This is a genomic window from Nocardia sp. NBC_00881 (assembly GCF_045207455.1).
Lineage (GTDB): Bacteria > Actinomycetota > Actinomycetes > Mycobacteriales > Mycobacteriaceae > Nocardia.
In genome coordinates this window covers 1,611,138-1,668,808 of sequence record NZ_CP108798.1, presented here as the reverse complement: position 1 = coordinate 1,668,808, position 57,671 = coordinate 1,611,138, and the positions used below count along the sequence as shown (strand labels likewise).

The following is a 57,671-nucleotide window of genomic DNA, read 5'->3' as shown; positions in this document are numbered from 1 at the left end:
CCATTTCGGCCGACTGGCGGTCACCAACAAGCGCAGTCGCAGATAACGCGCCAGCTGCACCGCGGCCACACCCACACCGCCGGTCGCGGCGTGCAGCAGCACTGTTTCGCCAGGTCTCGCGTCGGCCAAGTCGACCAGACCGTAGTACGCCGTGACAAACACCACCGGGACCGCGGCGGCCTGCGCGAACGACCAGCCTCGCGGCATCGGGGCCAACACCCTGCAGTCGGCAACCGCGACCGAGCCGATACCCGAGAGGAACCCGAAAACCCGGTCACCTGGAGCGAATTCGGTGACATCCGACGCCACGTCCAATACCACACCCGCACCATCGAGGCCGATGCCGGCATCCGCATCCGGATACATGCCCAGGCCGATCAACACGTCACGGAAGTTCATGCCCGCCGCGCGCACACCAACCCGAACCTGCCCGGGGCCGAGTGCCCCCAGCGCGCCGGGTGTCTCGACCAGAGCCAGGTTGTCACCGGTCAGAGTGCCCCTCCCGCGCTGAGTCAACGCCCACGCCGGAGCACCCAGCAAGTCGCTCGCACCCACGACATCGCCGGCGTCGCGGCTCAACCGCGGCGCATACGCCACGCCATGCCGCAGCGCCAGCTGAGGCTCGTCCACGATGGCCACCGCAGCGGCGACAGCAACGCGGTGGTCCACACCGCGGTCCACGTCGACGAGCTCGATCCGGCCGGGATTCTCCGACTGCGCACTGCGCACCAATCCCCATACCGCCGCACCGACGAAATTCACCGGTTCACCATTGTCCAACGCGACCGCACCCCTGGTCACAACCACGACCCGCTCGTGCAGCGCCAGAACCTCACCCACCCGCGCCGCTATCTCGACAAGCCGACCCTGGACCGCACTCGGCACGTCCTCATCTACGACCGCGTCCTCGACTCGCAACACGGCCACCGACTTGCCGTCGACAATGACCGCCTCGCCCTCGCCCATGCTCACCCAATGCTCGTCCGTGACAAGGTCACTCAACTTCGGCACGGGCAACGAAACCCAGCGCAGCTGGTGTAGGCGGTTATTCGGATACGAAGTCGCGCCCGGGGCGCCGAGGGCGACCGGACGCAGGGTCACGGCAGCAATCTCGATAACGGGTGTATCCCGAGAGTCGACAAGCGACAGCGTGATCCGCCGACCGCCCGCCTCGGATTCGGCCGCCCGCAGCCGGGCTCGCACCGACGTGATGCCGACGGCGTGCACATCGACGTTCTCCCACGAATAGGGCACCAGAACCTCGCCTGGCCCAGCGGGCTCGACCAACCCACCGAGAAGAATCGCGTGCAGGACCGCATCCAACAACGCCGGATTCACCCCGAACCGGCCCACCGACGCCTGCCCCTGCTCCGGCAGATTCAACTCGGCAAAGACCTCTATGCCAGTTTGGGGGGACGCCCCCCCAGCACCCCCCGCTATATCGCCACGCCGCCACAGCGCGGTCAACCCCTGGAAAACCGGTCCGTAGCTGTAACCACGCCGGGCCAACTCCGCGTAGACATCGCCGATCTCCACCGGCAACGCCCCGACCGGCGGCCAACTTGCCTCATCCGACAGGGCTGGAGGCGATGACGACTGCGCGACAACAGATCCCGTCGCATGACGGAGCCACTCTGTCCGATCCGGTTCGCCATCACGTTGCGGTCGCGAATACACCGACACCACTCGTGCACCTGCGTCATCGGGGCCGGTCACCAGCACCCGCAACTCGACGGCACCCACCGGGGGCATGATCAACGGCGTTGTCACAACCAGCTCGGCCAGTTTCGAACAGCCGACCATAGCCCCGGCATGCACGGCCAATTCCACAAACGCCGTACCCGGCAACAACACCGCCCCACCGACCACATGATCGGCCAACCACGGATGACTCGACAACGACAACCGACCCGTCAGCGCCACCCCGTCGGAATCCGGCAGCCACACCGCCGCGCCCAACAACGGATGCTCCACAGCCTCCTGACCCGACGTCCGGACATCACCCGCAGCCGAAGTCGCCGTCAACCAATACCGTTGATGCTGAAACGCGTACGTCGGCAATGGAACCCGCCGCACACCACGACCCGCGAACAATGGACGCCAGTCCACTCCCACACCCGCGACATGAACCTGCGTCAGAGCTGTGACGAACTGGGTCACCTCCTCCTCGGCGGATCGGCGGGCGACCGCCGCCACAGCCGCCTCGGACTCGATCGCGGGATTCTCGGCCAAGCACTGGCGGGTCATCGCCGCCAGCGCGGCGTCCGGGCCTACCTCCACGAACCGCCGTACGCCCACCGCGACCAGCACGTCCACCCCCGGCGCGAACCGGACACATCCGCGGATCTGCCGCGCCCAATACTCCGGATCACACACCGCATCCTCGGCAAGCTCACCGGACTCATTCGACACAATCGCCAATCTCGGCGACCGGTAGCAAACACTTTCGGCGACCGATCGGAACTCGGCCAGCATCGGATCTATCCGCACCGAATGAAACGCATGACTGACCCGCAACCGATTCGTCACGACCCCGTCGCCGGACAGCTGGCGTTCGATCTCCTCGATTGCGTCCACATCACCGGACAACACCACCGAGGACGGGCCGTTCACCGCAGCGACCGTCACCCGGTCCGCCACGGTGCCCGACGAAGCGAAAGCGGCAACGATATCCGTCGCCCGCTGTTCGGTGACAGCCACCGCCAGCATCGCGCCATCGTCGGGCAGCGCACCCATCAATCGCCCCCGCGCCGCCACGAGCACACACGCATCCTCGAGCGACCACACCCCCGCCACATACGCCGCCGCCAACTCCCCGACCGAATGCCCGATCACCACATCCGGTGTCACACCGAACGACTCCAACAACCGGAACAACGCCACCTCGAACGCGAACAACGCCGGCTGCGTGAACTCCGTCCGATCCAATGCTGGTACCGGCGTGTTGGAGCCTGCCCCAGTGTGCTTTTGGCCGGGGGCCTGGAACCCATCGGTGTCGTCGAACATCACCTCTTTCAAGGCACGCCCGAGCAAGGGGTCGAACTGGGCGCACACCTCGTCGAACGCCGCCGCGAACACGTCGAAGGCCGCGTACAACCCCGCACCCATACCGGCGCGCTGCGCCCCTTGGCCGGTGAACAGGAAAGCTGTCTTACCTGCTGTGATCTGCCCCGTGATGACGGCGGACGCCGCGTGGCCCGCGGCGATATCCGCGAGGCCCGCCAACAACTGTTCCCGATCGCCGCCGACTACCGCGCCACGGTGATCGAAATGCCCCCGCGCCTCGATCAACGAATGCGCGGTGCTCCAGATTTCGACCTCCGGTCGGTCGATCAGCCACCGCCGCAAGCGACCCGCCTGTGCACGCAACGCGTCGTCGGATTTGGCCGAGATCAGCAGCGGAACCACCTCGCCGACCACGGCCGGTTCAACGGTGGCACCGGAGCCTTCGTCGTGCGACGGTGCGGTCGGTGGTGCTTGTTCGAGAATCACATGCGCGTTGGTGCCGCTGATCCCGAATGACGACACCCCGGCCCGGCGCACCCGCCCATTCGCGAGCCAGGGCTCGGCCTCGGTCAACAGCCGCACCGATCCCGCGGACCAGTCCACATGTGGTGTCGGCGCGTCGACATGCAGTGTTTTCGGCAGTGTTTCGTGCCGCAAAGCCGCAACCATCTTGATCACACCACCGATGCCCGCGGCAGCGACGGCGTGCCCGATGTTCGACTTCACCGACCCGATCCGTAACGGCTGCTCGCGATCCCGCCCATAGCCGGCGATCAGTGCCTGCGCCTCGATCGGATCACCCAACCTCGTTCCGGTGCCGTGCGCCTCTACCGCATCCACATCCGATGGCTCCAGGCCGGCACTGGCCAACGCCGCCGCGATCACCCGCTCCTGCGATGGACCGTTCGGCGCGGTCAAACCATTACTCGCACCGTCCTGATTGATCGCACTGCCCCGCACTACCGCCAACACATTGTGGCCCGAACGCTGCGCGTCCGACAGGCGCTCGACCACCAGCACACCCACACCCTCCGACCACGTCACACCGTCGGCGGCGGCGGCGAACGCCTTGGACCGCCCATCAGCCGCCAACCCCCGCTGACGCGCGAAATCCACGTACAAACTCGGGCTCGCCGCGACACTCACACCACCCGCCAGCACCAACGACGCCTCCCCCTGACGCAGCGCCTGGCAAGCTAGATGCAGCGCGACCAGCGATGACGAGCACGCGGTATCCACCGTGACCGCAGGCCCCTCCAGGCCGAAAACGTAAGCGACACGCCCGGATATCACACTGTGCGACGTCCCGGTCAACCGGAAAGCCTCATACTCGCCGGTCACCCCGCGCGAGTACCCCGACGATGAGGCGCCGACGTACACGCCGGTGTCGGTGCCGCGCAGTGCGGCGGGGTCGATCCCCGCGTCTTCCAATGCTTCCCAGGAGACTTCCAGCATCAGCCGCTGCTGCGGATCCATCGCGGCCGCCTCACGCGGACCGATACCGAAGAATCCCGCGTCGAAAGCGCCCGCATCGGTCAGGAACCCGCCTTCGCGGGTGTACACGGTGCCCGGCTTGTCCGGATCAGGATCGAACAACCGCTCCAAATCCCATCCCCGATCCGACGGGAACGGCGCGATCACATCCCCACCCGCCGCGACGAGGTCCCACAGGTCCTCGACCGACCCGATACCACCCGGAAACCGGCAGCCGATCCCGACGATCGCGATCGGCTCATCGGAGCGAGTCCGGCGGGTCACCCGCGGCACATCCAGATCCACGCCTTCGAGCCGCGAACGCACCAACCGTGCCACCGCCGTAGGGGTCGGGTGGTCGAATATCAGCGTCGTCGGCAACCCCACCCCGGTGGCCGCTACTAGGCGATTCCGCAGCGTTTGTCCGCTCAACGAATCGAACCCGAACGCGGTGAACGGCAGATCGGGATGGATGGCCTCGGCCGAATCATGGCCGAGCACCGCCGCCGCCTGCTCGGCCACCACCGCCAACACCAGCGCGTCGCGTTCGTGCCCGGAAACGGCGAACAACCGCGACATGGTCGCTCGGCGAGCCTCGCTCCGCGGCGCCAACGGACCTGCCACCACAGCCTGCCGACTCCGGACCGAAGAATCGGTGTGCTGCGACGGCACACCGGAATCCGCAGTCACCGGCTCGACCGCCGGAAGCGTCCAGCACTGCCGCCGCTGGAACGCGTAAGTCGGCAGATCCACACGACTGGCCGGTGCGGCCAACACCTCCGGCGTCACCTCGACACCCACACAGTAGGCATGCGCCAACGCCGCAGCGAAGTGTTCCGGACCACCCTGACCACGTCGCAACGTACCCAGGACAGCCACCCGGCCAGCCTGGCCGACCGAATCCGCCGTCGATGCGACCGCCGCCGACACCACCGGATGTGGGCTGATCTCCACGAACGCGTTCATCTCGCAGCGGATCAACGCCTCGACCGCTTCGGCGAACCGCACCGGTTCCCGCAGCCCCCGATACCAATACCCGGCATCCAATCCCGCAGTGTCCACGAACTTCGCGGTCACCGTAGAGAAGAAGGGAACCGAACCCGTTCTCGGCCGAATCGACGCCAACTCCGCCAACACCCGATCCCGAATCGATTCCACCGCCGGCGAATGCGAGGCATAGTCCACCGGAATCCGTTTCACCCAGATACCGGCGGGCTCGCACGCTGCCGAGAACTCTTCCAAGGCGACAACTTCTCCCGACACCACAATCTGATCCGGACCATTCACCGCCGCCACCGACAACCGACCACCAAACCCCCCCAACCGATCCACCACCACATCCGCCGCCAAACCCACCGACACCATGCCACCCGAACCCGCCAACACCTCCGCCACCGCACGCGACCGCAACACCACCACCCGGGCACCATCCGACAAGGACAATCCACCCGCTACCACCGCCGCCGCGATCTCACCCTGCGAATGCCCGACCACCGCAGCAGGCTCCACCCCAGCAGCCCGCCACACCCGCGCCAACGACACCATCACCGCGAACAACACCGGCTGCACCACATCCACCCGATCCAGCGACGCCGCACCCTCCACCCCCCGCAACACATCCACCAAAGACCAATCCACAAACGGCACCAACGCCGCCTCACACTCCGCAATCGACTCCGCGAACACCCCACCCCCAGCCAACAACCCCGCACCCATCCCTACCCACTGACTGCCCTGCCCCGGAAACACAAACACCACCCGACTACCGTCGAGTTCACCTTGCGCTGCCGAGCCAATCACAGCGGGGGTTGGGGGGCGCGGAGCTTGCGGAGCGACCCATGAGACTTGGCTGGTCTGATTCCGTAGGCCGGAACGCGAAACAACCACGCTATCGATATCCTCCCCACCCGCCAACGCAACCAGCCCCGCTACCAACGCAGCCCGGTCCCGCCCCACCACAGCCCCACACCACTCCAACTGCGCGCGAGTATGCAACAACGAAAACGCCACATCGGCAATATCGACACCTGGGTGTTCGATTAGCCAGGCATTCAGTCGGGCCGCCTGGGCACGAAGAGCCAGTTCGGTTTTCGCGGTCAGAACCCAGATGGTCGTGTCACCTTCCAGGCCGACCGTGCGGGACAACGGGACGGTCGACGACAAGTCCGGAGTATGGTCACTTTGGGCTTCGTGTCGGGCCGGCCGAGTCTCATGGGTCGCTCCGCAAGCTCCGCTCCCCCCAACCCCCGCTGTGATCGAGTCGGCGGCGTACGGCGCCTGCTCCACAACCACGTGCGCATTGGTGCCGCCCATACCGAACGACGACACACCCGCACGGCGTACCGCTGCGGCAGGCCAGTGCTCCGTCTCGGTCTGCACCCGCAACCCCAGCACATCAAGCGGGATCCCCGGATTCGGAGTGCGAAAGTTCAGGCTGGGTACCAGTTCTCCATGCCGCAGCGACAACGCGGTCTTGATCAGCCCCGCGATCCCCGCAGCGCCCTCCAGGTGACCGATGTTGGTCTTGACCGAACCGACAGCCAACGGCCCGCCCGCTGGCCTCCCCACGCCGTAGGTCTCGCCGAGAGCTGCCGCCTCCACCGGATCGCCTACGGGCGTGCCGGTGCCATGCAACTCCACGTATTGCACCGACGCCGCCTCCACATCCGCAGCCGCCAACGCCGCCCGAATGACCGCCATCTGCGCCGCCACACTGGGCGCACTCAACACCTGGCGCTCATTGCCGTTGTTGACCGCACTACCACGGACCACCGCATAGACCCGGTCACCGTCGGCCACCGCCCGCGCCAACGGCTTGAGTACGACGATGCCGCCGCCCTCACCACGAACCGTGCCATCCGCGTCCACGTCGAAGGTGTGACACTTCCCCGACGGCGAGTACGCACCGAAATGCTCGTAACGCTCACCGCTCAACGGCGACAGAATCAGATTCAGCCCACCAGCCAATGCCACATCACATTCACCACCCCGCAACGACTCACACGCCACATGCACCGCAACCAACGACGACGACTGCCCACTGTCGACGACGAGGCTCGGGCCGGTAAACCCGTAAAAATTGGAGATCCGGTTCGCAGCCACACCCCTGCCGACTGCCCACAACGAATGCCGACCGACACTGGATAAGCCTTGTGACGCCACCACTTCGACGAAATCCGTTCCGGTACTGCCCAGAAACACCCCGGCACGCGCGCCGTGTCGGCCGCGGTACCCCGCGTCTTCCAACGCCTCCCAACTCAACTCGAGACCGAGCAACTGCTGCGGATCGATCGACCGCGCCTCATTCGGCGGCACACCGAAGAAGTCGGCATCGAATTCCGACGCCGAATCCAGAAATCCGGCCGTCTCCTCGATACCCGGACGGTCGGCGGGAGCGGAGCCGATGGCATCGCAACCATCACGCAGCAACCGCCGGAACTGCTCGAGATCGGACGCGCCCGGCATCCGGCACGACATCCCGACAATAGCGATCTCAGTCACCGGTTCAACCATGGAAAATCCCTGTCTCACCCCATCCGTTGCCTGCGGAGGAATCGCTGATGCTTGTGTCCACGTTTTTCACATCCAGATCCAGCGCATTTTCAAGAGTTGAAAAGGCCGATTACGCGATCGGGGCCATCGGGCTACCGATTACTGTTGGATCAGATGCCGGTTACGAGGCGACGACTCGACGAGCCGGCCATCGATTGCCATTCGACCGATAACACTCTTCGTCGAATACCTGCTCGACCGCGAAGTTCACCAGGAACAGGTGACTCGACAACTACCGATACACTCCGGCGAACGTTTCTTTCACTGCTGTGAAAGATGCGCCGGAAGCGTCATGGTCTCAACCGACTCGATCTTCGCGGCCGGTGTGCTTCTTCCCGGAAGACGAAATCAGCGCTCATTCAATATCTCTCTTCGCCGAGCAAGCAACAACAGGGAGCACCCAAGTTGTCTGCTGAGCGGTAGCTTGCCAGCGGCGCCGGGTTCTCGCAACTCGAGAAGGCCGAGCCTCGTCCTACTCGCCGTGTGGTCGCCCCCGCCCCGCCGCCGACCTCTTCGGCCCTCGACGTGCTGCAGCGGAACACCTCGGGTGAAAGTCGTTCGTGCAGTGGATGTTCCGGCACACGATCTACTGGGGCGGGGTCACTCGCAAACGACCTGCGTGACGTCGCGATTTTTCGCCTGGTTCTCGAGCGAGATCAGCGCGCGGTGTGCGGCTCACAAGACGTCTTCTGCGGTCAGCCTGAGGTGGGGGGCGATGTCCATGTCGCCTCTTGGAGAGCAGGTCATCGCCGATTTCGCGCAAGCTGGCCGGTTGTGACAGCGAACAGCCTTGCCGCCGGAGGCAAGTCCGGCTCACTCACCCGTCGACACTGATCGCCCATGCATCGAACCGCTCCAGAGCTGCCGCGAACAACGGTGTCGTGCCTTCCGGAAGCGAGTACCCGACGACCTTGGAGGCGCTATGGGGGTAGCGCTGGGCTTGGATCAGCCTTTTCTCAGGGAGCCGCGTCTCGCGCTGGCCCGCGACGTTCAGGGACTGGGTCATGTGGTGCAAAGTCTCTCGGCCGGTAAGCTTCCGCAGCCGGTCAACGGTTGCTGTGCCGCCCTCGGCGGCAAGTGCTCGCACCAGATCGAGCGACGCAGAGGTCGCCCCTTGAAGGATCCGGACGATCAGGTCGATGTCCCAGACAACCCATTCGACCTCACGCCCCCCACCCGACGTTGACCCGCGCCGTCAGCGGATCAGACTCAGGAGGTGGTGGCGCCTCGCTCTCGTCGTCGTCACCCTGGGCGCGAGTCGCTCGGCGAGCGCTACTTGGGCGGCAAGTAGTCCGAGCTGCACTCGCAGCTCGGGCGCGATGTCGCTACCTTCCAGGTCACGCGCAGCCGAATGCAGCTGAGCGCGTGCGAATTCGAGCGCATCGAAAGTCCCTGGAGCGGGCACGCCGATCAGACTATCGACATAACCGGGTGTCGCTGCCCGAAATTCCGCTCCATTCGCCGGCCGCATCATGCACACGCTTATCCGGCTCTCGCCCAGCCGAACCCGACGAACCGACCCCTTCCGAGGTTTGGAACCGTTTCGCAAGGCGACTGATGGGTCACGATGTCGGCCTTCATCAGTCCAGGAGCAGCAACTTCCGCTGGTGAAGGGCGTGTGCGTAGTGGTTGAGTCCCCCTCCGGACACATATTTGCCGCATCTGTGCTGTAGGAAAGGCGTTCGAGCAGTGTTCGGACACTCGCCTCGCCTCGATTCTCCTGACCTGCGGCTTCACCCTCTTTGGGGGGTGATCTGTGTGACTGATGACGTACTCGCTCCGGTCATTTCCTTCTTCTCGCCCTCCGCGGCTGCCGCGCGGATCCGGGGCGACCAGTCGCCGCGAACCCGCCCCGCGCTGCCGATGGCAAACCTGGAGCCACCACGCGACAGTACGGCTGTCTACGGCATCCGTGCTGTCGACACCAATGGGCGTGTGGCGGATAAATCGGTGCTGGGCGCTTTGGGGTGGCGTCCTGGCGACAACCTGATCTGGCGGGTCAACGGCGGGCTGATCGTGATCACCCGGCCCGGACGCGGTAAGCGCGGCGTCACCAAGTACGGCCATTTGTGGCTGCCCGCCGAGCAGCGCCGCGCTACTCGGATACGCCTCGGCGACCGGGTGTTGCTGGCCGCGGATCCCGACCAGGGCCTGCTGGTGGTCTTCCCGCCGCATGTCCTCGACGAGATGGCCGCGCGGCGCTTCGCCGACGGGAGCGGCACATGAGCGCCTCCCCCGCAGACGTCGCCGCGGTCGCGATGCTGGCCGAACGCTTCGGCGTCACCGCCGCCGGCTTGGCCGCGGCGACATCGCGCGCTCCGGTGCCGACCTTCGCCGAATACATCCCGCATGTTTTCGACTCGATGCCGCAGGGATGCACCCGCGACCATTACATGACCTACTGGAGAAAGATCCTGGCCCAACAGGGGTGGGCCGATCGACGCCTCGATGAGCCGAGAGCCAGCCGCGGTGAGCGTTGGCGCGCCGATTGCGATCCCCATTCGATGTCCGGCGTGGCAGGCTGGCCCCTCCACCCGCGGCCCGAGAACGAATCGTACCCTTAGCGCCGGGAACATCCAGTAGCGTAACGTCTTTCGTCGTCGACGCCCCGGCAACTTCCATCGTGCCGGAGCGCCAAGTCGTCCCCGGTGTGCCGGAGCGTGTGCAGAGTGGGCGCGGGAGGAGCGGGGATAGTATGAGCAAGGCTGCGGGCCTGCCTGTTGGCGCATTCACCGGGCACACAGCACAACGCATTGGGCGGGGCGCGCTCGGGGGCACACGTCCGCTGCTGCTGGTGGTCATTAGCGGGCGCGACGCGACCTACCGTGGCTGGATGTTGCAGAGCATGTCCCAGCGATATCGCTTGTTGCTGCTAAGCGCTCGGCCCGCCGAATGGGAACTGCCCTACATCGTCGGACAGAATTTCCTCGAAATCCTCGATGGCGTGAAGGCGGCGGTCGCCGCGGCTGAACGGCTGAAAGAGCACGGTCCGATCGCGGGTGTGGTCTGTTACGACGAGATGCGTATCGTTCCCGCGGCTCGCCTCGCCGAACGGCTCGGTCTGCCGACTGCCACCTCGGCCGCGGCGCGCATCACGGGCACACCACTGCGGCGACCACCAGCGTCGTTCGTGAAAGGCCGTGCCGCACTGGGATACGCCCTGGCCGCCGATGTCACCACCTGCCAGCACGCGCTCACCGAATTGGCCGACGCGGTGGAGATCACCGGTGCGCCGATCCCCGCCGCCGTCGATCCGCGCCCGAGTCGAGCGCGCCGATGAGCGAGATCGCCGTGATGACCGACCACGGTTCCACCGAAGGCAGCTCCGCCGAACTCGTCCGAGCCGTGCAGCTGGTGACCGGAACCGCCCCGACGGTCCTCGACGCCCGAGATTTCTACGATGGCGGCGAAGGACACGTGCGCACGCATGGATCGCGAGTGAGCCTAGAGGTCCCCTCAGCGGGAGTGTCGATACAGCCGTCGGTGCTGATCGTCTACGAGATACCGCCCGCAGATCGCCACCGGCTCAGGCGCTTTCAAGTCGTCATGGCCGGTCACGGTCGCCTCCGGTCGCTTGGCCTCGACGCGCAGCCGTGGCGCACCGCCACCGACAAGCATTTGATGGTGGCGCGATTCCTCGACCATGGTGTGCGCCAGATGGAATCGAGATTCCTCGACCGACCAACATACACGCAGGCCCTCGCTGCGTTCGAGCATCTCGGCGCCGATGTCTGGGCGCGGCCGGCGATCGGGTTCGGGGGCCGCGACGTCCACCACATCGACAGCCTCGACCGACTCCGCACCGCCGTGGACTTCTACGCCGGGACCGACTGCGGATGGCTGCTCACCCGCGACGCCAGAAATTTCGACCCTCACGGCCGACGCCACCAATACCGCGTGGTCGTCCTCGGCGACCAGGTCTTGCGCGTATGCGAACACATCCAGGACAACCCCGACGTGCCCTGCAACGAGGCCCAGGGCGCGGTCTCGACCGTACTGCCCGTCGACGCGCTCCCGCGTGAGCTGCTCGATCTGGCGATCACCGCGACCGCCGCGGTCGGACTACCTTTCGGCGGTGTCGATCTGGTCCCGCACCACGGCGGGGTGGTCTTCGAAGTGAATGTGCACCCGGTGCTCGACGTGCCGGGCGGATTCGACACCGTCACCGTCCCTTATGTGCTCGCCCACCTCGAAGCCGACCACGACCCGACCATCACGCTGTCGCGTCGGCGACCGACTGAGCATCCCCATCCTGCCGAGCAGATCCGTTGCGATCCAGGACAACCGGAAATTCCGACATGACCACGATAGGTGTCTTCTTCGGTGGCCGCTCCAGCGAGCATCGCGTCTCGATCCATCGTGCCAGCAGGCTCAGCGTCGAGAGACGTTCCAGCGCAGCCTGCTCTGAGAGTTCGCCCATATGGTGAGTGGCGCTGTTCCAGATCGTCAGCTGGACTCCGGGAGCGAAGAATCGCAGGCCGGAGTTCATGGTGCTGACATTTCGATCGTTCGGATCGCCGGGCCACCTCAGTCGCGGCTGGCCAGGCTCAGCGTCTTTGTCAGAGAAAACTTGCTGCCATAGCGCAGTCTCAGCAACGTCGTTCCGCTTCGTGCGTGTCTTGGCCATCAAGGCGATGGCCTCGGCTGACCCCGGCCACTGCGACTTCGTCTCGAACAGGTACGCGTTATTTCCGAAGCGGGAGACCAGACGTGATCTCCCGCCGGCATGGACCTACTTCTGGCCGGTGGCCTCGAGTACCAGCTGAACAATCCGCTCGATCGGGACGTCCGCCTCGATCACCGTGCCGTCGGGCTCGATCAGGTCGAGGCGGGTGCGGGTGAGCTTGGAGTACTTGACCACCCACTTACCGTTGACCTTGGTGTAACGATCTTGGTAATTGCCGTAGCCGTGCACCCCGAGCGTCCCGGCGAAGAGGAGAATATCCTCCATCCGCCAATTCGCCTCGGCGGCGGCTCGGCGTTGGCGGCCGAGATGCCGAGGACGCCGAGCATTGTCGCCGTGCCCAGTGCCACGGCGGTGCACAGTACGCGTCGCTCGCCCGGTCCGGCCGGGAACCGAAGGGGATTTTTATGGGCATATCTTATCTCCTCTTTGAGGTGGATATCTCGAATAACACCGCTGTATTGGCACGTGGCAGCAAAAATGTTTGATGACGCGCATTACTGCGCGCCGATCCGGAGATGCTCGGATCGATTTACCTCGGATAATCGGAGGTACAGATAACTGACACCGTACGTTCGGGCTGACGTCGCACGATCGACAACATTTCTAACCGCAGCGCCCGTAGTGGGGATTCCTGCGTGCGACCTACATCTGCGCCCAGACGATCTTCGTCTGGAGGTACGTGTCCACGCCTGCTTTACCGGATTCGTAACCCCAACCGGACTGCTTGTATCCACCGAACGGCATGGAATGGTCGAAGACCATCTGGCAGTTCAGCGAGACAGTTCCGGCTTGCAGTCGCTTGGCCAGGCGATGCGCCCGGCCCAGGTCCTTGGTCCACACGGTGGCGGCCAGGCCATAGGTGCTGTCGTTGGCCAGAGCGATGGCCTCGTCCTCGGTGTCGAAAGGCAGGACAGTGACTACGGGCCCGAAGATCTCCTCCTGGAACAGCCGGCTGGTTGCGGGATCGACATTGGTGACCACGGTGGGATGGACAAAGTAGCCGCGACGGTCGATACGCTCACCGCCGGTGACGATTTCGACGCCGTCGGACTTGCCCTGATCGATGTAGCCCATGACACGCTTCAGCTGTTTGGCGCTGATGAGGGGGCCGATCATGCTGCCCTCCTCCTTCGGCCGCCCGGCTTGAGGTTCTTCGCGATGTTCGCGATACCTTCCACGACCTGTTCGTAGACGCTGCGCTGGACAAGGATGCGGGAGCCACACACACAGGCTTGGCCGGAGTGGACGAAGGTGCCGAATCCGGCCGTGGTGATGGCCATGTTCAGGTCGGCATCGTCGAAGATCACCACCGGTGACTTGCCGCCGAGTTCGAGGGTGATCTTGCTGAGCGCGGAGGCTTTCACGATCTCGCGGCCGACCTCGGTGGAGCCGGTGAAGGCGACCTTGTCGACGTCGGGGTGGGCGGTGATCGCCGCGCCGCTGGTGTGACCTTAGCCGGTGATCAGGTTGACCACGCCGTCGGGCACGCCCGCCTCGGCGAGGATGCGATCCAGGACCAACGCCGAAAGTGGCGTCTCCTCAGCGGGTTTGACGACGCTGCTGCACCCGGCGGCGAGCGAGGGAGCGAGCTTGGCGCAGTAGTTGAAGACCGGGCCGTTCCACGGGAAAATCAGTCCGACAACGGGATAGGGCTCCCGGAGGGTGTAGGCGTGCTGGTGTGATTCCACGCCGGTGAGTCCGCCGGTATTGATATCGTGGGCGATCCCGTCGATCTTGGTGCACCACCCCGCGTAGTCGACGCACACTCGTTCGCGGTGTGTGCTGGACTCCCTGGCTGGCGATTCCGGCATTCGGGGGCCCGGACGGCTTTACTGCGCTTCAGCACCCCAGACCCACAGTGCTTCGAGCACCGGGAGCAGCGCTCTGCCGCGGCCGGTCAAACCGTAATGCACGCGCGGCGGCCACCCGGCGGTGCGCTCACGGTGTAGCACACCGGCTTTGGTGAGGTGCGCCAAACGGTCGGAGAGCACCTTGTCCGACAGCGCGGGCAAGGCCGCCGACAGCTCACTGTAGGACAGGTCGGCGTGCAGGAACTGGGCGAGTACGAGGGCAGTCCAGCGGCCGCGGAGAATATCAATGGTGGTGTCGACCGGGCAACCGGGCTTGCGCTGCTCGATGGGGCCCGGACAGCGATCCGCCAGGATCGAGTCGCCGTATCCAACCGCTTGGTAAGCCACGAATCGGCCTCCTACCGTCATCCGCTACAGGCAACGAGCGGAGTAGATCATGCGAGTTCATCATCTCAATTGCGGGTCGATGCTGGAGATCGAGGGTCCAGACGGCGAGAGATCGGCGGTGGTGTGTCACTGCCTGCTCATCGAGACCGAGCAGGGATTGGTGCTGGTGGATACCGGCATCGGACTCCACGACATCGCCGACCCGCCGCACACCCTGGGCAGCGATTTCGTGTCGTGGGCGCGCCCCGTACTGGACCCCACGGAGACCGCGATACGGCAGGTCGAGGCGCTGGGGTATGTGATCGACGACGTGCGGCACATCGTTATGACGCACCTGCACCGCGATCATGCGGGTGGTTTGGCGGACTTCCCGGATGCGACGGTGCACGTCAGCAGCACCGAGCTGAAGACGGCGGCCACTGCCGATCGGTACCCGCATCAGCAGTGGGCGCACGGACCGCGATGGACCGCATACGATTTCGACGAGGGCGACACCTGGAACGGTTTCGGAAACGTTCGCCAAGCCGACGGCCTGCCACCGGAGATCCTGCTCATCCCCCTGCCCGGCCATACCGACGGGCACCTGGGCGTCGTTGTGGCTGGCGAGTCGGGCTGGCTGCTGCACGCCGGCGACACGTACTACTACCACGGCGAACTCGACTCGGCACCGGCACCCGGCCTGCTCGAAGCTCTACAGTCGTCCACCGAGACCGGCCGCGACCTACGGCTGGCCAATGTGCAGCAGCTCAGTTCCGCAGCGGCGTCGGGTGTCCGGGTGTTCTGCGCACACGACCCGTGGGAGTTCCACGACGCACTGCGCGGATGACGATGTAGTGGCAAACACCCAAGGCCAGGCCAGGCCAGGCCAGGCCAATCGTTGGCAAAGGACAGGATTCCGGCGTGGTCGCGCGCGGTTGGGGTTACTGGACATCGGCGTCGAGCAGCACGGCGAAGCGGAGTAGGTCCGAGCGGAGGTCGTTGGCGGTGTAGGTGTTGGTAGGCATGAACTGGTCGAAGCTGATGCGGACGCGCTGGTCGGTGCTGAGCCAGTCGTACGAGCAGGAGCAGTTCGGCGAGCTCGAGGCCGAGGTCGCCGGTGTCGCAGGGACCGGTCATGTCAGTGGGGTTTGGTGGCGGGCGGGGGTCTTGGCGGGTTTGGTGAAATTGCATCCACTCCCGGCCGAGCGGACGATCCGAGCCGGGCGGGGCGGCCGTTCGGTGTCCATCCCTGGGCGGGCCGGTGCATGACCCGGTTGCGCAGCTTATGACGGGAGATGACATCGAGCTTCCGGAAGATCTTGCGAAGGTGGTATTCGACCGTCGCCGCGCTGAGGAACAGTTCGGTGACGATCTGCTGGTTGGTGTGGCCGTTGCCGACCAGCAGCGCCCAACCGTGTTGTTCGAACCTCCTCCTCGCACGTCCCGGCCAGCGCACAGCAGATGTACAACCGGAGCACCCCGCAACGGAAGTGCGGTTGGAAGCGGATTCGCTGCTGCCCGCGGATGCCCAGGCGTGCTCCACGATCGTCTCCGGTGGGTTGCCGTACGCGTGGGATCTACTCTCGCAGCGGGAATCGGTGGACAGGCACCCGAGCCGACAGGTTACACAGCTATACCTGCAGGACCGCTCAGGCCGGTGGCGATGGTGGTGGGTGCGCCGCCCATGGTCGGCAGGGAAACCACGTTGCCGCTGCTCTCGGTGATGTACAGGGTAGTTCCGGAAACGGCGATACCCACAGGAACATTCACTGTGGCCAAGGTGATGGGTGGGCCCCCGATGGTTGGCAGGGAGACGACCGTGCCGGTGCTTCCGGTGACGTTGTCGATGCTTCCGGCGACGTACAGAGTGGTCCCCGAAACAGCGATACCTGCCGGGTTGGGCAGGCCGGTGGCGACGGTGGTGGGTGTGCCGCCAGAGGTCGGCAGCGAAGTCACGATGCCACCGGCGGCGTTTCCAGTGATGTAGAGGGTGCTGCCGGAAACAGCGATGCCCTGCGGGTTGGGTAACCCTGAGGCCAGGGTGGTGGGTATGCCGCCGGACGCCGGTACCGAAACCACGTCACCGGTGCTCTCGATGATGAACAGAGTGGTGTCCGAAGCGGTAATACCCACCGGGTCGACCAAGCCGGGAATGTTCAGCGGGGTCGGTGTGCCACCGGACATCGGCACCGAAATGATCGCGTGACTACCTTTTTCGGCGACATAGAGGGTGGTACCGGAGTGCGCAACCCCGTACGGACGATGATCGTTCAGGCCGGAAGCCACCGCGGTAGGTGTGCCGCCCGCCGCTGGCACCGAAACCAGTCGACCGTTGCCGTTTTCGGCGATGTACAGGGTGTCCGCCGAGGTATCCGCAGCGGCGGGACCGGCGCCAGGAACGGCCGCCGCAGCCAGCATCAACGGGGCTGTTACCGCCGTGGCCAGCGCCCTGCCCATGACCCGTGCCGCGACTACACGGCGGAAACGACGCCGCTCCTTGCGGAAATTCAGTTTCACGCTATCTTCCTCACTCTCTCCGTATCCAGTTCGAAAGTTGGTTTGGAGACACGGCCGCCGCGGCCGCATCACCAGGAGCTGAAGGTCGGTCGATCGACACTGTCGCCCCGATACCACGGTGACTCCGCATCGCAGGCAGCGTTCTTCTCAGGAAGGCCGTTTCAACGTAATCGTGGGATCGATTAAGTCAACGACCGCGAGCGTTTCACAACCGGTTCCAGCCCCAGCTCGTCATCGCCGCGTCCGGCTTCGACGCAAGCATCCTCGACCCGTTGGCGCGGCAGATGGTTACCAGCGGAGGCTTCCAGAAGCTCACTCGTCGCATGCTGGAGACGGCCGCCGACGTGTGGGAGGGCCGGATCGGGTTCGTTCAAGAGGGCGGATACAGCCCACACTATGTCCCCTTCTGCGGGGTAGTGGTGCTGCGCGAATTGCTCGGCGAAGAATTTCGTCGAGGACCCCTACACGCCGATCGTCACGACGCAAGGCGGCGACGTTCTACTCGCACACGAGGCTGCCGCGATCGAGAATGCGGTTCCACTAATGGCGGAGCTGTAGGCCGGAGTTTCTCGCGCACAATGCCGGGCGACCCACCGACCCGCACCTCAGCCTGGCGTCCGTCCTTCAGTCGAGCAGCTCGGCTGGCCGGTTTCTGGGAGTCCCGTGATTCACCGAATCCGCCCGAGGTGTGGTGAACCCGGATCTGCGAACGTTTCCCGGTCAGATCCCGGCGAACGGTGGAGCTTTCGTGACCGTCGCCGCCGAGCCGGAGCCCGACTTGGGAACACCTGCCAGGCGTCCAGCGCGCAACTATTTTTGCCGTTTCCACAGGTTGATTTCTGTGGATAACGCATGTGTCCCCCTCCGGACACTTATTTGTAGCATCCGTGCTGTAGGAAAGGTGTTCGAGCAGTGCTCGGACACTCGCCTCGCCTCGATTCTCCTGACCTGCGGTTTCACCCTCTTTGGGGGGTGATCTGTGTGACCGATGACACACTTGCTCCGGTCATTCCCGCTTCTCCCCTGCTGGGGCCGTGGGTCATCACCCGCAACATCAGCGCGCAGTGGCTGCGCCGCACCACGATCACCTGGGTCGAACGAACCTTCGGCCGGGCGGTCGCACGCGCATACGCCCGCCACCGCTACGGCAGCGACGGAACCACAAGCATCTACACCACCGCGACCATCAACGAAGTCGCTTGGGCCGTCGCCGAACTCACCGGCGAACCCCATCCGCTCGCCGCAGCAGGCTCCGCCCTGGACTGGTTCCGCAACGGCCCGACACGCCTCTCCGGCAAGGACAACTCACTATGACCACCTCCACACTCACGCTGCCCCCGACCGACACCGAATCCCCCGACATCGCCGTCACCGCGTCGCCCCCGCCACAGCGGTGGTCGCTACGGCGCACCAGCCGGCCCAGCCCACCAGACTTGGCGGCGCGGGTCGCGCTGGCCGAGCAACAGTTGCCCCTCCAGGCGCGCAGCGCGCTCTACGAAGCCTTCGGCGAGCGTGAGATCGACGCGGAAATCGCACTGCGGGAATGGATCCGATCCAAGCAACGCCGCCAACGCAAACGGGAATTCCGCGCCGAACTGACCGCCGCCGCACGCGACCGCAGAGCCGAAACTGCCCTGGCACGCCACGACAAAACCGAACGCCGATGGCACCGCAGGGCTCGCGCTCAACAGTCACGGGAGACGAACCCGGATGCGTTGGAGGGCATGCTGCACCGTCGCACGACCCGCTCGTCGCGGCGCCTGCGGGCGGTCATGGCTGTCGGGTTGGTGTGGTCTGCGGTCAGTGTGGGCCGCAACCTGGTGCCCGACGGCGGTCCGGGCGGACCAGTTGGTGGCTGCTGTGCGAGCTTCCGAACCCAAGTTCTCGGGCCACTGCCAGGGCGCAATCACGCCGCCCAATCAAGGTCTACAACCGTGGTCGCGTCCACGACGGGGCATCAACCGCGAGCACAACAGGATCCCGCAGTCGAAGACTGCGCACTTGACGACCCAACCACCGCCTTGACTTCCCGGCATTGGGACTAGCGCCCGGACTCCTGACCCACCTCAAGGAAACAGAACGGGCTCGAGGATTCGAAATAATCTCGCTCGTCGCAGTACACAGAACCGAAGTGCTCTGGGCCCCACTGAGTTACCGCGCCCATCCGGAGGTCATCCTCCCACGGAGCTACGGTGTCGATGCCCTCGCGTTGACACACATAGGTCTCACCGCTGGCCGTCGAGGCTGCCCTCACGGTCTCGTCCGAGCTCGACCAGCGTGCCACCGACGCCGACCGCATGCGCGCCGCCGTGGTCGAACGCGCCCAATACCGCGCCGCTCGGAGATCCTCGTCTCCACCGCAACTGCTCGGCATCGATGCGCTGCGCGGGTCGTGGCACCGCTGAAACCCCGCTCGAGTCCCCGCCACGGCGGGCTGATCCGGCCTGCTGTCGTCGAAAAGCGAAGGCCGCCGGTTCAGCCGATGGTGAACGACAGCGTTGGGGCTGGCCTGCCCTTGCCCCTGCTGCTGTCGTAGGTCAGCACATACGGTCCGGTCGCGGGGTTCGGGACTACGAACACTGCGGTTGCGGGGACGACGACGTTTTCGTAGTCCGGTACCCGAACGTCGGCGACCACGATCTGGCCGCTCGGTGTACGCACCGTGAAGTAGTCACCGGAGATGTACGACTCGCCGCTGATCTCGAGGGGCAGCTCGATGTCCATCTTGTTGCGTTGGTTCCTCTTATAGCTGGGGCTCAGCTTGCCGCCGGTGATCTCGATGGTCGTCTGATTCTGCACCAGGGTGCCGGTGATATTCAGCGCCTGCGGCTGGATGCTCTCCACCTGCGCCGCGGCGGCGATCGGGATCTTGGTCTGGTTGTCGGAGGCTTGCCCGTACACCACGGTGACCGTGTCGAGCAGCCGGTCGAGATCCTTCGTGCTGGCGACGGTTGTGGTGACCTTTACTGCGGCCGAATCCTTTCCGGACACCGTCGGGGAGTCGAAGACGGCGCCCGCGTCGATCTCCTCGCCGATCTGGAGGTAGGTGTGGTCGCTGAGTCTCCTGACTTCCGACGTGGTGTTCTGGTACGTGATGTCGATGAGCAACTGGCCGCCGCCGGACTGGCTCGGCACCACCGTCGCCTTGTTCACGATGATGTCCAAGCCTCCGTACCAGCCGGTCTTGCCGACCGTCCGCACGGTGGACTGGGCGTTCGTGCCGCCTGGCTGGCTGTCGACGCTGGTGGTGACCGCGGCGTCCGTGGTCGGCCCCGACGTGCCGCCGATGCTGTTGCACGCCGCCAGCGTCATCGCCGAGGTGGCGATGACGGCGGCCGACAGCACGGCGGGGTAGATGGTCGAGCGCATGCTGCCTCCAGGAAAATTCGGACAACGCCGGCTTGTGGATTCACGGAGAAATCTTCGCCGGGCGCGGAGATGTTAACCGCCATGCACGACGCCCCCCGATTTCAGCGATTACGCCTTGCTCCGCCGATTCGACTCCGGGGGCCACCGCGGCAGGGCCGTCAACCGACGAGTCACGAAAACACCTGCCAGAAAAGCGGATTCCAAATGTCGGCATACCTTGGAAAGTCGGACTGCACGTCGCCGGACTGCACGCAAATGTACGAAACCCATCGCGATGGATCGAAGACGTCGAAATGCTTCGACTACCACTGCGTGCACTGCCACGGCCACGCCAACTGCATGGGCGTCTGCAATGCCCGCTGCGCGGGGCACCAGAGCGACGACCGCTCGAGCTGATCCCGCCGTGCGGGCCAGGCGCCCACGATTGGGACGGTTGCTGCTGACTCACCTGAGAGGCGACGTAAGACTGTCAGTCCATCGCGACAGCAAAAAGTCAGCTGACGGTCCGAAGACCACTGCGAACCTGCGTCGCCCGATCCCGACGACGCGCTTGAGACCAACCTGCCCAGCGACGATAGGCGCTGGGCTTACGAGGTGAAAACCCAACATTCTGCGCCATCGACTATATCGATGCCGACCTGCGGTTGATCTGCCGGTAACTCCGCCATTCGCCGCCCCAGTCCTCAGGGCTGGGTGATGCCGTCATTTGCGATCAACGGGATACCGAATTCGGCCGTGGTGGCCGTGATCTTCAGTGGTTCGGGTAACTCCAGTCCGAAGGATCGAACGGCGACGGGCTGCGATGAGCTGGTGTCGAAGATCAACCGGACGTATCGTGCTCGTACGTTGTCGGCGGGAGATCCGCCGCCGAATTCCATGGAACCGTCGCGGAATGTGTGCAGCTGGGTCCAGCTTGTGCCGTCGGTGGAGGCTTCCAACCTTCCCGCCGGGGGAAAGCCGGTGTTTCCCCCCGACACGCCGAATACGATGAAGTATCGGTGAATTCGGCGTATCTCGTGGAGGTCGACCAGCACGTAATCGTCGCGTTGCGGATGCGTGGCACTGAGGTAGTAGGTGGTGCGGCTGCTGTCGAGCATGAGTTCCGGCGGGTGCTCTTCATCAGCGCCGAGCCGCTCTGATACGTCTGCGACTGCTGGCTGGGCGACTATCGCGATCTCCTTGTGCACCGTCAGCCTGCCGACATCGAGGTCAGGAATGAGAACGGTGACCGTGACAGACAGGGTGCGTTCGACTGTGTTGGTGCCGACTTGGACGGTTGCGCGCAGGTAGAACACGGTGGTGTGGGTGACGTTGTTGACTGGGTAGGTGGCCAAATTCAGGACGTTGATGTCGGCGGCGTCGTAGAGCAGTCGCAGTGAGGAGACTCCGCTGGCTTCCCAGGTGAGTTTGACCGAGCCGTTGTTGTTGATGATCAATGGTTCAGCCGTGAAGTTGGCCACGTGGAAGTCCGGGGGAAATTTGCCGATGTCGAAGACGACGGTGCCGGGTTCCCACGGGTCGTCCTCCTCGGAACCCGCTTCTCGCCATTCGAGGTCGATGCGCAGAGGCGCGCTACCGACAACGGTGTTGATCCGCATGCCCATCAGCTGCACGGTGACGCCCTCGTCGCGGCCGATCTCGGCGTGGCCGGAGGTGGGGGTGAAGGTGATGGTCTTGGTGTTGGTGTTGGTGACCGGGGTCCAGCCCGGAAGGCTGATGTCAGCGGAGACGCTGTTGAGGTCGGGGGTGAGGTCGGGTGAGTTGTCGCCGGTGGGGACGGTGACGGTGATCTTGCGGCATTCGATGGCTGAGATGCTGCGCCGGCTGCCGACCAGAACGAAGTCCGCGGTTCGCGCGCTCCCACTGGAGGGCGAGACTCGTACGGGGTCGGGGTTGGTGTTGAGGTCGAATTGGAGCGGGGAGCTGGTGTTGACCGTGCCGTCGGTGGTTGTGACGGTGGTGGCGGTGTATTGCGGGATGGTGGCGCTCATCAGCGGGCTCCTCGCTCGTTGTGCTGACGGGTATTTCTGCTCCATTGCGCGGCGTCGTCGAGGACTAGGTAGCCGGAGCGGATTTCGGGATCGCTGCCGATCGGTAGCGATGCGGGGTCGGGGACGGTGATGGGCAGGGTCGTCCAGTCCGTGCCAGTGGGTTCGGTCCACGTCCAGCTGCCGGTGGCGGTCGCGGGCTGGGGCAGGGTCGCCGCGCCATGCTCGGTGGTGGCGATGAGAAGCGGTCCGGTGCGGAAGTTGACCGCCATCGCCGCTAGGGCGGCGTCGGTGAATTGTTGTGGGACGAACACCGCGCTGACGGGCAGGATGTCGGTGGTGGCGTGCACGGCGGCGCGGGTGTCCATGAGTAGGGTGAGGGTGGCGGTGCTCTCGCCGGTGAAGGCAAGTTTCAGTCGGTCGCCGTTCTCGATGGCCCGCAGATAACCGTCGTGCCCGCCGCCGGGTTCCAGGACGGTGTCGAAGTGGTCGTAGTCGTCGTTGAGGACGTAGCCGACGAGTCCGTCGTCGGTTTGCCGTGCTTCGCCGAGCCTGACGTTCCACCGGTAACCGGGCATCTGCGGCTGTGTCGGCGGCTTTTTGAGTACTTCCTGCCAGGTGACGTCTGTGCGTATCGCCCCACACAGTTCGAGATCCAGGCGGGCGCGGACCAACGCCAGCGGGCGGCCGAGCAGAAACGCCAGGGATTGGTCTTCGGGTCCGTCCGGATCGATGACGGCCAGGGTGTCATCGAGCAGGCCGCGTACCGCGTCGAACACCGTGGGTCCCTGCCGTTTGACGGCCCCGAGGAACCGATGGGCGTGCGGATGTCGCTCAGCCAGCTGGTCGAAATCCTGGATCGGTGAGTCGGGCAGGGCGCTCCAGTGCACGATCCGTTGCCCGTTCGCGGTGAGCACGACCCGCAGATCACCCAATGCCCGCCCGCGGGGGTCGTAGCAGGCGATCGACCGGTCGAGCCGGTTGTGTATGAGCCAGGCGCACACCGGGTTCGCGCCTGCGGTGAGTTCGACGTCGTTGTTGGTGTCGGCGGACAGGAAGTCGAAACGCAGCCGTGCCGGTTGCAGAAGTCGGGGTCCGAGCTCGACGTATCGGTCTGTCTGGATCTCGCCGACGAAGTGTTCGGGGGTCATCGATTCGGGTTTGATCAGGCGGTCGAAATGCAGCGGGTTGTCGATGAGGTTGACTGCGCGACCGAACCGGTCGACCACCGAGAGCCGGGTGAACAGAAGATGTCCCGCGCGCAGTTCCTGGAAATCCGACGGCTCCCAGTCGTCCCACTCGAAGACCGGTTGCGGCCCGGGATCAGGGTTCAGTCCGACCCCGGCGGCGATCAGCTCGCCCAGCGCGCCCGTTGGCGCGGCATTGACTTCGGATAGTCGTTGGCCGACGGCTGCGCTGAGGCCGTCGAGTCGCTGAGAGAGCTGGTCGAGTTCGCGGAACTGTGCACGGACCCGCGTCAGCAGCGGGGTCGGCAGATCGTCGCGGCCGGCGGCGTAGTTGTCGAGTTTGCCTTCCTGGTCGTATCCGCTGGTGGGCATGAGGACCTGCCGACCGCTCACGGTGACGGCGGGTTCCAACCCGCCCTCTCCCTGCCAGCGGTAGTAGTTGCGGTCGAAGGACCAGAGTTCGGCGGATCCCTCCACGAACGGGATCGCGGTGTACTCGGCTTCCCACATCAAAAACAGTGGCTGCCAGGGTTGACGCCACGGCTCGGTGCCGTATTCGGGTAGCGTGCCGTCGGCGCCGCCCAGGCTGACCCCGGTCTTGCGGGCGTGGTCGATGATGAAGAACTCGGTGACCAGCGCGGGCATCGGCCCGGGCAGGCCGGTGATGTTCACTTTTGCCACGTCCGCGGCCACGGTGGTCGAGGTGATGGAACCGATGCTGGTGACCAGGCGCTCCTCGACCCGGCAGGGTAGATCCGAGCCCCGGGTCATCGGTGCGTTCAGGTTGGCGCCCTGCAACATCAGGACCGGATCGACCGCCAGCTCGAACGGCTGCTCGGGCACCCGTTGCAGTTCCAGACCTGCGCGCAGGCCGTGGTCGGTGGCGTAGGCGCGGGCGCGGGCGGCCAGCTGGTCGGCGTCGGTGGCCCACGGGACCTCGGCTCTGCGCTGGGCGAGCTGGGCGGTGAGGGCGGTGACCTTGCCCGCCGCGCCGCCCGCGTTGCCGGGGTCGAGTTCGCGGGCGATGCGGGAGGAGAAGACTTCGGGTTGTTTCGGTTCCCGCGACAGCGCCCACAGCACGAACAGCCGTTGGCGCGCGTCGGCTAGTTCCCGCTCTAGCGCGTCGAGATCACGCTGCTCACGGTTCAATTCGGCGACCACCTCGGCGGCGCGAGCCTGTTCGGCGGCCCGTTCGGCAGGCGAGAGCGCGGCACGCGCGTCGTCGCCGCTGCGGTCGAGCGCCCGCCACCGGTAGCCGCCGGGGACCGGGCTGAAACCGGAGTCGTGCGCGGCGCGTTCGGGGAACAGGTCACCGTCGGCGCGGTCGTAGTCGTTGAGTACGCCGAGGGTGAAGGCGCGGTACAGCTCGGCCTCATCCGCGCCGAGTGCGTTCGAACCGCCGGCCTGTGCTTGGAGTTCGCTCGCGGCTTCGGCGGTGTTGTTGCCGATGGCGACCGCGATCTCGCGGGCGATCGGGCTGTCGGAGGGATAGACGCCGCCGTCGGGTCGCCAGTCGATGCCCAGCGCTCTGCCGGAATACAGCGAGCGGCGGGGACTCCCGAAGGTGGAAGCCAGCTGCCACTCCAGTCGTCGCATCACCTCCTCGAACGGCGTATGTGAGTGCGGCCCAGCGACCAGGATGTCGCGGTCGGGATCGGAGTACCAGCCGACGACGTGGTAACTGAGCCGGTCGTCGCCGTCGATGTCGTCGAGCCGGTCGTGCAAGGAGAAGACGTTGGTGTTGTAGGGCTGGTAGACGGAGAAGGTGAGCAGTCCGGGTCCCAGTGCGGTGAGGAAGGGGGTGCCGCCGGGTTCAGTCCAGTCGGTGGCGGTGGTCAGCTCGACCGCGCGCCCGATCTTGGTTGCGGTCGGGGTGTCGGCGTGCGGGTCGAGGTAGGAGACCGCGCCGTCGCGGCGGTCCAGGAAGTCGCTGTGCACGATCCAGCTGCGCACACCCTGATTCGAGCGCCGGATAACCAGCCACCGGTTGGGCACCAGCGGGAAGTCGCCGATCTCGCCGGTCACCTCGTCCTGGTGGCCCCGGCACAACGCTTCGGGCAGCTGCCAATGCAGATACACGCCGAGCCGGGACTCGTCGCCGCCCCACGGTTGGGTGCCGCTGAAGGGCTGCGGTTCGGGTGCGGCGTTGTCGTTGACCAGCGGCGTGAAGTTGGCGATCCAGCGTTGCATGACGTAGGTGCCGTCGGTGTCGCGGGTCTGCGCGTTGACCGCGAACGCCGCGACCTGCACGGGGACCACGAGAGTGTCGTTGGGCATGGGTACCCCTTCGGGCGAACGGATTCGGTCAGGGCCGGGAAAAAGTCTGCAGCTGTGGGGCTTTGATCATCTGCAGCGCGAACTGGGCCGGCGACAGCGTCGCCACATTGTGTTCGGCGGCGAGCTCAGGCAGCAGATTCGTCTCGATATCCAGCACATCCCCCGCCCGCAGGAAACGGGCGAAGCCCGCCGGGTCGGGGAATTCACCCATGGGACATCCGATCTGACCGGTCAGCTGGCGCAACTCGATCGTGCCGATGTCGCCGACACCGAAGTGCAACCCCTGCGGCGGCTCGGCCACAGCGAATCGGTCGATGACGCGCGGATACAGCAGCATCAGCACATCACTGCCGAACATCGCCCGACGACTCGGTTCCACGGTCTCCTCGCCCCGGAAGGCGGTGAAGACGGTGCGTGGCCAATGTGGGATCAGGACCGAGCGAATCAGCACAGCGCACCCTGGCGGGGTTGCCACGTCGGCGGCCAGCGTGTTCAGGTCGGCATCCAGTGTGTGGCCGACGCCGACACTCAGCGCGCCGTCCACCGCCGCCCGAACCCAGCCAGGGTCGAGGTAGCCGAACCGGATGCTCTCCGGCGGCAGCATCCGCGGGTCTGGCACCACATGATCGAACGGCAGCATGTCCAGCGTGGCGAGTCGATTCAGCCACTCCGCGACCGGGTCCAGTTGCTCGGCGGTGGCCGCCCGCAGCACGTCGCGGGACCGGGAGTCGGCCAACGTCGCCCGCAAGCCCGCCGCCGACAGCACCGCCCCTCCGCCGTTGCGGGCCGCGGTTCGGCGCGGCGCCGTGGCGAGTTGCGCGCCGCTGCGGGTGAGCGCACCCACCAGCCGGTCGCCCAGCATACGGTCGAAGGCGTTGCGGGCCTGGTTGTCACCGAGCGCGCGGCCCGCGTCGGTGGCGCTGCGTCCGGTAACGAATTCCGGGTGCGCGACCAACCTGCGGGCGGCGCGTCGGGCGGCCTTGCGGAACTGCAGCAACTGGTTGCGGAACGGCGCGTCGGCCATCGCGAGGGTGCGACCGAGACTGAACGCCGAGGCGTAGCCGGTGTCGAAGACGCCCCACTGCTCGAGATAGATCAACGCTTCACCACCAGATTCCAGCCGCGGCGCGGCGGGCGGGGGCAACGACCGCGCCGGCGCCGCGGTGAGCGGGCCCCGATAGAACCCGAAACTGCGTTCGCCGGTCTCCAGCCGCTGCGGAAGCACGGTGGCACCGCCCTCGAGCCGTTGCCGTGCGTCCCCGTCGGCATCGCCCGGTGGCAACAGAACCCGCAACAGCAGGCCAGGCTCGGCGGCCAAGTGCGCCACCAGATCACCGAAGCCGATCCCGCTGTCGTGTTGCGTCTCGAAGGCCCACGTATGCAGCGACACCAGCCGCAGCCCCTCGCTCGGCGGCGCGGTGTCGCCCAGATAGCGCTCGAAGCCTTCCAGCGACACCAGGTGCACGACGTGCCGCCCGCCTTCGGCGGATGGGAAACGGTTGGCGACGACGACGGCGTTGAGCTCGTCGAGGTCAGGTTCGGGGTCGGTGCGACGCACATGGTCGGCGTCCGGTGGCCCGCCCTCCCGGATATGCGCGAGCAACGCCAGCTCGGTGATGGTGGGCATGATCATGGCGAAGACGTTCGCGGGCAGTTGGATACTGCGGCATGCCGACTCGGCCTCGCCGTCGAGCAGGCTGTCGTCCTCGATGTCTGGGGGTTGGCCTGCTCCGGCTTCGCCGTCGAGCAGTTGGCGGACGGTGGAGACAGTGACGGCACCGACCGCCTGCGGATCATCGGGCAATTCGCCCTCCCGGAACAGCAGCAGCGCCACCAACGGCGTGCCCTCCGGCATCTCTTTCGGCAGCCGAGCCCACGGCAGCCCGGCGGTGTCGAGGGTGATGTGCGGCAGGATCTGACTATATTTGCCGACCGCGCCGGGAACCGGATAGCAGGCGTGAATCTCACTGGCGCCTATGGAGAATCGTTGTCCGCGGACGGCGAAGTTCTGGTTGCGTTCGGGCAGGGCGTCGCCGGTGGCGAGGGTAGCGATGTCCTGCTCCACGGTGAGCCGGTAGCGGGCCGCGTACAGGGAGGGAAGGTAATGATCCAGGAATCGGGTGCGGTGGCTGACGGTGGGCATAGCGAGGTCCCCTCGTGTCAGTGGGCGGAAACCAGCATCGGCTCGGCGGTGAAGGCGGTCTCGCAGTGCAGGGCATAGGCGGACAGATCGTCATCGAGTGCACCCAGGCGCAGCCCCAGCGCCTCGAGCTGCCCGGCCAGCCGCCCGCGGGCCTCCTGCTCGGCGATAGTGGTGCCGATGGTGGCGATGACACCACCGCCCTCCGGACGCTGTGGGGGCGCCCCGACCTGGCCCGCGTCCGGATCCAGTGGCTGCGCGCCATCCGGACGGACTGGATCGAACTCCAGGGCGTCCTCGCCCATGTAGCCGGTGGAGTTGCCGTACCTCGCGGCGGGCGAGGTCAGCTGCACGCCTAGCAGCTGATCCTTCACCAGGTGCCCCTCGCCGCTGGGCAGGCTGCCGGTGCTGCCGGTGCCCCACAATTCGCTCGCCACGTTGGCGGTTCGTCGGCTGCGCGTCCACCTACCGAGATCCAGCGGTTCGTCGTCGCGGGTGAGCGACACCCGCTGGTTGCTGGTCAGGCCTCGCCGGCCCATCGGGCGAATGTCCAGCGCTGCACCAGCTTCGGCAGCGGCGGTGGCGTCGCCGAGGTAGAGCTTCGAGACCGGGACGGTGGTGTCGGTGCTGAAGGTGAATCCGTTGGCCGACACCTCCCAGTAGTCCTCCCCACGCTGGGTGCCGGGATGCTTCTCGACAAGCAACCCCGATCCGGGCAAGGCACGGACATTGTTGGTCGCCGGCGGCAGCATCGCGGCGAAACCGGGCCAGTCGAGCACCTTGTCCGTCGACGCGCGAGCGCTGCCGAAGCCGATGGTGAAGGAGATGAACCACAACTTCACCTGGGCCTCACCGCCGGTGGGCGGCCCCCAAATATTCAGTCCGACACCGACTTCGACCGTGATGGTGATCCGGACGAAGACGATCTTCACCGACGCCGATACCCCGATGGAGACCTTCAGCCCCACATCGACGTAGAACGGCTTCCACTTGACCAGTGCATTCACCTCGGCCGTGCACCACGCACGCACCACACCGGAGTGGAACCGCACCGCCAGCGCACCTCCGGCCATCGCGGCCGCCGGGGTGATCGCCAAATAAGCGCTACCGGAAATCGTCACGTTGCCGGTCAGATCCCAGTCGAATCCCAGCCTCGGCACCACCGGATACCGGTCCGGTGCCCTGTAATTGGGGTGATACCCGCCCACCGTGTAGACGAAGTCACCCGCGTGCGGGCTGTTGCCGAACCACGCACGCAACGCCACACCACCACGCAGCCGGCAGTTTGGATCCAAGACGAAGGAGTCATCGGTCAGTTGCGCATCGAACGCCAATTCACCCTGGCCGGGCTTGAGCACCGCACGCAGATCGGCGCCGATCCGGGCGTATTTGCGGCTGCCTTCTTTAGGCAGATCGGCCTTGGCGGTGCCGAGCAGGGCGATCGCCAAATCCTGACCGGTCTGCACCACAGCCATCGCCCGGCCCTTGATCAGCTCGGCGATAGTGAACCCGAGCCCCACCGCCACCCACAACTCGTCGTCGCGCGGGGTCACCCAGGCATCCTCACCGACGGTGAGCGACTTCAGGATCTGCACCGGATCCTCGTTCACCGCGCCGATCCCGCCCGGATCGTCCAGGGCCTTCAGGAACGGAAAATCGCCGAGTTCGGATATCTCGGGAAGCCGCATCCGGCTGTTCCAACCGAGCCCGGCCGATACGCCGGTCAACCGCAGCAACGGGATGCCGATACCGGGATCGGCACCGATTCCGGCATAGCCGAAAAACGAGGGCTCGGCCGCGGATTCAGGCACCACATAAGCGCCCATGCCGGTGCCGTACAACCCCTTGGACCCACCACCGAAGGAGAACATCAGCACGCCGCCGATGATCGCCTGGTACGGAGCCTCGGCGGGTAGAAGTCCGAGCGCACCGGAAACGCGTATCGGATCGAAGTCGTACTCGACGCTGGCGACCGCGCCGTCCTCACTGATATCCAAACCCCATCGGCCGTTGCCTCGCTCGACCGCGGCGCGACTGCCCGCCAACACCGCGAACCCGTCCGGGGTCGCCACCGCACGCGCCAAATATCGCCCACCCCGCCCGCGCCAAGCTTGCCGGGCCCGGCCAGGAACAGGCAGCGGCCTGCCGAGGCCGTCGCCCCGGGAAGGATCCAGTGGAACGTCGGTGCGCGGCGGATCCAGCGCGATCAGTGCGCGGTGCGACAGTAACGGATGCTTCGGCAACTGCAACCACATACCGGCAGGCAATTCCGCGCTGAACGGATCCGGAAGCTCGCGCCGACCGACCCCACCGACACCGAACTTTGGATCCGCCAGACGATCCAATGACAGCGCGGTGTCGATACACACGACCCGCCAGCCGTCGGCCTCGGCCGCGAACACCCGCTCGGAGTTGGCCCGCAGGGTGACCGTGCCACCAGCCCCGGTCGCGGTGAGCGTGGCACCGGCGGCGTCATCGAGAATGACACTCAGCTGCCCGAGCGCCGCACATGGCAATACCGGCACCTCGACGCCAACACATCGAGCTAGCAACTCCGCGGCGACGCCCGGCGCAGGCAACTCCACATCGACCCTTGCCGCAGCGCCATCCGGGTCGATGGTCAAGTTCACCGACGCGACGGCCTCGGCCGATGATATCCGGGCTGAGCCGGTTGCCGCACAAACACCGGGCGTCTCGCCCGGCATGACATGCAGAATCCCGTCTGGGAAGAGGACCCGCAGCCCATCACCGAAACCGAGCATCTCGACCGGAACCTCAACCCCCTGGTCGGTGAACTCGTCGAGCATCTTGCGCAAGACATCGATTCGGACGCCCACCATGCCCCTCCTCCACGTCGCGACCCATCCGCAGGCCGGACGAGACGGCCGTCGCCAACGGTAAGCGATAGAGCAGTTCGCTATGACGATCTTCGGCCACATGCCTGCTCAGCAGCTGATGTAAAGTCCGAAACCGGCTGAATGCCAGCGCTATCCGGGAATCACGCTGCTGCGCGGTAGACAGCAATCGTCGGCGTGTCCGAAGGCGATCCGTTCACCACTGGTTCCTGGTGCGGTTGCTGACCTGGCGGCCATAGCGCGCGGCGGGCGCGGATGATTGTCACCACGGGCCCGGGCCGACGGTGGTGAGCAACCGCAGTATCCGGCGTGCGGACAACACGGGGGTGTGCGCCGGCCTGGCTCAGCCATTGCGCCCAACGTCGCGGTGAGCTGCGACATTGTGACCGCCGCGGCGGTGAGCAATTGCGTGTGGATCTGCCACGGCAGATGTTCACACGATCAGATCGTCGTGGATCAAGCTTGCGTTGTGCATCAACTCCACCGCGACAGCAGCGGGCACCGCCGATTCCGCGCAGGCAAGCACCAGCGCGGATCGCACACCCTTGCCCCACCAGCCATCGCCGTCGCGGGCGCTGCCGTCAACGCGGGCATCGATCACGCAATCGATCCCCCGCGCGGTACTCATCGCCCTTGCGAGGGTTGGCAACGAGAAGAAGAGCGCCATCAACTTGCTGTAGACGAGTTTGTCATCCTCGCCCCTGCGAGGGTTGGCAACGCTCGGCTCCTCGGCGGCCGCGGGACTCACCGTGCACCGGGCGGTGATACTGGCGATCGAGTTGTCGGCGACGCTGACCGGGGCGCGGTCGTCTACCGCGACCTCCGAATGGGCTGACGACGCACCGATCTCGGTGCTGGCCAGGCTGGGAGTCACAGGTACGGTGCCGTCAGAATCGACGATCAGGCGACGGTTGGGATGGCTGGCGGCCGACGGGCTCGAGGAGGTGATCGGTGCCTGGATGTTGCTGCGCACCAGCACCTCCGATGGCAGGCGGATCATCGCTTTCGACGGCAAGAACTCTCAAAGGAGCCCGCGACACCGCAGCGAACCGGGCGCATCTTCTGGCGGGATGGTCATGCTGCCCACCGCTCGTCGGGTTGCTGATCGACTTCCCGGGCGCGGGCCACGTTGCGTATCAGAGGCATCAACGCTTTCGCTGCCAGCGGGGTCAGAACCGGCGGGTTAGACGGTAGGACAACGACAGACTGCGCGAAGAACTCGCCACCAGCCGCGCCCGCGCCCGCATCCTGATCTTGGACTGCTGCTTCGCCGCCACAAGCACCAGCCTCACTCTTGACCAGCTCGACCTACGGGTCGATGACATCCTGGCCCGCCGTGGCCACCCCCGCCCTCATCGACGAAATGTCAACATCGCCGGTGAACTGCGCCTTTTCACCCCACCCGACTTCCAACCGGCATCCGGTGATGACGCCACGATCGTGCCGATGATCGACCCGCTCGTAAGCCCCGACAGTGACACCGAAACACTGTTCGGCAGTGGCCGGCGATTCGCCGACGATGGCGATCTTGCCCAGGCAGAGAGCTTGTGGCGCCGAGCGGCGTCGCAAGGGCACGCCGGCGCGATGAACAACCTCGCCAACCTGCTCTGCGCGCGACGGCAATTCCGTGAAGCCCACCTCCGTCCGCTGAGTCGCGCTCTATAGCGGACTAACGGAACTGCTGCCGCCATGGCGATCGCTTCACGTTCCCAGGCTTTAGGGAGCGATTTTCGCTCCAGTCGAATGGTGAGCTCGAGAGTCCCCATCGTCGAACCAGGGAAAAATCTACTGGCTGCGTTCCAAGGTCCGCTCCTCGGGGGCGCGGCAGCCCGTTCGCGCGGCGCGTGGGGAGCGCACCCGGGAGCATGGGTGCGGCCGAGGAGGACACGCTGCGCGGCGAGCTGATCCGGCAGATTGCCGCCGCGAGGTGATGCACCAGCCTGGCATCGGCTTCGGTTACGCGTTGTCGGAGCTGTTGTCGGTGGGCGCCCGACCCGCCCCGGCTCTGGCGGCCGTCTACCGTCCGGCGCCGGCCGCGGAGCATTCCACCTGAACGGGCGCCGTTCGGCCCGGTCTCACCGGTGTGCCGAATCAGCCCTCAGCGCGGTGAGCCAGGAGGCGATCTGTACACGGGTGGAGAAGCCCAGTTTCGCGAGGATGTGCTCCACGTGTCCTTCCACCGTCCGGTGCGAGATCACGAGCGCGGCGGCGATTTCCTTGTTGCTGTGGCCGGCGGCGATCAACTCCGCGACCTCGCGTTCCCGCTCGGTCAGCTGCGCCATGGCCCGCACCGTCGATTCGGGCACCTCCGCCTTCTCCTCCAGCGCGAAGACGATGCTGTCTGCGATCGACGTCCGCATGCCGCGACGGCGCGTCTCCGCGAACCTCCGCTCCCCGAGTGCCGCACGCGTCGCCTCCCTCATCCGCTCGCTGTGCCGGACCAGTTGCGGTGCGCGAGTGATGTCGGTCGCTTGCCAGATGGCGTCGGCGGCGCCCAGCAACCGGGCGGCACGCTCGTGTTCGCCTCGGCGACTCGCGATCCAACTCAGGGTTTCGAAGCACTCGGCGGTGCCCACCCGGCTACCGAACAAGCGATGGAGTCGCAGAGACGAGCGCGCCGCCGCATCGGACTGTTCGAATTCGCCCTGCTCCCAGTACATGAGGGACAGCTCCCACAGCGCTTCGGACCGGTGCCACCGCTCACCGTGGGCCTCGCTGATCGCGATCGCTTCACGGCACAATGCGATCCCCTTATCGACGTCGCCGAGCCGATAGCACGCCACCGCCTGCTGCTCGAGGAGTTGCGCCCGCGCCATCACGTCCTTGGCGGACACTTCCGCGAGCGCGGTCCCCAATATGTCCATGGCGCGGGGCAACTCGTCGCGTCGCACGTACACGGCGCCGGTCAGGGCCGCGGCGATAGCGGCGGCCTGGGTGTCACCCACCTGCTCGGCAATGGCCCGGGAGTCGGTCAGCATCGTCTCCGCCTCATCGATCGCGGACTCCTCCAGTGCCAGCTGCCCTCCGATCCACAGCAGTCGGGCGCGTTCGGCGGATATCTCCTGCAGACTGTCCAGAGCGCGATGTATCCACCGTCGCCCCTCGCGCACGAGACCGGTGAGGACTGCGATACCGCCCAGAGCCGTACCGAGGACGGCGCCGGCCGCCACTTCGGCGGGATCACCGAGCGAGAAATCCAGGGCGGCGCGCATGTTCTCCCGCTCGTGCGTGATCCAGTTCAAGAGATCAACCTGACCGGGGCCGAACCAGGTCAGGTACGAGCGGACGACGTGGTCCCGGTAGAAGTCCCGATGGCGCACGCGCAGCTCCCGGACCTGTCCGGCCGAGGTCAGGCGATTCTGCCCGAAGGCCCGGATGGTCTCCAGCATGCGATAGCGGGTCGCACCGCTACTGCGTTCGATCGAGACGATGGACTTGTCAACCAGCCCCGTCAGGATGTCCATTATCTCGTCGCGGCGCAGCTTGTCGTCGGAGCAGACCACTTCGGCCGCTCCGGCGCTGAAGCTGCCCATGAACACCGTGAGCCGCACCCACAGCGTCTGCTCCGCGGGGGTGCACAAGTCGTAGCTCCATCTGATGAGCGATCGCAGGCTGCGCTGCCTGGGTGCCAACGAACTGCTGCCGGACTGCAGAATTTCGTGGTGTGCGTCGAGGCGCTCGTTGATCTGCTCCACCGACATGTGCCGGATCCGGGCCGCGGCCAGCTCGATCGCGAGCGCAAGCCCGTCGAGGCGCCGACACAAATCGATGACCGATCGGGCATTCTTCTCGGTCACGGCGAACCCTGGATCCGCGGCCTTGGCACGGTTGATGAAGAGCGCGACGGCGTCGCATCGCTCGAGCTCGGTGAGCGGTAGCTCGGTGTCGGATGGCGGGACGAGAAGAGGCCGCACGACGAACAATTGTTCACCCGCCACCTCCAACGGCTGCCGGCTTGTGGCCAGCACCTGGAGCCCGGGGCATCTTCGCAGGAGCGCGTCCACCAGCACCGCGCACGCGTTGTTCAGGTATTCGCAGTTGTCCAGGATCAACAGCACGTTTTTGCTCGCCAGTTGGTCCGCCAGCACCGAGGGAGCCCACCGTGTCGACATATCCTGCAGCTGCAGAGCCGCGGCGACGGTCGGAGCCAGGAGTTCGGGATCACGCAGCGGCGATATGTCGACGAACCAGACGCCATCGGGGAACTGACGCTGCGAAGCTCGGGCAATGTGCAGAGCGAGCCGAGTCTTGCCCACCCCACCCGGACCGACCAGGGTGACCAGGCGGGACGACGTCAGCATCTGCTCGAGATCCAGCAATTCCGAATGCCTCCCGACGAAGCCGACCAGCTCGGCCGGAAGATTGCCGGGGGCACGTGGACTCGCGGATCCCATACGAGCCTCCTCCTCGAAGCTCTCGGCACGGGAGCAGTCCGGTAACCACGCCGCGCCGCCGAACGATTCTTCGGCGCTCGACCAGGACTTTCGAGACACAACGTGCCGAAGTCAACGATTAGTCGAGAACAGCACCAGTGTATGCACGCGCAGCCGCGGCCGGACCATTCGGCGCAGCTTCGGCAGAGATCCCCGGCCCGCACCTTATCCAGCGCCAGCGGTTCCGCGAGAATCGCCCGCGTCGATTCACGTCACGACCCACCGTCGCCATGCCTGCCGGCCATCCGTGGTGGACAACTCCCCGGCTCCGCCCGGACCCGTAGTTCACCCGCTGCAGTCGTGGCCGGACAGCCGTTCGCTGTCCGGCCCCGGCTTCACGCGGCCGGACAGCCGACCGCGGTGAGCGGACAGGCCGACAAGTCGAGCGACACCTGCGCGACAACCTTGTCGCCCCGCTCCACGATGACGTCGACGCCGCGCATGACGGCCAGGCGTTCAAGGGCTCGGTACGCCACCGCGGGTTCGACTTCCAGCCACCCACACAACTCGTCGAGCGCGAGTTCGATCTCGGACAGATCCCAGTCGATCATCATGTCGACGATGGCGGTGGCGGGCGCCCACACGATTTCGAAGGCTGTGCGCTCGTCTACCGTTCTTACATCGACCGAGACCCGATGATCCACCGGGTTCAGGCCGAGCACGGCCATTCGCGCAGCACTCGCGGTCGAGGACTGCGCGGCGGAAGCCAGGTCCGTGAGCGACACCACGAGGCGCCCGGTTACCGACTGCTCCAGCAGCGACTCGATCCGCCTCGTCGAGACGGAGCGCGCCACGCTGCCGAAATGCTCGTCGCGATGTCCCGTTGCCCCCACCGGCGTCATCGTGTCACCCATCTGTCTCGGTTCCTCTCACCTGCGTCGACGAAGGTTGACAAGTAGCCGGCGGATCGTTTCCGACGCCCCGGCACCACACGGACCCATCGTGCCGACAAGTGCGCCACATCACATCCGTGGAACCACGTATTCGACCACGTGGACCTCGAGGAGGGCCGCCGCGCCCAGGTCAGACGACGCCGTCGCTGCGTAGATCGATGACGGCGGCCGCCTCGAGCCCGAGCAGATCGCCGAGCACCTCGGCGGTGTGTTCACCCAGAGTGGGCGGAGCGCTGTACGCCGGGTCGGCGGTACCCGACATCCGAACCGGGAAACCCAGTCCCGGAATCTCCCCGAGCACTTCGTGCCACATCGCTATCCGCAGTTCCCGATGACGCACTTGCGGATCGTCCAACGCCGCCCGGATGTCGTTCACCGGACCCACCGGAACGTCCGCGGCATCCAGAACGGTGATCCAGTGATCGGCGGGGCGCTGCGCAAAGATCTTCTCCAGGATCGGCAGGAGCTCTTCGCGGTTCTCGATCCGGGCGGCGATGCTGCCGAAACGTTCGTTCGCGAACAATTCCGGGTGCCCCATCGCCGTACACGCCCGTGCGAACTGGGGATTCGTGGTCGCCACGATGAAGATCAGCTTGCCGTCGGCGCAGCCGAAGGCCTGAGACGGGATCCCCCCGAAGCCGCCGTTGCCGCGACGCGGAGGCACGTCGCCAGACACCAGGAAACTCTCCGCGTAGTGCGAGATCGCCGCCACCCCGCAGTCGAGCAGCGAGACATCCAGGTGCTGCCCCGCGCCCGTGACGTCCCGGTGCCGCAATGCCGCCAGGACCGATGTGGCCGTGTAGAGACCGGTGAGGATGTCGACCAGGGAAAGGCCCGACTTCATGGGTCCCGCGCCGGGCACACCGTCCGGCAGTCCCGACACGCTCATCATGCCGCTCACGGCTTGGAAGATGCCGTCGTATCCGGGCCGGTGCCGGTACGGCCCGGTCTGCCCGAACCCGGTCACCGAGCAGTACACCAGTTCCGGGAATCGCTCCCGGAGGTCTTCGTAGGCCAGCCCGTACTTCGCAAGCACGCCCGGCCGAAAATTCTCCACCAGGACGTCGGATCGTTCCAGCAGACCCAGCAGGATCTCCTTGCCGCGATCCGTCGTGTAGTCCAGCGTGATCGACCGCTTGTTTCGATTGCAACTCGCGTAGAAGGCGGACATCCCGCCGTCCCGGTCGTCTCCGAGAAAGGGCGGGCCGTAGTGGCGCGCGTCGTCCCCGACTACCGGCCTTTCCACCTTCACGATGTCGGCACCGAGATCACCCAACATCTGGGTCGCGAGTGGAGCCGCGAGTATACGACCGAGGTCCAGAATACGAACGCCGCCGAGCGCCTGTCGTTCCACCCGCTCCACCTTCTTCACGTAGTTGCCGTGGCAGGCAGGGACGAGATTCCGCCCCAGCACAGCGCCAGCGTCATCTCGATGGCCGCGGCCTTGGGAACATGGCCTCGCGCCGTCGACCAATACTGGGCGTTCACCCGGGTGGCACCGACCACACCGCCAGCGAGTAGCCGGGCCCGGCGAGCATCCCCAGCCACCAGGTCGCACACCGCGTCGATACATTCCTTGGTGGCTCGGTCGACATCCCGCCGAACTCGCGGCTCGGAGTGCGCGTGGGATTCGAATACCAGGCGATACCCCCACGATCCGTGCTCGACGAAGTCGAAGTACGCCTCCACCGCCGCCCGCACCCGCGTCCGGTTGTCACTCGTGGAGCACAGCGCGCCGCGGACAGCCGAGACCAGTGCGTCGAGCTGCCTGCCCAGCACCTCCGGGTACAACTCCAGCTTTCCCGGAAAGTGCTGGTAGAGAGCCGGCTTCGAGACCCGGGCCCGGGCCGCGATGTTCTCCATCGACGTGGCGTGGTAGCCGTCCAGGGCGAAGGCTTCCTCCGCCGCGGCGATGATCTGCGCTCGCCGGCAATCACGCCGCAGCCGACGCCCGGCAGACGCCGGCGACATCGGTTCGGTCATCTCGCCCCTTCGTCCGGCTCCCCGAGCCGACGCCGCTCGACGTCGACCGATGGCATTAAGTAGTTTGATAATCTATCTTTATGGTCTGGCTTGGGCAAGGCGTGCGCCGAGCCCAGCCGCCGAGGAGAGCGGCTGCCACCGCGCGACCGACACATCGGAAGGGTTATGGAGCTACTGAAGGGAAAGGTCGCCGTCGTCACCGGCGCCGCACAGGGCCTCGGCCTGGCCATCGCCAGGCTGTTCACCGAACAGGGAGCCCGGGTGGTGCTTGCCGACCTGAACATCGAGTCGGCGCGCCGCGAAGCAGCGGCTCTCGACGGTGCGGCGGTGCGCTGCGACGTCACCGACGCGGGGGACGTCGACGCCCTGATCGGAACCGCTGTCGAGAAGTTCGGTGCGCTCGACATAATGGTGAACAACGCTGGCATCACCCGCGACAAGACGATCGGGAAGATGACACCGGATGAGTTCCGCACCGTCGTAGATGTTCATCTCTACGGCGCCTGGCTGGGCACCCGTGCGGCGATGGCGGTCATGCGCGGCCAGGGAGCTGGGGCGATCGTCAACATGTCATCGATTTCCGGGAAGGTTGGCAACTTCGGCCAAACCAACTACAGCGCCGCGAAGGCTGGCATCGTCGGTTTGACCAAGGCCGCCGCCAAGGAGGGAGCGGCGCGGGGAATTCGCGTGAACGCGATCCAGCCCGGCCTCATTCGCACTGCCATGACCGAGGCGATGCCCAAGGATGCCTGGGACTCCAAGATGGCCGAGATTCCCATGCGGCGGGCCGGTGAGCCCGCCGAAGTGGCTTCCGCGGCGCTGTTTCTGGCCTCAGGTCTGTCCAGCTACATCACCGGCACCGTGATCGAAGTCACGGGCGGCAGGCACATCTGAAACCACCGCGGGAGCCGTGCTCCCGACACATTACCGAAAACGGAAGGTGACAACGAGTGACCGAGATTCTCGAGAGTTCCGATGTGGAACCGCTGATCCGCGGCCTTACCTGGGAGCAGATGACCCCTGGCGCCGCATTCCGGACCGCGAAACGCACGGTGACCGAGGCCGACCTCATCCAGTTCATCACCTGGGGTGGCTTCAACGAGCCACTTTTCTACGACGCCTCCCACGCGCGCGCGGGCGGTTACGAGGGTCGGCTGATCCCCGGCGCGATGATCTACTGCGTCGCGGAGGGCCTTATCCTCCAGACGAACGTGCTCAACGGGACCGGGCTGGCGTTCATGCAGATGGAGCTGACGGTGAAACGGCCGGTCTACGTGGGCGACACCCTGCATGCCATCGTGCGGACCACCGAATCCCGCGCCTCCAGCAAGCCGGGCCGCGGCGTGGTGACGACATCCGTCAGCGTCCGGAACCAACGCGACGAGGAAGTTCTCACGTTCACACCGGTGCGGCTCATTCGCGGTGCGGACTTCCAGGAGGCGCTCTGACCGTTGCCGACGCGGACAGCTGCGCCTGCCCTGGACCGCATCACCCCATCAGGTCGAGAACGGTCTCGATGTCCGGGCGTACCAGGTAGTCCCGGGCCTCGGTGAGATGTTTGCGCCACAGCTGTTCCGCCGCTTCAGCGTCACCGGCCTCGATCAGATCGACCACGCGGTGATGCGCCGCCAGCCCCTTCCGGCTGGCGCGCTGATGCTTCGGCGATCCGGCGGTCGACTTGACCTGCGACGCGTTCGCCATGTCGATGATGTTCTCCAACGTGCCCATCAGAAGCCGGAGCGTTTGATTCCCGGTCAACTCGATCAGCAAAGAGTGGAACGCGACGTGCACCTGGATCGACCGCATCGGGTCATCGGCAACCGCGTCGTGCTCCACCAGGGCGGTCCGCAAGCGCTCGATCGCCTCATCGGACCGGGTCCTCGCCAGCAGGCCGGCACACGGCGGCTCGATGACGATCCGGGCTTCGTACAGATCCTCCAGCGTGGTGCCCTGGAATTGCAGGATCACAGCCGCGGAGCGCGCCGCGACCTTCGGATCGGGAAGCTGGACGCGTGCCCCGCCGTGCGCTCCCCGGCGCACCGTGATCAGCGATTCCGACTCCAGAATGCGGAAAGCTTCGCGCAGCGTGGGCCGCGACACGTTGAACTGCGCCATCAGGTCGGTCTCCGGGGGCAGGGCCTCCCCCTCGTGGAGTTCACCGCGAACGATCAGCTTGCGCAGATGCCCGGCGATCATCTCGGCCATCTTGGGCAGCCGCATCTGCTGTCCGACGAGGCTTCCGCTCCACAGATCGTCAGATGCCCGAGCGCTATTCGACCGTGCCGCCATTTGCCCCTGCCCTCGCTGAATAGGTGAACTAGCAACCTTATTGTATTGGATGGCATCGCCGGCCCTCTGCCTCGACGGCGGGTGACCGTCGCCGCCTCACATCACAAACAAATTCGGTCACGCTCTGCTGCCGCAGTTCTTGTTTGCGGAGCTTTCCGGTCGCTGTGCGAGGCAGCCACTCGGCGAAGAAGACTTCGCGGGGAACCTTGAACCCGGCCAGCCGGATGCGCGGGCGACGCGCCGACCCGGACCGAGCTCACACGTCCGCAGCATCCTGGCCACCCGTTCGACCCGCTCATCGAACTCACCGTAGGCGCCTCCGGCTCCACGACGGTAGCGACCGTGGCAGGGTCGTGGGCGACGGCCCTGGGATGCATCGGTGCCTACTTACCCTTGGAGCGGGCCATCAGTTCCGCGGCCAGTACACGGTATTCTGCGGTGTCATGCGACTGGCTCTCGGCGGCGAGACCCATGCCGAGGGTGGTCACGGCCGCCTGCCGGAGATGCTGGTTCAGCACGCTCTTGGTATCCCGTACCGCCTGGGGCGGCTGTGCCGCGATCCGGGCGGCGAGAGCGCGCGCCCGGTCCAGCAGTTCCGAGGCGGGCACCGCGTGGTTCGCCAAGCCGATCTCGACCGCGGTGGCCGCGGGAATCCGGTCCCCGGTCAGGATGTATTCCTTTGCCCGCAGCAGGCTGATGTAGGACGGCCACGTCACAGCACCGCCGTCACCGGCGACGAGAGCGTTGGCGATGTGCGGATCGGCGAGAAAAGTGTGGTCGGCGATGAAGATCACATCACACAGGCTCGCCAGCGTGCACCCCAGGCCGACCGCCGGTCCGTTGACCGCCGCGACGACCGGGACCTCGGTGTTCAGCATGGCGTCGACGAGCCGTCGGGCCTGCCGCATCGACTTGCGCCGGGCGTGGAAGTCGACCCGGACCCGCTCGAACGTGGTGCGATCCCCGCCCGCGCTGAACGCCTTTCCGGCGCCGGTCAGCACGATCGCCCGGATCTCCGGTTCGTCGTCGACCCGGCCCATGAGTCGCGGAAACTCCTCGTGCAGCCCGTCGTCGAAGGCGTTCATCGCCGCCGGACGATTCAATGTCACGGTCGCAACTCCCTCCGACACCTCGACGAGAAGCCGATCGGATTCGGTCTGCAGAGTCACCTCGGTAACCTCCTGATGTGGACTCGGCTCGGTGATCAGTCGGTGACCAGATCCGCGGCCGAGTTGCCGATGTTGGTGATCGCCGCGATACCGCGCGGCGAGTAGTCGTATCCGGACGCCGGATAGCCGTTGCTCAGCAACGCGAAGGACACCCCGCTGTCCGGATCACAGAAGCCCAGCTGGTACGCGGCGCCGCCGTGGCCGAACGTGCGCGGGGAACCGACCGAGGGCATCCACATACCCGCGTCGGGGCCTGCCACCACGACGAACAGGCCGACGCCGACTCGCTTCGCCGACCCGCCGTATATTTGTTCACCGGCGGGCACTTCCGTCACCCGCGGCCGGATGGCATCCGCCACGACACCGGGCGCCCACAGCGGTGAGTGCAGCAGCGCCTGGTAGTGCAGCGCCACGTCTGCGGCCGAGGCGGCTACCGAATGCGCCGGTTCACCCGCCGCCACGACGTCGGGGTTGTTCAGGAACCAGGGACCCCACGGGTCGACCTCGCCCTCGGTGCTGCCGATCCGGACCATCGGCGCCACGGTGGCGGCCTGCTCGGCGGCCGGAACACCGAGACCGAATCCGAGACCGAGCGGCTCTGTGATCTCCGAGCGGAGGTAGTCGGGCAGGGTCCGGCCCGTGATCCGTTCCACCAGTTCGGCGATCACCCAGGCCGCGGACGTCAGGTGGAACTGCAGCCGATCCCCGGGGGGATTGTCGAGCCGCCACTTGGCGAAGGCCTGCAGCCGCAGTTCCCGGTCCTTCATCTTGGGATAGCCCAGGGGTGCGAAAGGGAAGCCCGCGGTGTGAGTCAGCACGTGTTCGACTGTCACCACGTCCTTGCCATTGGTGCCGAACTCCGGGATCACCGACGCCACCGGCGCGGTGATGTCGATCCGGCCTTCTCCCATCAGCTTCCAGATCGCACTCCCGACGAAGGTGCGGCCGACCGACTGCAGCAGATACCGCGGAAACTGCTCGCCCCAACCAGTCGACGCGACCAGCCTGCCGTGCCTGGCGATGGCGACCTGCGCCGACGGCAAGGGGCCATGCTCGACCTCCAGCGCGACCCGCCGGAGCAGGACGTCGAGCTTCCACCGATCGATACCCACCTCCGCCGGATCGGCGACGACCTGCGGATTCATCCGCAGGTCCGGAGGATTCACGCGACCCTCTCGAACAGGGCCGCGAGCCCCTGCCCACCGCCGATGCACATCGTCTCCAGCCCGTATCGGGCATCCCGCCGCACCATCTCCCGTGCCAGCGTGGCCAGGATTCGGGCACCCGTGGCTCCCACCGGGTGCCCGAGCGCGATGCCCGACCCGTTCACGTTGAAGCGATCGAAGTCGCCCGGCGCGAATCCCCACTCCCTGGTGCACGCGAGAACCTGCGCGGCGAACGCCTCGTTCAGCTCGATGAGATCGATGTCCTCGAGTTTCAGGTCGGCCACGGCCAGCGCCTTAGCCACCGCCGGGACGGGACCGATACCCATCCTCGACGGCGCGACGCCTCCGAGCCCCCATGACACCAGGCGGACCAGCGGCCGCAGGCCCACGTCCGCCGCTCGCTCCGGATGCGTGACGACACAGACGGCGGCGCCGTCGTTCTGGCCCGACGCATTGCCCGCCGTCACGGTCGCCTCGTCATCCTGCGCCGCCAGTACCGGCCGCAGTCGGGACAGCTTCTGCACGGTCGAGTCGGGACGGATGTGTTCGTCCCGGTCGACCACGGTGTCGCCCTTGCGACCACGGATCGTCACCGGAACGATCTCGTCGGCGAAATGCCCTCCGACCGCGGCAGCGGTGGCCCGTTCGTGGCTGCGTACCGCATACTCGTCCTGCTCGGCCCGGGGGATCCGATACTCGCGGCGCAGGTTCTCGGCGGTCTCCACCATGCCACCCGACACCAAGTGGTGCACGCCGCCCGCGGTGACCCGCCCCCGTGCCAGGGCATCGTGCAGCATCACCCCCGCTCCGCCCTTCGCTCCCGACCGCATGTTCGTCGAGTAGAACGGGGCATTGCTCATGGACTCGGCACCACCGGCCAAGACCACGTCGTGGACGCCCGCGGCCACCTGCATCGCCGCGTACAGGACCGCCTGCAGACCTGAGCCACAGCGACGATCGATCTGCAGCCCGGTGACGGTCACCGGCAGCCCGGCATCCAGCGCGGCGACGCGCCCGATCGCGGGTGCGTCCATGGTCGGATAGCAGTTCCCGAGCAGTACGTCTCCGACGGCATCCGGTGCCAGACCGGTCCGGTCCAGCACCGCGCGGATCACTGTCGCCGCCAGTTCGTGCGCGGCGAGATCACGCAACGCTCCGCCGAAGCCTCCGACCGGCGTCCGCACCGGCTCGCAGATGACGACCTCACGCATCGCCGGACCTCATTCCTCTTCCCGGGCGGCACGTTCCCGACCGAATCGAGGCGGACGCTTGGCCAGGAATGCCGCGGCGCCCTCCTGTCCGTCCACCGAGCCGATCGCCATGGCGGCCAGTGCCGCCTCGTGGCGCAGGCCTTCGATACCTTCGGCACTCGAGCGAGCGGATTCGAGGATGAGTGCCTGGTTGGCGCGGCTCAGCTCGGCGAGTTCGCTGGCGAGTTGCCCGGCCACGGCTGTCAGATCCTCCGCCGGCTCGGGCGGGCCGGAGAGCAGTCCGAGATGCCACGCCCGATCGGCATCGATGTGCCGGCCGGTGAGCATCATCGCCAGCGCGGGTGCCCGGCCGATCACGCGACGAAGACGTTGCGTGCCACCGTATCCCGGCACCATGCCCAGCTTCGCCTCGGGCAACCCGAACTTGCTGCGATCGGACGCCAGGAGCACCGGGCACGACAGCGCGAGTTCGAAGCCGCCCCCGAGCGCGTACCCGTCCACCGCGGCGATCACCGGAACCGGCAGTTCCTCGATCGCGGACATGACCCGCTGTCCCCGCTGCAACACCGCGTGCGCGCCGGCGACATCGAGCCCTGCCAGTTCGGACAGATCTGCGCCGGCACAAAAGGCGCGGTCTCCGGCCCCCGCGATGACGACGGCTCCGATCTCCGGATCGTCTCGGACCGAGTCGAGTTCGGCCGCAAGAGCTTTCAACACGTGCCGGTTGAGGGCGTTCAACGCGTAGGGCCGGTCGATGGTCAGATACCTGACCCGTCCCTCGGTACGCACCGCGACCGGCGCGGCGACGGTGGAGTTCCCGTTCGACTGCATTCGAGCCTTCCGCCCCTCAGACCGCGGGGCCGGAGAAGTCCGGCTTCCGCTTCTCGAGATGGGAAGCGACGCCCTCGCGGACGTCGGCCAGGCCGAAACCGTAGAATTCGAGCGCGAGCGACGCGTCGAAGGACGGTCCGGCGGCCCGGTACCAGTTGTTCAGGGCCTGCTTGGTCCAGGAGATCGCGCTGGACGAGCCGGCGGCCAGCTTTCGCGCGACTTCCATCGCGCGGTTCTGCACCTCGTCGTCGTCCACGCACATCGACACCAGGCCGATCCGCTCCGCTTCCTCACCGGTGAGCACATCGCAGGTGAGCAGGTAGTACTTGGCCTTCGCCATGCCGCACATCAGCGGCCAGGTGAGTACCGCGTGGTCACCGGCGGCGACACCGAGGCGAGTGTGCCCGTCGACGATGCGCGCGGTCCGTGCCGCCACGGTGACATCGGCGGTCATGGCCACCGCCAGGCCCGCACCCACGGCCGGGCCGTGCAACGCGGCGACGACCGGCTTGGAACAGTTGATCACGTTGTAGACCAGGTCGCGAGCCTCCCGCATGACCCTGGTCCGGACCACCGGATCGCTCACCATCTCCCGCAGCGAATCGAAGGTGCCGCCCGCGGAGAACGCCTTGCCCTCGCCGCGCACGACCACGACCCGGACATCGGGATCCCGATCGATGACCTGCCAGATCTCCGGCAGCTGGGAATGCGCCTCGGAATCGACGGCGTTGAGCTTCGGGGCGTCGAGGACGATGCGGAGGATCCCCGGCTCGGGGAACTCGACGCGGAAGGCGGTGAACCGCGCGTACTTTTCGCGTTGCGCCGCCCCGGTGTCCGTCCCGGTGGCGGGCGTGCTGTCGACTGTCATTGTCTGCTGGTCCTCCGAATCAGCGTGAGAAGATCGAAACCGAGGACGCACCGGGAGCGCCGTAAAGGTGGGTGTAGCCGACGCGGGGATTCCCAGGCACTTGGCGGTCGCCGGCGCGACCCTGGAGCTGCAGCACGATCTCGTAGACCTGGCGCAGCCCGGACGCGCCGATCGGCTCGCCGTTCGCGATCAGTCCGCCGTCGGTGTTGACGGGGAGCCGGCCACCGATCTCGGTCGCCCCCTCCTCGATCCACTTCTCCTGTTCCCCGTCGGCGCAGAAACCGTTCTCCGCCATGTGGATCAGCTCCGACCCGGCATCGGTGTCCTGCAACTGCGCCACATCGACGTCGGCGGGCCCGATACCGGCCGACTCGTACGCTGCCCGGGAGGCATCCACGGTCGGGCTCGGTGCCTTCTGCAACGGCAACGACGGGCTCTGCACCTCGAAGGCGCCGGATCGGCGCGAGCGCAGTTCCGACGCACGGAGGAAGATCGGTGCCGAGCTGAACTCGTGCGCGATGTCGGCGCGGCACAGTACGACGGCGGCGGCGCCCTCGTCCGGGCTGCAATACATGTACCGGGTCAGCGGATAGTTGACCACCTGGGAATCGAGGATTTCTTGTACCGGCACCGGCTTGCGACGCCATGCCTGCGGATTGATGGACCCGTTGCGGAGGTTTTTCGCGGTGATCGCGGCCAACGCTTCCCGTGAGATCCCGTGGTCGTACATGTACCTATTGATCTTGGTACCGAAGAAGTGGGTGGTCAGAAACATGCCGGTACGGCCGTACCACTGTGGCAGGCCGGCCACCGACGGGTCGGCGGCGAAGGCCCCCCGCGGATGCTTGTCCATCCCGATCGCCATGGTGACGTCGGCTGTGCCGTGCCGGATCGCCTCGGCCGCCATCTGTAACGACGTGCCGCCGGTCGCGCAGCCATTGAAGACGCCCCGCACCGGGATACCGGTCAGGCCAAGCCATCCGACGATGGCGTCGGGGTTCGACACCTCGTAGCTGCCCACGAACGCGGTCCGCACGCGGGACCAGTCGGTTCCGGCATCGGCCAGCGCCGATCGGGCCGCTTCGGTACCCATCTCGAGCGCCAACTTGGTGCCGTGGCGCCCGAACGGATGGAGTCCGACACCGACGACGGCGACCTCTGTCATGACGTCTTCTCGCTCTCTGTTTCGACCGGCGCGAATGCGAAAGTCAGCACCTCCGTGCCGTCTTCCAGGACGGTGTAGGGCACGATGCGCAGTTCCATCTCCTGTCCGATCCGCAACTTCCCCGGGTCGGACTCGGTGATGCGCCCCTGCACGAGCAGCTCTCCCGGCAGTTCCACGTACCCGATGGCGTAGGGCGCGAAGTTCTCGGTGGTGTCGTTGCCGTCGTACGGCGGCGACGGCGGCCGGAACTCCTGGGTGGTGAAACTCCACAGGGTCCCGCGGCGTCCGAGCAGCCGCTGCGACTCACCGGGGCGCGCGGGGAAGGAGATCACGCCCTCCCGCTCCGATCCGATCAGGTTCGGCTCGTCGGACGGCCAGGTGAACAACCCCTCCGCGACGGGTACTGACATTGCCATGCGCTCACCCTAGCAAATAGTTAGTCTATTAATCTATTTAGAAATACAATGATCTACCGGAATCTGGAGCCAGCACTCGAGTCGGTCGCGGTGATCGGCTCTAGGCCGGGCCGTTCGCCCGCGATGTTCACCGCCACCTGCCCCGAGGCGACCAGCTTGCCCGACTCCCAGCCGTAAATCCGCGCCTCCGCGAAGTGCACCGACCGTCCGCGCCGCAGGCAGGTTCCGACGGCCCGCAGATCCTCGCCCGGGGCAACACTGAAGTACTGGACTGACAGTGAGATCGTCGTGAGCCGGCTGCCTTTAACGAAGTCGTGCCCGGCCATCACCGCTCCCGACGCGCAGGTGTCGATCACCGCAGCGACCACCCCACCGTGAAAGATGCCGTCGTGCGCCGACAACTCCTTGCGATAAGGAAGGCGCATCGCTACCGCCATGTCGTCCCACTGGTCGATCACCAGCCCGGCGAACGCATTGAAGGCGACATTGCGCTCCCAATGCTCACGGAACCACCGACGGCGTCGTTCCTGCTGTTCGTCCACTGTTTCCATCACACCTCCACGGCCCGTTACCGCACCCATCGAAGACTCAATGAGTTAACTCTTCATACTATATTGTTGGCGAATACGGCAGTACACTCACAGGAGAGAGGCGGCATCTCAGTGGACATCGAATACGGTGCGGAGGCGGAACAGTTCCGGCTGGAGATCCGCGCGATTCTGGCCGAGGAGCTGCCCGCCGACTGGGCCGGTATCGGCGCCATTCCGCATCTCGACGAGACCAACGAGTTCGTCGAACACTGGCGGCAGGTCCTGCACCGCCGTGGATTGCTCGGCATCACCTGGCCGACCTCGTACGGCGGACGGGGCCTCACGAAACTCCACCAGGTCGTGCTGACCGAGGAGTTCGCCAAGGCGGGCGTTCCGACCGGCGGTCACAACGACACCTTCGGCATCAAGATGGTCGGCAACACGCTGCTGCTCTGGGGCACCGACGAGCAGAAGGAATACTTCCTGCCGCGCATCCTCTCGGGTGAGCTGCGCTGGTGCCAGGGCTATTCCGAGCCCGGCGCGGGTTCGGACCTGGCCGGCCTGAGCACCCGCGCCACCGAGCGGGACGGCGAATGGGCGATCGACGGCCAGAAGGTGTGGACGTCGCAGGCGCATCGCGCGAACTGGATCTTCGTGCTGGCCCGCACCAACCCCTCGGCGCCCAAACATCGCGGGTTGTCGTTCCTGCTCGTGCCGATGGAGCAACCAGGTGTCGAGGTCCGCCCGATTCGCTCGGCGACCGGGGACAGCGAGTTCAACGAGGTGTTCTTCGACGGAGCCCGGACTCCCCTGGAGAACGTTGTCGGCCCCGTCGACAGCGGGTGGAAGGTTGCCCAGACGCTGCTGGGTTACGAGCGCGGTGACGAAGCCGCCACCAATCCGATTCTGTTCCGGTCCGAGTTCGATCGGATCGTGACACTCGCCCGGGACAACGGGGTGGCCGACGACCCGGTGGTCCGGCAGCGACTGGCACAGCTGTTCATCGAGGTGGAGATCATGCGGTGCCTCGGCTACCGGGTGCTGACCGGCTATCTCTCCGGCAGTGCGCCGGGACCCGAGTCGTCGGTCTCGAAGCTGTACTGGAGCGAGTACCACAAACGCGCCACCGATCTCGCCTTCGACCTCGCCGGAATGCGTATCCAGGTCGATGTCGGCCGCCGACCGCTGCGTGGCTACCGCACCGACGATCCCGGCGCCCGCAACACCACGGCGTCCTGGATCGGCAGCTACCTCAACGCCCGCTCCGGAACCATCTACGCGGGAACCTCCGAGGTCCAGCGCAATATCGTGGCCGAAACAGTCCTCGGCCTGCCGCGCGAACCGCGGCGGGCCTCTTGACGAGACGGCCCGGCGATCGCGATTCAGAACCCGGCCAGCGCTGCGATCCGTTCCCGGTGGAACGTCGGCGAACCGAACAGCGACTCACAGCTCTTGGCGCGACGCAGATACAGATGCGCGGAGTGCTCCCAGGTGAATCCGATACCACCATGGATCTGCATGTTCTCGCCGGCGCAGAAGCTGAAGGCCTCCGAGCAGTACGACTTGGCCAGTGAAACCGCCGCCCGGCGATCGTCGGCGGCCGTCTGCAGTGACCACAGGGCGTACAGCACGGCCGAACGTGCCGCTTCGAGTCGGAGCAGCATCTCCGCAGCTTTGTGCTTGATCGCTTGAAAGGAGCCGATCGGACGGCCGAACTGCTCCCGGGTCTTGGCGTACTCAACCGCCATGTCGAGCACCGCGGACGTGCCGCCGACCTGCTCGGCCGCCAGCAGTACCGCGCTCACCAGCAGCGCCTGCTCGACCGCGGCCCAGCCGGCTCCGTCGGCACCGACCAGTTGCGCGGGCGCGTCGCGCAATTCGACCGTGGCGAACCGCCGGGTCGGGTCGAGCGTCGGCTGCGGCGCGACCTGGACACCCGCGGCTTCGCGGTCGATCGCGAAAAGTCCGGTCCCCGCCTCGCTTCGCGCGACGACGAGCAGCAGATGTGCGCGCTGCCCGTCGAGGACGTAACACTTCGTCCCGGTCACCTGCCACCCGGAGGAACCGGCCACCGCCCGCGTGGTCACGGCCTGCTCGGTCCACGAACCCGATTCCTCGGTCAGCGCCAGCGTCGCCACTAGTCTGCCGGAGGCGATATCCGGCAGATAACGGGCACACGCCCCTTCGGCACCGGACGCCAGCAGGGCGTGCGCGGCCGATCCGACCGAGGACAGCAGAGGCGCGGGCAACAGTGCGCGCCCCGTCTCCTCGAAGACCACCCCCAACTCCAAGAGGCCGAATCCGCTGCCGCCGAACTGCTCCGGAATCGCCAGGGACTGCACCCCGATCTCGGTCGCCATCCGATTCCACACCGCCGGGTTGCACCCCTGCTCCTCGGTCATCAGCCGGCGGACCTCGGATTCCGGCGACACCTCGGCGAGGAACTTGCGGACCACGGCACCCAGTTCCGCGTGTTCCGGCGAGTACGCGAAGTCCATCAGTCGACCTCGGCGGTAGCGGTGCCCGACACCACGATCGCACCGTCCTGGTTTTTCGTGACCAGTTCGAACTTCGCTACCCCGTCGGTGACAGCGGTGGCGGTCACCGTCGTGGTGAGCCTGTCACCCGGCCATACCTGGGTGGTGAAACGGACCCCGTAGGAAAGCAGGCGATCCTCCCCCACCCAGTCGGTCAGCACCCGCGCCGTCAACCCCATCGTCAGCATCCCGTGCGCGAAGACACCCGGGTAACCCGCCACTTCGCGCGCGAACCGTTCGTCGGTGTGGAGCGGGTTGTAGTCGCCGGACGCACCGGCGTACTGGACGATCCGGGTGCGTGACAAGTCGTCGACGACCACGGCCTCACGAACTTCGCCGGCTTCCACGCCGGTGCTGGCGAGCGTCACTGTTCCTCCCGTGGGTTCTTCAGTACCGATACAGACCGAGCGGTCACGACGAGCTCGCCCTGCTCGTCCCGGTATTCTGTGAATGTCTCGGCGAATCGCAGCACGCCAGAACGCCCGGTCTTCTCCCATACCTTCCCGGGTCGGACCGTGCTGGAGAGCACGTCACCCACCCGGACAGGCCGGTGGTAGGTGTAGTGCTGCTCGGCGTGCAGGCCACCGCCGCCCGCGAACATGGTTCCCGCCTCGCGTGCCGAACCCCACCACGGGGCACGGCTCGGCCGCAGCCGGTACTCCGGTTCGAACTGCGCGGACGCCTGCACGAATGTGGGCGGCGCGAACTCGATGCCCGCGGTGTCGGCTCCGGCTTCCGCATCCGGGTAGCCGACTGCCCGGCGGAACATCAGAACGTGTCCGGCCTCGACCGGAAAACGTTCGACAGTCATATGCTTCTCCTCACTTCCCGCGTCCTGCGTTTCTCTCGCTATCCCGTGCTCGGCTCGCTACCGACAACGGAGACGAACGACACGCAGTCGCCGGGGCCACCGCCCAGGTTGTGGGTGAGCGCGAGTTTTCTTCCCTCGGCCAGGCCGGTGATCGTCCGCTCCGACGGCGCCTCACCGCGCAACTGCAGCCAGGCTTCGTACATCATGCGCAGGCCGGAGGCGCCGATCGGATGCCCGAACGCCTTGAGCCCGCCGTCCGGGTTGACCGGAAGTTCTCCGTCGAGATCGAAGACCCCCGCCTGCACGTCCTTCCACGCCTGGCCACGCTCGGAGAAGCCGAGATCCTCTATCAGTACCAACTCGGTCGGCGTGAAGCAGTCGTGCACCTCCGCCATGGCGATCTGGCCCCGCGGATCCGTCACGCCCGCCTGCGCGTAGGCATCGGCCGCCGAGGCGGCGACCTCCGGGAAGGTGGTGAAGTCGTACTCGGACTTCACCAACCCCTCGGCGGGCCCGGCCACCAAGGACAGGCCCTTGATGTAGATCGGCTTGTCGGTGTAGCGGTGGGCATCCTCGGCACGCACCACGATCGCCGCCGCGGAGCCGTCGGAGACACCGGAGCAGTCGAAGATTCCGAGCATGCCTGCGACCAGGGGCGCGGCCTTGATCTTCTCGATCGGCACTTCCTTGCGGTACTGCGCCCGTGGGTTGCGGGCCCCGTTGTAGTGGTTCTTCCAAGCGATCCGGGAGAGAACGTCCTTCAAGGTGTCCTCGTCGACGCCGTACTTCTCCGCGTAGGCCGGCGCCAGCAGCGAGAACGTCGCCGGAGCGGTGGCCTCACCACGCCCGTCGTCGCAGGCGCCGGCGACCGGCGTCGGTACCAGGCCGGAGAAGCCGGTGTCCTTCAGCTTTTCCACACCGATGGCCATAGCCACGTCGAAGGCGCCGGACGCCACCGCGTAGCAGGCGTTGCGCAGCGACTCCGAGCCGGAGGCGCACATATTCTCCACCCTGGTCACCGGTTTGTAGTCCAGCTTCATCGGCCGTGAGAGGACGAGGCCCGAGTTGCCCGCGCTTCCCATGGTGCCGAGCCAGTACGCGTCGATGTCGCCGACCGTCAGATGCGCCGAGTCGACTGCCTGGGTGACCGCATCGATGAGCAGGTCGTCCGCCGACCGGTTCCAGTGCTCGCCGAACGTCGTGCATCCCATGCCGACGATCGCCACCTTGTCACAGATTCCCCGTGATCCCACGATTTCCTCCTCAGACCTTGGCCGCTCAGCGCACCGGACGCGCTTTCCAGAAGTAGTTGTGAATTCCGCCCGATGTCACGACGCGCCGGAAGGTCATCCGGACTTCGCCACCGATCCGTACGTTGTCAACGGACGCATCGGTGAGCTCGCACCGGAATCGCCCGCCACCGTCGAAATCGAGCACAACCATCAGGAGCGGCGGACTGGGCGTGGCAGCCAGCCGGTCGACGGTGTAGGTGGCGATTCGCGCCCGGGTGCCGGACATCGGCAGATCGGTCATCGTGCCGTCGGCGTGGCAGTTCGAGCAGATCCGGCTCGGTGGCAGGTGCCGCTGGCCGCACTGCTGGCATTCCGAACCGACAAAGCCGAACTTCCACCGGACCCGGCGGCGTGCGGGCGGCGCGTACGGGTGGTCGGGATCGGGGCGCCGGGGCGGCTCCTTCGCCAGAAAGCCGCGCCAGGACAGGAACGTGGCATAGCCCAGATCGGTGTCGCCGGAAGCGATCTGAGCGGCAACCGACGCGCTGGGCCGGCCGGCCGCCAGCGCTGCCGTGGTGCGCAACAGGAAGACGCTGACCCCGTCGGCGACCACCACCAGCGCGACGAGGGCGCCGACCTCTGCTCGATCGAGTATGTCGGCCAGCAAAATGCCGGGCTGGGCGGTTCCCGCGTTTCCGATCACGCCGGTGAGGGAGTCGGCCAGGGCCTCCGGGCGGGTCCCGAGCGTACCGCCGATGCGCGCCACCGCCCTGGAGTGCAGACCAGCCACGATCAGGTGGTCCACCTCGGGCGCGGTGACTCCTCCGGCCTTGCAGGCATCCGTGAAGGCCTGTGCGGCGAGCGGAAGATACACATCTTCGCCGAAACGCTCCTCCCACACCCGGGACGACGCCTCGCCGGGCAACCGCCAGCGCTCCAGTACCTCGGTGCTGGCGTGTCCCACACCGACCTGATCGGCTAGCACCGGGGCATCGGAACGGTTGCCGAAGACGAACGCGGCCGCACCGTCGCCACCGTCGCGCTCGTCGGCACCACCAGGCAGCCCGGTGCGCACGTCTGACAGCACAGCGACGGAGAGCCCCTCGCCGTCCGCCGCGCGTGCCGCGGCCGTCCACGCGGCGACGCCCGAGCGAACCGCGCCCACCATGTCCGCGGCGAAGACCGAGGCCGGAAGGTCGAGGGCGGCGTGGATGGCGGTCGCATTGGTCTTGTCGGCATAGGCCGGGGACGCGGTAGCGAAGTACAGCGTCTCCACCGCCGATCGCTCCAGCTTCGCCAACGCGCGACGGGATGCCTCGACCGCCATCGAGGTGGAGTCCTCGTCGTAGGAGGCGACCGCCCGGGTACCACGCCCGCCACCGGGACCGAGTACCCGTCCGATGGCCTCCCGCTGCAGCCGGTAGTGCGGGACGTGCACTCCGTAAGCAACCAGCCCAGACATCAGCAGACCTCCAACCTCGCCGTACAGACCCGACGCAGTATATCGTTAAATAGTACATCTATTTAACTCGAATCCGGATGCCACGAGTCCGGGGGGGGGGGGGGGGGAAGTTGAGATAGATACTCTCAAGTTGAGAGTCGACTCACATATTGATACTTTGAGTAACGGAGGACCGAATGAGCGTCGTCCCGATCGAGGAGCAGCTCATCTCGAGACAACAGCCGAACCAGCCGACTCCGCTCCGGCCGTGCGCGGGCATCCGTTCGGACCGGGAGGAGCGATCGTGGACAATGCGAACGGCCCGCTGAGTGGCGTCACCGTCGTCAGTCTGGAACAGGCGGTCTCCGCGCCGCTGTGCACACGCACCCTGGCGGATTTGGGCGCCCGCGTTGTCAAGGTGGAGAACCCGGACGGCGGCGACTTCGCCCGGCACTACGACCGGGTGGTGAACGGCATGGCCGCCCATTTCATCTGGCTCAATCGCAGCAAGCAGTCCGTGGCACTGGACCTGAAGAGCGACGCGGGGCGGCAGATTCTGCGCCGGCTCCTCCGGCAGGCCGACGCATTCGTCACCAACCTCGCGCCGGGCGCCACCAGTCGGCTGGGCTTGGACCCCGCGACGCTCGCGGCCGAGTTCCCGCAGCTGGTCAGCTGCGAGATCTCCGGATACGGGCAGGGTGGGCCACTGTCCGGCAAACGGGCCTATGACCTGCTTGCACAGGCCGAGTCCGGCGCGTGTTCGATCACCGGATGGCCCGACGCCCCGGCCAAACCCGGGCCGCCGATGGCCGACTCCTGCACCGGACTGTACGCGGCGATCTCGATCCTCGCCGCCCTGCAGGAGCGCCACCGCACCGGCCAGGGCGCGTCGATCGCGGTGAGCCTGTTCGACGCCATGGTCGAGCTCATGGGATATCCGCTCACCTGGAGCCGGTACTCCGGCGCCGACCAGATTCCGGTCGGCCTCGGTTCCCCTGCGGTCGCCCCCTACGGCGCGTACCCGACGAGCGACGGCCATACGGTCGTGCTGGGAACCACCAACGACAACGAATGGAAACGCCTGGCGAACGAGCTGCTGAAGCGACCCGATCTGGCCACCGCGGACCGTTACCGGCGTGGATCCGATCGCGTGACCTACCGGGCGGAGCTGGACCGAGCCATCGCGGCGTGGTGTGCCGAGCACACACTCGCCGACATCCAGGCCGCGGCGGACGCGGCCGGAATCGGTAACGCCCGATACAACACGACCACCGATGTGGTGGCCCATCCGCACCTCACCGCCCGGAACCGATGGCGGGAGGTCGATTCCCCGGTCGGGCCGGTAACCACGGTGCTGCCGCCGCCGATCATCGCCGGTAGCGAGCCCGTCCTCGGCCCGATTCCGGACCTGGGCGAACACACCGAGCAGGTACTCGGAGCGCTCGGCCTGGACGAATCCGAAATCCGCGCACTACGCGCCGCCGGCGCTTTCGGGCGCCCGGCTGCCGACGACCGATCCGAAGTGGATCGAGATCCACGAGAGGGAGTTCGACATGGATCCTGACGACCTGGCCGACATCGTGACGTCGGTCCGGAATTTCGTTCGCCGCGAGGTGGTCCCGCTCGAAGAACAGATCGATGCGGACGACCGGATTCCCGGCCACATCGTCACGCAGTGCAAGAAGATCGGGTTGTATGGCTTCACCATTCCCGAACGGTTCGGTGGACTGGGGCTCGACACCTACGAGGAAGCTCAGCTCGTGTTCGAGCTGGGCTACACCACGCCCGCGCTGCGCTCGTTGTTCGGCACCAACAACGGTATCGCCGGACACGTGCTGCTGGAGGGCGGCACCGACGAGCAGAAACGCGAGTGGCTGCCGCTGCTGGCATCCGGCGATGTCACGGCCTCGTTCGGCCTCACTGAGGCGGATGCCGGGTCCGATCCCGCCACGCTGAAGACCGCCGCGCGGCGGGACGGCGCCGACTGGGTGATCAACGGCGCGAAGCGCTACATCACCAACGCGCCGGTCGCCGACGTGATCATGATGTTCGCGCGCACCGACCCCGAGGCGCTGGGCGCCCGTGGCATCACCACCTTCCTGGTTCCGACCGATACGCCGGGCGTCTCCATTGGGCCGAAGGATCACAAGATGGGCCAGTTCGGCGCGTGGACCGCGGATGTCTACCTCGACGAGGTCCGGGTTCCGGCCGACGCGGTCGTCGGCGGCGACGCCGGAATCGACAACGGCTTTCGGATCGCGGCCAAGTGCCTGGCCCACGGCCGCATTCACATCGGCGCACTTTGCGTCGGCATGGCGAACCGCCTCGTAGCGGAGTCGGTCGAATTCGCCCGGACGCGGCACTCGGGCGGGAAGCCGATCGCACGCCATCAGCTGGTGCAGGGACTCGTCGCGGACTCCCTCACCGACTACCGCGCGGGCCGCGCCCTGCTGCTCGACACCGCCCGCGCCTACGACGCCGGGACGGACCGCATCGCGGGGCCCGCCGCGGCGAAGTACTTCTGTTCGGAGATGGTAGGCCGAGTCGCCGACCGAGCTGTGCAGATCCACGGCGGCGCCGGTTACATGCGCGGGGTCGCGGTCGAGCGCTTCTATCGGGACGCCCGCTTGTTCCGGATCTACGAGGGTACGAGCCAGATCCAGCAGGTGATCATCGCCCGCGCCGCGCTAGGGGAAGCCGCCAGTGCCTGATTCCGTAGCCCCCCGAATCGTGCTGTGCCGGATCCGCGTCGTCTACGACGGCCTCGTACTCCAGTTCAGGTCCACCCTCGAACAGGCGGCGAACTTCGCCGAGGCGATGAGCAGACACCCCGCGCACCTGGTCGTCCTGGTCGACGACCGGGTACACCCAGATCTTCCGTGGCTACCCTGCCGTCGACTCTGGGACTGACCGGCGCCGGACGAACAAACAGGCCGACCGGACTCCTCCGGCTGACCCGTTTTCGGTTCCGGCAGGTCACAACCCCATCGATCGGCCGATCAGGTCCTTCATGATCTCGTTGGTACCGCCGTACACCCGCTGAACTCGCGAATCCCGCCATAGCCGCGCGATCTCGTACTCATTCATGTAGCCGTAACCGCCGTGCAGCTGCAGAGCTCGGTCGAGGATCTCCCATTGCGTCTCGGTGGTCCACCACTTCGCCCCCGCCGCCTCCTCGGCGGTCAGCTCTCCGGCGTTGACGGCCACGATGCACTGATCGAGATAGGTCTGCATCACCTCGATCTTGGTCCGCATCTCCGCCAGGGCGTGCCGGTTCACCTGGAACTTGCCGATGGGCTGACCGAAAGCTTGCCGCTCCCGCGCGTAGGCCAGGGTCAGGTGGAAGGCGCGCCGGGAACTCGCGACGGCGTGGACCGCGATGCCGAGCCGCTCCTTCGGGAGGTTGCGCATCAACAGGTAGAAACCACGGTTCTCCTCGCCGATCAGATTCTCGACCGGCACCCGGAC

General features: G+C 66.4%; 48 protein-coding genes and 4 pseudogenes (2 of these 52 cut by a window edge). 16 read left to right on the top strand and 36 right to left on the bottom strand.

The window, feature by feature from the left end; genetic code table 11:
• The 3 genes and pseudogenes from OH799_RS06805 to OH799_RS06795 form a co-directional block, all read right to left on the bottom strand.
• A pseudogene (locus OH799_RS06805) lies at positions 1–7,962 on the bottom strand (SDR family NAD(P)-dependent oxidoreductase); its annotated part reaches 12,612 nt to the left of the window's first position; the annotation flags it as partial.
• Positions 7,963–8,848: 886 nt separating this feature from the next.
• Positions 8,849–9,037 carry a hypothetical protein gene (locus OH799_RS06800; protein WP_406276813.1) on the bottom strand — a complete coding sequence of 63 codons (189 nt, stop codon included), beginning with the start codon at positions 9,035–9,037 and terminating at the stop codon, positions 8,849–8,851.
• 189 nt (positions 9,038–9,226) lie between these two features.
• Entirely contained in the window at positions 9,227–9,436 is a 210-nt protein-coding gene (locus OH799_RS06795) for a hypothetical protein (RefSeq protein WP_406276811.1), read from the bottom strand.
• Positions 9,437–9,789: 353 nt separating this feature from the next.
• Here OH799_RS06795 and OH799_RS06790 point away from each other — a divergent pair, with 353 nt between their 5' ends.
• From OH799_RS06790 to OH799_RS06775, 4 genes are all read left to right on the top strand, one after another.
• On the top strand, positions 9,790–10,257 hold the full coding sequence (locus OH799_RS06790; protein WP_406276809.1) for a hypothetical protein: 468 nt from the start codon (positions 9,790–9,792) through the stop codon (positions 10,255–10,257).
• Positions 10,254–10,595, top strand: a complete 342-nt coding sequence (locus OH799_RS06785; protein ID WP_406276807.1) for a hypothetical protein — start codon at positions 10,254–10,256, stop codon at positions 10,593–10,595. The genes OH799_RS06790 and OH799_RS06785 overlap by 4 nt, the downstream gene beginning before the upstream one ends.
• Before the next feature lie 131 nt (positions 10,596–10,726).
• Positions 10,727–11,311 (top strand): hypothetical protein, encoded by a 585-nt coding sequence (locus OH799_RS06780; RefSeq protein WP_406276805.1) that lies wholly within the window; start codon positions 10,727–10,729, stop codon positions 11,309–11,311.
• Positions 11,308–12,333, top strand: coding sequence for a RimK family alpha-L-glutamate ligase (locus OH799_RS06775; RefSeq protein ID WP_406276803.1), 1,026 nt, complete (start codon positions 11,308–11,310; stop codon positions 12,331–12,333). The genes OH799_RS06780 and OH799_RS06775 overlap by 4 nt, the downstream gene beginning before the upstream one ends.
• On the opposite strand, the gene OH799_RS06770 is transcribed toward OH799_RS06775, so the two are convergent.
• From OH799_RS06770 to OH799_RS06755, 4 genes and pseudogenes are all read right to left on the bottom strand, one after another.
• Positions 12,245–12,658, bottom strand: coding sequence for a TIGR02391 family protein (locus OH799_RS06770; protein WP_406276801.1), 414 nt, complete (start codon positions 12,656–12,658; stop codon positions 12,245–12,247). The two genes, OH799_RS06775 and OH799_RS06770, sit on opposite strands and share 89 nt — an antisense overlap.
• Before the next feature lie 105 nt (positions 12,659–12,763).
• Positions 12,764–12,982 (bottom strand): hypothetical protein, encoded by a 219-nt coding sequence (locus OH799_RS06765; RefSeq protein ID WP_406276799.1) that lies wholly within the window; start codon positions 12,980–12,982, stop codon positions 12,764–12,766.
• A 378-nt stretch (positions 12,983–13,360) separates the two neighbouring features.
• Positions 13,361–14,529: pseudogene (locus OH799_RS06760) on the bottom strand (aldehyde dehydrogenase family protein).
• 18 nt (positions 14,530–14,547) lie between these two features.
• Complete coding sequence (locus OH799_RS06755) at positions 14,548–14,916, bottom strand: winged helix-turn-helix transcriptional regulator (protein ID WP_406276797.1); 369 nt, start codon at positions 14,914–14,916, stop codon at positions 14,548–14,550.
• A gap of 49 nt (positions 14,917–14,965) precedes the next feature.
• Here OH799_RS06755 and OH799_RS06750 point away from each other — a divergent pair, with 49 nt between their 5' ends.
• A complete protein-coding gene (locus tag OH799_RS06750) occupies positions 14,966–15,742 on the top strand; it encodes an MBL fold metallo-hydrolase (protein ID WP_406276795.1) in 777 nt (258 codons plus the stop codon).
• Positions 15,743–15,918: 176 nt separating this feature from the next.
• Positions 15,919–16,164 carry a hypothetical protein gene (locus OH799_RS06745; protein ID WP_406282969.1) on the top strand — a complete coding sequence of 82 codons (246 nt, stop codon included), beginning with the start codon at positions 15,919–15,921 and terminating at the stop codon, positions 16,162–16,164.
• A 22-nt stretch (positions 16,165–16,186) separates the two neighbouring features.
• Here OH799_RS06745 and OH799_RS06740 read toward each other — a convergent pair.
• Together OH799_RS06740 and OH799_RS06735 are read right to left on the bottom strand one after the other, a co-directional pair.
• Positions 16,187–16,351, bottom strand: a pseudogene (locus OH799_RS06740) (helix-turn-helix transcriptional regulator); the annotation flags it as partial.
• Positions 16,352–16,518: 167 nt separating this feature from the next.
• Positions 16,519–17,412: a hypothetical protein gene (locus tag OH799_RS06735; RefSeq protein WP_406276793.1), complete on the bottom strand. Its 894-nt coding sequence runs from the start codon at positions 17,410–17,412 to the stop codon at positions 16,519–16,521.
• Positions 17,413–17,630: 218 nt separating this feature from the next.
• Between OH799_RS06735 and OH799_RS06730 the strand changes: the two are divergent.
• The 3 genes and pseudogenes from OH799_RS06730 to OH799_RS06720 all read left to right on the top strand — a co-directional run.
• A pseudogene (locus OH799_RS06730) lies at positions 17,631–18,107 on the top strand (hypothetical protein); the annotation flags it as partial.
• Positions 18,108–18,393: 286 nt separating this feature from the next.
• On the top strand, positions 18,394–18,726 hold the full coding sequence (locus tag OH799_RS06725) for a hypothetical protein (protein ID WP_406276791.1): 333 nt from the start codon (positions 18,394–18,396) through the stop codon (positions 18,724–18,726).
• A complete protein-coding gene (locus OH799_RS06720; RefSeq protein ID WP_406276789.1) occupies positions 18,723–19,457 on the top strand; it encodes a hypothetical protein in 735 nt (244 codons plus the stop codon). The genes OH799_RS06725 and OH799_RS06720 overlap by 4 nt, the downstream gene beginning before the upstream one ends.
• A 180-nt stretch (positions 19,458–19,637) precedes the next feature.
• On the opposite strand, the gene OH799_RS06715 is transcribed toward OH799_RS06720, so the two are convergent.
• The 7 genes from OH799_RS06715 to OH799_RS06685 form a co-directional block, all read right to left on the bottom strand.
• Positions 19,638–19,811 (bottom strand): hypothetical protein, encoded by a 174-nt coding sequence (locus tag OH799_RS06715; RefSeq protein WP_406276787.1) that lies wholly within the window; start codon positions 19,809–19,811, stop codon positions 19,638–19,640.
• A 76-nt stretch (positions 19,812–19,887) separates the two neighbouring features.
• Positions 19,888–20,781 (bottom strand): hypothetical protein, encoded by an 894-nt coding sequence (locus OH799_RS06710; RefSeq protein WP_406276785.1) that lies wholly within the window; start codon positions 20,779–20,781, stop codon positions 19,888–19,890.
• Between the two features lie 683 nt (positions 20,782–21,464).
• A complete protein-coding gene (locus tag OH799_RS06705; protein WP_406276783.1) occupies positions 21,465–22,772 on the bottom strand; it encodes a discoidin domain-containing protein in 1,308 nt (435 codons plus the stop codon).
• Positions 22,772–26,233, bottom strand: coding sequence for a hypothetical protein (locus OH799_RS06700; protein ID WP_406276781.1), 3,462 nt, complete (start codon positions 26,231–26,233; stop codon positions 22,772–22,774). The genes OH799_RS06705 and OH799_RS06700 overlap by 1 nt, the downstream gene beginning before the upstream one ends.
• A 28-nt stretch (positions 26,234–26,261) precedes the next feature.
• Positions 26,262–28,376 (bottom strand): hypothetical protein, encoded by a 2,115-nt coding sequence (locus OH799_RS06695; protein WP_406276778.1) that lies wholly within the window; start codon positions 28,374–28,376, stop codon positions 26,262–26,264.
• Between the two features lie 17 nt (positions 28,377–28,393).
• The gene (locus tag OH799_RS06690) at positions 28,394–31,213 is read right to left on the bottom strand and encodes a DUF6603 domain-containing protein (protein WP_406276776.1); all 2,820 of its coding nucleotides are present in this window, start codon (positions 31,211–31,213) and stop codon (positions 28,394–28,396) included.
• Positions 31,214–31,661: 448 nt separating this feature from the next.
• Positions 31,662–31,895, bottom strand: a complete 234-nt coding sequence (locus OH799_RS06685) for a hypothetical protein (protein ID WP_406276775.1) — start codon at positions 31,893–31,895, stop codon at positions 31,662–31,664.
• Between the two features lie 82 nt (positions 31,896–31,977).
• On the opposite strand from OH799_RS06685, the gene OH799_RS06680 reads away from it, so the two are divergent.
• A complete protein-coding gene (locus OH799_RS06680; RefSeq protein WP_406281876.1) occupies positions 31,978–32,415 on the top strand; it encodes a transposase family protein in 438 nt (145 codons plus the stop codon).
• A gap of 121 nt (positions 32,416–32,536) precedes the next feature.
• Here the strand turns inward: OH799_RS06680 and OH799_RS06675 are convergent, their stop codons facing one another.
• The 5 genes from OH799_RS06675 to OH799_RS06655 all read right to left on the bottom strand — a co-directional run bounded on the left by OH799_RS06675 (position 32,537) and on the right by OH799_RS06655 (position 38,537).
• Entirely contained in the window at positions 32,537–32,866 is a 330-nt protein-coding gene (locus tag OH799_RS06675; RefSeq protein ID WP_406276773.1) for a hypothetical protein, read from the bottom strand.
• Positions 32,867–33,303: 437 nt separating this feature from the next.
• A complete protein-coding gene (locus OH799_RS06670; RefSeq protein ID WP_406276771.1) occupies positions 33,304–35,622 on the bottom strand; it encodes an ATP-binding protein in 2,319 nt (772 codons plus the stop codon).
• Positions 35,623–35,996: 374 nt separating this feature from the next.
• Positions 35,997–36,515: a hypothetical protein gene (locus tag OH799_RS06665; protein ID WP_406276769.1), complete on the bottom strand. Its 519-nt coding sequence runs from the start codon at positions 36,513–36,515 to the stop codon at positions 35,997–35,999.
• A 169-nt stretch (positions 36,516–36,684) separates the two neighbouring features.
• Positions 36,685–37,968, bottom strand: coding sequence for a CaiB/BaiF CoA transferase family protein (locus OH799_RS06660; protein WP_406276767.1), 1,284 nt, complete (start codon positions 37,966–37,968; stop codon positions 36,685–36,687).
• Positions 37,923–38,537: a TetR/AcrR family transcriptional regulator gene (locus OH799_RS06655; RefSeq protein WP_406276765.1), complete on the bottom strand. Its 615-nt coding sequence runs from the start codon at positions 38,535–38,537 to the stop codon at positions 37,923–37,925. Before OH799_RS06655 ends, OH799_RS06660 begins: the two co-directional genes overlap by 46 nt.
• A 165-nt stretch (positions 38,538–38,702) precedes the next feature.
• On the opposite strand from OH799_RS06655, the gene fabG reads away from it, so the two are divergent.
• Together fabG and OH799_RS06645 are read left to right on the top strand one after the other, a co-directional pair.
• Positions 38,703–39,431 (top strand): 3-oxoacyl-ACP reductase FabG, encoded by a 729-nt coding sequence (gene fabG, locus OH799_RS06650; RefSeq protein WP_406276763.1) that lies wholly within the window; start codon positions 38,703–38,705, stop codon positions 39,429–39,431.
• A gap of 56 nt (positions 39,432–39,487) precedes the next feature.
• Positions 39,488–39,985 (top strand): MaoC family dehydratase, encoded by a 498-nt coding sequence (locus OH799_RS06645; protein WP_406276761.1) that lies wholly within the window; start codon positions 39,488–39,490, stop codon positions 39,983–39,985.
• A 40-nt stretch (positions 39,986–40,025) separates the two neighbouring features.
• Here OH799_RS06645 and OH799_RS06640 read toward each other — a convergent pair whose 3' ends face one another.
• The 9 genes from OH799_RS06640 to OH799_RS06600 form a co-directional block, all read right to left on the bottom strand.
• Positions 40,026–40,757: a FadR/GntR family transcriptional regulator gene (locus tag OH799_RS06640; RefSeq protein ID WP_406276759.1), complete on the bottom strand. Its 732-nt coding sequence runs from the start codon at positions 40,755–40,757 to the stop codon at positions 40,026–40,028.
• A gap of 452 nt (positions 40,758–41,209) precedes the next feature.
• Positions 41,210–41,995, bottom strand: coding sequence for an enoyl-CoA hydratase/isomerase family protein (locus tag OH799_RS06635; protein WP_406276757.1), 786 nt, complete (start codon positions 41,993–41,995; stop codon positions 41,210–41,212).
• A 35-nt stretch (positions 41,996–42,030) separates the two neighbouring features.
• On the bottom strand, positions 42,031–43,161 hold the full coding sequence (locus OH799_RS06630) for a serine hydrolase domain-containing protein (protein WP_406276755.1): 1,131 nt from the start codon (positions 43,159–43,161) through the stop codon (positions 42,031–42,033).
• Positions 43,158–44,372 (bottom strand): acetyl-CoA C-acetyltransferase, encoded by a 1,215-nt coding sequence (locus tag OH799_RS06625; protein ID WP_406276753.1) that lies wholly within the window; start codon positions 44,370–44,372, stop codon positions 43,158–43,160. Before OH799_RS06625 ends, OH799_RS06630 begins: the two co-directional genes overlap by 4 nt.
• Positions 44,373–44,381: 9 nt before the next feature.
• Positions 44,382–45,203 (bottom strand): enoyl-CoA hydratase/isomerase family protein, encoded by an 822-nt coding sequence (locus tag OH799_RS06620; RefSeq protein WP_406276751.1) that lies wholly within the window; start codon positions 45,201–45,203, stop codon positions 44,382–44,384.
• Between the two features lie 16 nt (positions 45,204–45,219).
• Complete coding sequence (locus OH799_RS06615; RefSeq protein WP_406276749.1) at positions 45,220–46,071, bottom strand: enoyl-CoA hydratase/isomerase family protein; 852 nt, start codon at positions 46,069–46,071, stop codon at positions 45,220–45,222.
• A 19-nt stretch (positions 46,072–46,090) separates the two neighbouring features.
• Complete coding sequence (locus OH799_RS06610; protein WP_406276747.1) at positions 46,091–47,236, bottom strand: thiolase family protein; 1,146 nt, start codon at positions 47,234–47,236, stop codon at positions 46,091–46,093.
• Positions 47,233–47,652 (bottom strand): Zn-ribbon domain-containing OB-fold protein, encoded by a 420-nt coding sequence (locus OH799_RS06605; protein WP_406276745.1) that lies wholly within the window; start codon positions 47,650–47,652, stop codon positions 47,233–47,235. The genes OH799_RS06610 and OH799_RS06605 overlap by 4 nt, the downstream gene beginning before the upstream one ends.
• A 53-nt stretch (positions 47,653–47,705) precedes the next feature.
• Entirely contained in the window at positions 47,706–48,203 is a 498-nt protein-coding gene (locus OH799_RS06600) for a PaaI family thioesterase (RefSeq protein ID WP_406276743.1), read from the bottom strand.
• A gap of 111 nt (positions 48,204–48,314) precedes the next feature.
• Here OH799_RS06600 and OH799_RS06595 point away from each other — a divergent pair, with 111 nt between their 5' ends.
• Positions 48,315–49,541, top strand: a complete 1,227-nt coding sequence (locus OH799_RS06595) for an acyl-CoA dehydrogenase family protein (protein ID WP_406276741.1) — start codon at positions 48,315–48,317, stop codon at positions 49,539–49,541.
• 23 nt (positions 49,542–49,564) lie between these two features.
• Here the strand turns inward: OH799_RS06595 and OH799_RS06590 are convergent, their stop codons facing one another.
• From OH799_RS06590 to OH799_RS06570, 5 genes are read right to left on the bottom strand one after another with little or no spacing between them, the layout of a single operon-like run.
• The gene (locus OH799_RS06590) at positions 49,565–50,680 is read right to left on the bottom strand and encodes an acyl-CoA dehydrogenase family protein (RefSeq protein ID WP_406276739.1); all 1,116 of its coding nucleotides are present in this window, start codon (positions 50,678–50,680) and stop codon (positions 49,565–49,567) included.
• A complete protein-coding gene (locus tag OH799_RS06585; RefSeq protein WP_406276737.1) occupies positions 50,680–51,087 on the bottom strand; it encodes a MaoC/PaaZ C-terminal domain-containing protein in 408 nt (135 codons plus the stop codon). The genes OH799_RS06590 and OH799_RS06585 overlap by 1 nt, the downstream gene beginning before the upstream one ends.
• Positions 51,084–51,530, bottom strand: coding sequence for a MaoC family dehydratase N-terminal domain-containing protein (locus OH799_RS06580; protein ID WP_406276735.1), 447 nt, complete (start codon positions 51,528–51,530; stop codon positions 51,084–51,086). The genes OH799_RS06585 and OH799_RS06580 overlap by 4 nt, the downstream gene beginning before the upstream one ends.
• Before the next feature lie 38 nt (positions 51,531–51,568).
• Positions 51,569–52,783 (bottom strand): acetyl-CoA acetyltransferase, encoded by a 1,215-nt coding sequence (locus OH799_RS06575; protein ID WP_406276733.1) that lies wholly within the window; start codon positions 52,781–52,783, stop codon positions 51,569–51,571.
• Positions 52,784–52,808: 25 nt separating this feature from the next.
• Positions 52,809–54,224 carry an OB-fold domain-containing protein gene (locus OH799_RS06570; RefSeq protein WP_406276731.1) on the bottom strand — a complete coding sequence of 472 codons (1,416 nt, stop codon included), beginning with the start codon at positions 54,222–54,224 and terminating at the stop codon, positions 52,809–52,811.
• Positions 54,225–54,507: 283 nt separating this feature from the next.
• Between OH799_RS06570 and OH799_RS06565 the strand changes: the two genes are divergently transcribed.
• From OH799_RS06565 to OH799_RS06555, 3 genes are read left to right on the top strand one after another with little or no spacing between them, the layout of a single operon-like run.
• Positions 54,508–55,767, top strand: coding sequence for a CaiB/BaiF CoA transferase family protein (locus OH799_RS06565; RefSeq protein WP_406276729.1), 1,260 nt, complete (start codon positions 54,508–54,510; stop codon positions 55,765–55,767).
• Positions 55,757–56,914: an acyl-CoA dehydrogenase family protein gene (locus OH799_RS06560; protein WP_406276727.1), complete on the top strand. Its 1,158-nt coding sequence runs from the start codon at positions 55,757–55,759 to the stop codon at positions 56,912–56,914. The genes OH799_RS06565 and OH799_RS06560 overlap by 11 nt, the downstream gene beginning before the upstream one ends.
• Entirely contained in the window at positions 56,907–57,113 is a 207-nt protein-coding gene (locus OH799_RS06555; RefSeq protein ID WP_406276725.1) for a hypothetical protein, read from the top strand. Before OH799_RS06560 ends, OH799_RS06555 begins: the two co-directional genes overlap by 8 nt.
• A 66-nt stretch (positions 57,114–57,179) precedes the next feature.
• Here the strand turns inward: OH799_RS06555 and OH799_RS06550 are convergent, their stop codons facing one another.
• Positions 57,180–57,671 carry the end of an acyl-CoA dehydrogenase family protein gene (locus OH799_RS06550; RefSeq protein WP_406276723.1) on the bottom strand. It continues 651 nt past the right edge of the window, so the window shows 492 of its 1,143 coding nt (coding positions 652–1,143); the start codon falls outside the window, past its right edge — the gene reads right to left on this strand; its stop codon occupies positions 57,180–57,182.

Coding starts and splice junctions, on each gene's coding strand:
- OH799_RS06705 (WP_406276783.1), bottom strand. CDS start 22,772: ATGAGCGCCACCATCCCGCAATACACCGCCACCACCGTCACAACCACC.
- OH799_RS06775 (WP_406276803.1), top strand. CDS start 11,308: ATGAGCGAGATCGCCGTGATGACCGACCACGGTTCCACCGAAGGCAGC.
- OH799_RS06685 (WP_406276775.1), bottom strand. CDS start 31,895: ATGGCGCTCTTCTTCTCGTTGCCAACCCTCGCAAGGGCGATGAGTACC.
- OH799_RS06560 (WP_406276727.1), top strand. CDS start 55,757: ATGGATCCTGACGACCTGGCCGACATCGTGACGTCGGTCCGGAATTTC.
- OH799_RS06720 (WP_406276789.1), top strand. CDS start 18,723: ATGACCACCTCCACACTCACGCTGCCCCCGACCGACACCGAATCCCCC.
- OH799_RS06590 (WP_406276739.1), bottom strand. CDS start 50,680: ATGGACTTCGCGTACTCGCCGGAACACGCGGAACTGGGTGCCGTGGTC.
- OH799_RS06700 (WP_406276781.1), bottom strand. CDS start 26,233: ATGCCCAACGACACTCTCGTGGTCCCCGTGCAGGTCGCGGCGTTCGCG.
- OH799_RS06570 (WP_406276731.1), bottom strand. CDS start 54,224: ATGTCTGGGCTGGTTGCTTACGGAGTGCACGTCCCGCACTACCGGCTG.
- OH799_RS06690 (WP_406276776.1), bottom strand. CDS start 31,213: ATGGTGGGCGTCCGAATCGATGTCTTGCGCAAGATGCTCGACGAGTTC.
- OH799_RS06770 (WP_406276801.1), bottom strand. CDS start 12,658: ATGGCCAAGACACGCACGAAGCGGAACGACGTTGCTGAGACTGCGCTA.
- OH799_RS06695 (WP_406276778.1), bottom strand. CDS start 28,376: ATGCCCACCGTCAGCCACCGCACCCGATTCCTGGATCATTACCTTCCC.
- OH799_RS06750 (WP_406276795.1), top strand. CDS start 14,966: ATGCGAGTTCATCATCTCAATTGCGGGTCGATGCTGGAGATCGAGGGT.
- OH799_RS06605 (WP_406276745.1), bottom strand. CDS start 47,652: ATGGCAATGTCAGTACCCGTCGCGGAGGGGTTGTTCACCTGGCCGTCC.
- OH799_RS06620 (WP_406276751.1), bottom strand. CDS start 45,203: ATGCAGTCGAACGGGAACTCCACCGTCGCCGCGCCGGTCGCGGTGCGT.
- OH799_RS06580 (WP_406276735.1), bottom strand. CDS start 51,530: ATGACTGTCGAACGTTTTCCGGTCGAGGCCGGACACGTTCTGATGTTC.
- OH799_RS06655 (WP_406276765.1), bottom strand. CDS start 38,537: ATGACCGAACCGATGTCGCCGGCGTCTGCCGGGCGTCGGCTGCGGCGT.
- OH799_RS06640 (WP_406276759.1), bottom strand. CDS start 40,757: ATGCGGCTGCCCAAGATGGCCGAGATGATCGCCGGGCATCTGCGCAAG.
- OH799_RS06745 (WP_406282969.1), top strand. CDS start 15,919: ATGAACTGGTCGAAGCTGATGCGGACGCGCTGGTCGGTGCTGAGCCAG.
- OH799_RS06665 (WP_406276769.1), bottom strand. CDS start 36,515: ATGGGTGACACGATGACGCCGGTGGGGGCAACGGGACATCGCGACGAG.
- OH799_RS06610 (WP_406276747.1), bottom strand. CDS start 47,236: ATGACAGAGGTCGCCGTCGTCGGTGTCGGACTCCATCCGTTCGGGCGC.
- fabG (WP_406276763.1), top strand. CDS start 38,703: ATGGAGCTACTGAAGGGAAAGGTCGCCGTCGTCACCGGCGCCGCACAG.
- OH799_RS06710 (WP_406276785.1), bottom strand. CDS start 20,781: ATGCGCTCGACCATCTACCCCGCCGTGCTGTCGGCCGCCGTCATCGCC.
- OH799_RS06625 (WP_406276753.1), bottom strand. CDS start 44,372: ATGCGTGAGGTCGTCATCTGCGAGCCGGTGCGGACGCCGGTCGGAGGC.
- OH799_RS06785 (WP_406276807.1), top strand. CDS start 10,254: ATGAGCGCCTCCCCCGCAGACGTCGCCGCGGTCGCGATGCTGGCCGAA.
- OH799_RS06800 (WP_406276813.1), bottom strand. CDS start 9,037: ATGACCCAGTCCCTGAACGTCGCGGGCCAGCGCGAGACGCGGCTCCCT.
- OH799_RS06600 (WP_406276743.1), bottom strand. CDS start 48,203: ATGGAAACAGTGGACGAACAGCAGGAACGACGCCGTCGGTGGTTCCGT.
- OH799_RS06615 (WP_406276749.1), bottom strand. CDS start 46,071: ATGACAGTCGACAGCACGCCCGCCACCGGGACGGACACCGGGGCGGCG.
- OH799_RS06765 (WP_406276799.1), bottom strand. CDS start 12,982: ATGGAGGATATTCTCCTCTTCGCCGGGACGCTCGGGGTGCACGGCTAC.
- OH799_RS06670 (WP_406276771.1), bottom strand. CDS start 35,622: ATGGGATCCGCGAGTCCACGTGCCCCCGGCAATCTTCCGGCCGAGCTG.
- OH799_RS06780 (WP_406276805.1), top strand. CDS start 10,727: ATGAGCAAGGCTGCGGGCCTGCCTGTTGGCGCATTCACCGGGCACACA.